50 protein-coding genes and 1 riboswitch (1 of these 51 running past the window's edge) are annotated in these 57,671 nt (G+C 45.7%); of the genes, 22 read left to right on the forward strand and 28 right to left on the reverse strand.

Translation table 11 applies throughout. The features are described from left to right. Positions 1-106: 106 nt before the first annotated feature. Positions 107-361, reverse strand: a complete 255-nt coding sequence (locus KO533_RS09720; protein ID WP_251073405.1) for an NAD-dependent epimerase/dehydratase family protein — start codon at positions 359-361, stop codon at positions 107-109. Positions 362-460: 99 nt separating this feature from the next. Here KO533_RS09720 and KO533_RS09725 point away from each other — a divergent pair, with 99 nt between their 5' ends. Further along, positions 461-1,345, forward strand: coding sequence for a LysR family transcriptional regulator (locus KO533_RS09725; RefSeq protein WP_219253900.1), 885 nt, complete (start codon positions 461-463; stop codon positions 1,343-1,345). Positions 1,346-1,509: 164 nt separating this feature from the next. Further along, positions 1,510-1,926 (forward strand): ribosome recycling factor family protein, encoded by a 417-nt coding sequence (locus KO533_RS09730; protein ID WP_219253901.1) that lies wholly within the window; start codon positions 1,510-1,512, stop codon positions 1,924-1,926. A 31-nt stretch (positions 1,927-1,957) separates the two neighbouring features. On the opposite strand, the gene KO533_RS09735 is transcribed toward KO533_RS09730, so the two are convergent. Next, on the reverse strand, positions 1,958-2,137 hold the full coding sequence (locus KO533_RS09735; protein ID WP_028759324.1) for a DUF6435 family protein: 180 nt from the start codon (positions 2,135-2,137) through the stop codon (positions 1,958-1,960). Between the two features lie 222 nt (positions 2,138-2,359). After that, on the reverse strand, positions 2,360-4,024 hold the full coding sequence (locus tag KO533_RS09740) for a methyl-accepting chemotaxis protein (RefSeq protein ID WP_219253903.1): 1,665 nt from the start codon (positions 4,022-4,024) through the stop codon (positions 2,360-2,362). Between the two features lie 285 nt (positions 4,025-4,309). On the opposite strand from KO533_RS09740, the gene KO533_RS09745 reads away from it, so the two are divergent. Further along, the gene (locus tag KO533_RS09745; protein WP_028759369.1) at positions 4,310-4,540 is read left to right on the forward strand and encodes a hypothetical protein; all 231 of its coding nucleotides are present in this window, start codon (positions 4,310-4,312) and stop codon (positions 4,538-4,540) included. Positions 4,541-4,798: 258 nt separating this feature from the next. Further along, positions 4,799-6,988 carry an OsmC domain/YcaO domain-containing protein gene (locus KO533_RS09750; RefSeq protein ID WP_219253905.1) on the forward strand — a complete coding sequence of 730 codons (2,190 nt, stop codon included), beginning with the start codon at positions 4,799-4,801 and terminating at the stop codon, positions 6,986-6,988. A gap of 160 nt (positions 6,989-7,148) precedes the next feature. On the opposite strand, the gene KO533_RS09755 is transcribed toward KO533_RS09750, so the two are convergent. Continuing rightward, positions 7,149-8,057: a GGDEF domain-containing protein gene (locus KO533_RS09755; protein WP_131523762.1), complete on the reverse strand. Its 909-nt coding sequence runs from the start codon at positions 8,055-8,057 to the stop codon at positions 7,149-7,151. A 398-nt stretch (positions 8,058-8,455) separates the two neighbouring features. Here KO533_RS09755 and KO533_RS09760 point away from each other — a divergent pair, with 398 nt between their 5' ends. Both KO533_RS09760 and lgt read left to right on the forward strand, forming a co-directional pair. Continuing rightward, on the forward strand, positions 8,456-8,926 hold the full coding sequence (locus KO533_RS09760; RefSeq protein WP_219253907.1) for a cupin domain-containing protein: 471 nt from the start codon (positions 8,456-8,458) through the stop codon (positions 8,924-8,926). A 216-nt stretch (positions 8,927-9,142) separates the two neighbouring features. After that, positions 9,143-9,922, forward strand: a complete 780-nt coding sequence (gene lgt / locus KO533_RS09765) for a prolipoprotein diacylglyceryl transferase (RefSeq protein WP_105250184.1) — start codon at positions 9,143-9,145, stop codon at positions 9,920-9,922. Positions 9,923-10,005: 83 nt separating this feature from the next. On the opposite strand, the gene KO533_RS09770 is transcribed toward lgt, so the two are convergent. Next, positions 10,006-10,923, reverse strand: a complete 918-nt coding sequence (locus tag KO533_RS09770; RefSeq protein ID WP_219253910.1) for an alpha/beta hydrolase — start codon at positions 10,921-10,923, stop codon at positions 10,006-10,008. A gap of 412 nt (positions 10,924-11,335) precedes the next feature. Between KO533_RS09770 and KO533_RS09775 the strand changes: the two genes are divergently transcribed. Continuing rightward, positions 11,336-12,697, forward strand: coding sequence for an MATE family efflux transporter (locus KO533_RS09775; RefSeq protein WP_219253912.1), 1,362 nt, complete (start codon positions 11,336-11,338; stop codon positions 12,695-12,697). 27 nt (positions 12,698-12,724) lie between these two features. On the opposite strand, the gene KO533_RS09780 is transcribed toward KO533_RS09775, so the two are convergent. Continuing rightward, complete coding sequence (locus tag KO533_RS09780) at positions 12,725-13,330, reverse strand: DUF4274 domain-containing protein (protein WP_219253914.1); 606 nt, start codon at positions 13,328-13,330, stop codon at positions 12,725-12,727. A 98-nt stretch (positions 13,331-13,428) separates the two neighbouring features. Next, complete coding sequence (locus KO533_RS09785; protein WP_219253916.1) at positions 13,429-13,854, reverse strand: CBS domain-containing protein; 426 nt, start codon at positions 13,852-13,854, stop codon at positions 13,429-13,431. Between the two features lie 256 nt (positions 13,855-14,110). Here KO533_RS09785 and KO533_RS09790 point away from each other — a divergent pair, with 256 nt between their 5' ends. Together KO533_RS09790 and KO533_RS09795 are read left to right on the forward strand one after the other, a co-directional pair. Further along, a complete protein-coding gene (locus KO533_RS09790) occupies positions 14,111-15,877 on the forward strand; it encodes an alkaline phosphatase D family protein (protein WP_219253918.1) in 1,767 nt (588 codons plus the stop codon). A gap of 284 nt (positions 15,878-16,161) precedes the next feature. Then, complete coding sequence (locus KO533_RS09795) at positions 16,162-16,728, forward strand: phosphoribosyltransferase family protein (protein ID WP_028759331.1); 567 nt, start codon at positions 16,162-16,164, stop codon at positions 16,726-16,728. 86 nt (positions 16,729-16,814) lie between these two features. Here KO533_RS09795 and KO533_RS09800 read toward each other — a convergent pair whose 3' ends face one another. Next, entirely contained in the window at positions 16,815-18,092 is a 1,278-nt protein-coding gene (locus KO533_RS09800; RefSeq protein ID WP_219253920.1) for a glycerophosphodiester phosphodiesterase family protein, read from the reverse strand. Positions 18,093-18,462: 370 nt separating this feature from the next. Here KO533_RS09800 and KO533_RS09805 point away from each other — a divergent pair, with 370 nt between their 5' ends. Continuing rightward, positions 18,463-18,765: a DUF3622 domain-containing protein gene (locus tag KO533_RS09805; protein WP_105250177.1), complete on the forward strand. Its 303-nt coding sequence runs from the start codon at positions 18,463-18,465 to the stop codon at positions 18,763-18,765. A 380-nt stretch (positions 18,766-19,145) separates the two neighbouring features. Then, the gene (locus KO533_RS09810) at positions 19,146-20,330 is read left to right on the forward strand and encodes a DUF3103 domain-containing protein (RefSeq protein WP_173496746.1); all 1,185 of its coding nucleotides are present in this window, start codon (positions 19,146-19,148) and stop codon (positions 20,328-20,330) included. 97 nt (positions 20,331-20,427) lie between these two features. On the opposite strand, the gene azu is transcribed toward KO533_RS09810, so the two are convergent. From azu to rihA, 3 genes are all read right to left on the reverse strand, one after another. After that, a complete protein-coding gene (azu, locus tag KO533_RS09815; RefSeq protein ID WP_028759449.1) occupies positions 20,428-20,904 on the reverse strand; it encodes an azurin in 477 nt (158 codons plus the stop codon). A gap of 290 nt (positions 20,905-21,194) precedes the next feature. Next, the gene (gene rbsK, locus KO533_RS09820) at positions 21,195-22,106 is read right to left on the reverse strand and encodes a ribokinase (RefSeq protein WP_219253922.1); all 912 of its coding nucleotides are present in this window, start codon (positions 22,104-22,106) and stop codon (positions 21,195-21,197) included. Between the two features lie 19 nt (positions 22,107-22,125). Further along, the gene (gene rihA, locus KO533_RS09825; RefSeq protein ID WP_173242860.1) at positions 22,126-23,082 is read right to left on the reverse strand and encodes a pyrimidine-specific ribonucleoside hydrolase RihA; all 957 of its coding nucleotides are present in this window, start codon (positions 23,080-23,082) and stop codon (positions 22,126-22,128) included. Between the two features lie 203 nt (positions 23,083-23,285). Here rihA and KO533_RS09830 point away from each other — a divergent pair, with 203 nt between their 5' ends. The 4 genes from KO533_RS09830 (at position 23,286) to KO533_RS09845 (ending at position 29,514) form a co-directional block, all read left to right on the forward strand. Further along, positions 23,286-24,620: a hypothetical protein gene (locus KO533_RS09830; RefSeq protein ID WP_219253924.1), complete on the forward strand. Its 1,335-nt coding sequence runs from the start codon at positions 23,286-23,288 to the stop codon at positions 24,618-24,620. 3 nt (positions 24,621-24,623) lie between these two features. After that, the gene (locus KO533_RS09835) at positions 24,624-26,066 is read left to right on the forward strand and encodes a hypothetical protein (RefSeq protein ID WP_219253926.1); all 1,443 of its coding nucleotides are present in this window, start codon (positions 24,624-24,626) and stop codon (positions 26,064-26,066) included. Positions 26,067-26,200: 134 nt separating this feature from the next. Further along, a riboswitch (cobalamin riboswitch) is annotated at positions 26,201-26,436 on the forward strand. Positions 26,437-26,544: 108 nt separating this feature from the next. Beyond that, entirely contained in the window at positions 26,545-28,506 is a 1,962-nt protein-coding gene (locus KO533_RS09840; RefSeq protein ID WP_219253927.1) for a TonB-dependent receptor, read from the forward strand. A gap of 279 nt (positions 28,507-28,785) precedes the next feature. Next, positions 28,786-29,514, forward strand: a complete 729-nt coding sequence (locus KO533_RS09845; RefSeq protein ID WP_105250172.1) for an HDOD domain-containing protein — start codon at positions 28,786-28,788, stop codon at positions 29,512-29,514. A gap of 79 nt (positions 29,515-29,593) precedes the next feature. Here the strand turns inward: KO533_RS09845 and KO533_RS09850 are convergent, their stop codons facing one another. Then, positions 29,594-30,499: a LysR family transcriptional regulator gene (locus tag KO533_RS09850; RefSeq protein WP_028761667.1), complete on the reverse strand. Its 906-nt coding sequence runs from the start codon at positions 30,497-30,499 to the stop codon at positions 29,594-29,596. 200 nt (positions 30,500-30,699) lie between these two features. Between KO533_RS09850 and metE the strand changes: the two genes are divergently transcribed. Next, positions 30,700-32,970: a 5-methyltetrahydropteroyltriglutamate--homocysteine S-methyltransferase gene (metE, locus tag KO533_RS09855; protein WP_219253929.1), complete on the forward strand. Its 2,271-nt coding sequence runs from the start codon at positions 30,700-30,702 to the stop codon at positions 32,968-32,970. Positions 32,971-33,063: 93 nt separating this feature from the next. Here the strand turns inward: metE and queG are convergent, their stop codons facing one another. Next, on the reverse strand, positions 33,064-34,266 hold the full coding sequence (gene queG / locus KO533_RS09860) for a tRNA epoxyqueuosine(34) reductase QueG (RefSeq protein WP_173242868.1): 1,203 nt from the start codon (positions 34,264-34,266) through the stop codon (positions 33,064-33,066). Between the two features lie 174 nt (positions 34,267-34,440). Here queG and KO533_RS09865 point away from each other — a divergent pair, with 174 nt between their 5' ends. Further along, on the forward strand, positions 34,441-35,238 hold the full coding sequence (locus tag KO533_RS09865; RefSeq protein WP_173242870.1) for a transporter substrate-binding domain-containing protein: 798 nt from the start codon (positions 34,441-34,443) through the stop codon (positions 35,236-35,238). Here the strand turns inward: KO533_RS09865 and KO533_RS09870 are convergent. Beyond that, the gene (locus KO533_RS09870) at positions 35,235-37,091 is read right to left on the reverse strand and encodes a GGDEF domain-containing protein (RefSeq protein WP_251073406.1); all 1,857 of its coding nucleotides are present in this window, start codon (positions 37,089-37,091) and stop codon (positions 35,235-35,237) included. The genes KO533_RS09865 and KO533_RS09870 overlap by 4 nt on opposite strands. A gap of 220 nt (positions 37,092-37,311) precedes the next feature. On the opposite strand from KO533_RS09870, the gene KO533_RS09875 reads away from it, so the two are divergent. Together KO533_RS09875 and KO533_RS09880 are read left to right on the forward strand one after the other, a co-directional pair. Beyond that, on the forward strand, positions 37,312-37,836 hold the full coding sequence (locus KO533_RS09875) for a phosphatase PAP2 family protein (RefSeq protein ID WP_113939058.1): 525 nt from the start codon (positions 37,312-37,314) through the stop codon (positions 37,834-37,836). A 31-nt stretch (positions 37,837-37,867) separates the two neighbouring features. After that, positions 37,868-38,302, forward strand: coding sequence for a DUF3069 domain-containing protein (locus tag KO533_RS09880; RefSeq protein WP_105250165.1), 435 nt, complete (start codon positions 37,868-37,870; stop codon positions 38,300-38,302). Between the two features lie 113 nt (positions 38,303-38,415). On the opposite strand, the gene KO533_RS09885 is transcribed toward KO533_RS09880, so the two are convergent. From KO533_RS09885 to KO533_RS09900, 4 genes are all read right to left on the reverse strand, one after another. Further along, the gene (locus KO533_RS09885) at positions 38,416-40,104 is read right to left on the reverse strand and encodes an NAD-dependent malic enzyme (RefSeq protein ID WP_105250164.1); all 1,689 of its coding nucleotides are present in this window, start codon (positions 40,102-40,104) and stop codon (positions 38,416-38,418) included. A 269-nt stretch (positions 40,105-40,373) separates the two neighbouring features. After that, on the reverse strand, positions 40,374-40,838 hold the full coding sequence (locus KO533_RS09890; protein ID WP_168824742.1) for a DUF1456 family protein: 465 nt from the start codon (positions 40,836-40,838) through the stop codon (positions 40,374-40,376). Between the two features lie 141 nt (positions 40,839-40,979). Beyond that, entirely contained in the window at positions 40,980-42,254 is a 1,275-nt protein-coding gene (locus KO533_RS09895; protein WP_113939057.1) for an Nramp family divalent metal transporter, read from the reverse strand. 151 nt (positions 42,255-42,405) lie between these two features. Beyond that, a complete protein-coding gene (locus KO533_RS09900) occupies positions 42,406-42,945 on the reverse strand; it encodes a PH domain-containing protein (RefSeq protein WP_113939056.1) in 540 nt (179 codons plus the stop codon). A gap of 242 nt (positions 42,946-43,187) precedes the next feature. Here KO533_RS09900 and KO533_RS09905 point away from each other — a divergent pair, with 242 nt between their 5' ends. Then, the gene (locus KO533_RS09905; RefSeq protein ID WP_113939055.1) at positions 43,188-45,773 is read left to right on the forward strand and encodes a TonB-dependent receptor; all 2,586 of its coding nucleotides are present in this window, start codon (positions 43,188-43,190) and stop codon (positions 45,771-45,773) included. A 127-nt stretch (positions 45,774-45,900) separates the two neighbouring features. On the opposite strand, the gene KO533_RS09910 is transcribed toward KO533_RS09905, so the two are convergent. From KO533_RS09910 to KO533_RS09930, 5 genes are all read right to left on the reverse strand, one after another. After that, the gene (locus KO533_RS09910) at positions 45,901-46,401 is read right to left on the reverse strand and encodes a DUF4447 family protein (protein ID WP_198571879.1); all 501 of its coding nucleotides are present in this window, start codon (positions 46,399-46,401) and stop codon (positions 45,901-45,903) included. A 30-nt stretch (positions 46,402-46,431) separates the two neighbouring features. Beyond that, positions 46,432-46,839: an SMI1/KNR4 family protein gene (locus KO533_RS09915; RefSeq protein WP_113939053.1), complete on the reverse strand. Its 408-nt coding sequence runs from the start codon at positions 46,837-46,839 to the stop codon at positions 46,432-46,434. A 173-nt stretch (positions 46,840-47,012) separates the two neighbouring features. After that, positions 47,013-47,798: a RelA/SpoT domain-containing protein gene (locus KO533_RS09920; protein WP_219253933.1), complete on the reverse strand. Its 786-nt coding sequence runs from the start codon at positions 47,796-47,798 to the stop codon at positions 47,013-47,015. Between the two features lie 205 nt (positions 47,799-48,003). Then, positions 48,004-50,088: a M13-type metalloendopeptidase gene (locus KO533_RS09925; RefSeq protein WP_168824750.1), complete on the reverse strand. Its 2,085-nt coding sequence runs from the start codon at positions 50,086-50,088 to the stop codon at positions 48,004-48,006. Between the two features lie 261 nt (positions 50,089-50,349). Continuing rightward, positions 50,350-50,904: a sugar O-acetyltransferase gene (locus KO533_RS09930; RefSeq protein WP_219253935.1), complete on the reverse strand. Its 555-nt coding sequence runs from the start codon at positions 50,902-50,904 to the stop codon at positions 50,350-50,352. 78 nt (positions 50,905-50,982) lie between these two features. Here KO533_RS09930 and rsuA point away from each other — a divergent pair, with 78 nt between their 5' ends. Further along, complete coding sequence (gene rsuA / locus KO533_RS09935) at positions 50,983-51,735, forward strand: 16S rRNA pseudouridine(516) synthase RsuA (RefSeq protein ID WP_168824754.1); 753 nt, start codon at positions 50,983-50,985, stop codon at positions 51,733-51,735. A 71-nt stretch (positions 51,736-51,806) separates the two neighbouring features. Here the strand turns inward: rsuA and KO533_RS09940 are convergent, their stop codons facing one another. From KO533_RS09940 to KO533_RS09950, 3 genes are read right to left on the reverse strand one after another with little or no spacing between them, the layout of a single operon-like run. Further along, positions 51,807-52,763, reverse strand: a complete 957-nt coding sequence (locus KO533_RS09940; RefSeq protein ID WP_219253937.1) for a DUF4097 family beta strand repeat-containing protein — start codon at positions 52,761-52,763, stop codon at positions 51,807-51,809. After that, positions 52,760-53,344 carry an anti-sigma factor gene (locus tag KO533_RS09945; RefSeq protein WP_105250153.1) on the reverse strand — a complete coding sequence of 195 codons (585 nt, stop codon included), beginning with the start codon at positions 53,342-53,344 and terminating at the stop codon, positions 52,760-52,762. The genes KO533_RS09940 and KO533_RS09945 overlap by 4 nt, the downstream gene beginning before the upstream one ends. Beyond that, entirely contained in the window at positions 53,344-53,877 is a 534-nt protein-coding gene (locus KO533_RS09950; protein ID WP_219253939.1) for an RNA polymerase sigma factor, read from the reverse strand. The genes KO533_RS09945 and KO533_RS09950 overlap by 1 nt, the downstream gene beginning before the upstream one ends. Before the next feature lie 450 nt (positions 53,878-54,327). Here KO533_RS09950 and KO533_RS09955 point away from each other — a divergent pair, with 450 nt between their 5' ends. After that, positions 54,328-56,190: a methyl-accepting chemotaxis protein gene (locus KO533_RS09955; protein WP_131523737.1), complete on the forward strand. Its 1,863-nt coding sequence runs from the start codon at positions 54,328-54,330 to the stop codon at positions 56,188-56,190. Between the two features lie 197 nt (positions 56,191-56,387). Here KO533_RS09955 and KO533_RS09960 read toward each other — a convergent pair whose 3' ends face one another. Both KO533_RS09960 and ispE read right to left on the reverse strand, forming a co-directional pair. After that, positions 56,388-57,335: a ribose-phosphate pyrophosphokinase gene (locus KO533_RS09960; RefSeq protein WP_006080255.1), complete on the reverse strand. Its 948-nt coding sequence runs from the start codon at positions 57,333-57,335 to the stop codon at positions 56,388-56,390. Between the two features lie 112 nt (positions 57,336-57,447). Further along, positions 57,448-57,671, reverse strand: the 3' portion of a protein-coding gene (gene ispE / locus KO533_RS09965) for a 4-(cytidine 5'-diphospho)-2-C-methyl-D-erythritol kinase (protein ID WP_219253941.1). It continues 631 nt past the right edge of the window; 224 of the gene's 855 nt are visible here — the last part of the coding sequence; the start codon falls outside the window, past its right edge; it ends in the stop codon at positions 57,448-57,450.

Raw genomic sequence — 57,671 nt, forward strand, 5'->3', positions numbered from 1 at the left:
CTTGAAGCCCTGTGATTGATGTTTGTTCGCACTTCCATCAGATCACACTTCAAGGTGTAAGTTCACTCCAATCTAATGATTTATATGTAAATCATCAGGGGATTCTTCAGAGCCCTGTATACCAGTCTGCTTGGGTCATAGCGTTGAAGGGTTTAAACACGACATCACCCATGGCCGAAATAATTGCATCGACTTTACCGATTTTTTCTAACCCTTGATGGAGTGAATGTTCATCCCGAATGTCTATCAGGACATCCCCCGTTGTTCGCCCTACCTGAATAACTTCATGCTGAGTTGAATGAAATAAGCGGACTATGGCTTGTCCGATTGTGCCTGATGCACCCACTACGACTATTTTCATGACATGCTCCTAAATTGAATACGAATTAAGGATAGTCTGGTTAATTAAATAGAAAAAGCGCATATAATCACCACATTGTTTCGTTAATGGATTTAATTGATGAATCTCACCCATCTGCAGTCATTTATGCTGGTTGCCAAAATGCACAGTTTTAGCGCTGCGTCTGAACAACTCGGCGCTTCTAAAGGCTTAGTGTCGCGGCATGTTAAATCCCTTGAAGATGAAATGGGTTGTCAATTACTCCACCGAACCACTCGGCGAGTATCAATGACCGAAGCAGGGCAAGCGTTATATGGTAAAGCCTGCGAAATCGAGAGGCTGGCCAATGAAGCCGGGCGTTTAGTGCAGGATTTAACGCAGGACTCCTGCGGCACTTTAAAATTCACGGCCCCAACGGAACTGGGCAAAAAATTGCTGAGTCCTATGCTGCTCCAGTTTATTGCTGAGTATCCTCAAGTGAAACTCGAACTGTGTTTTGAGCAGAATATTCAAGATGTTGAGTTCGGCAAGTTTGATCTCGCCTTAAGAACAAGCATTGCGCACAGCGATAATCTGATCGCCAGATATCTTGGCAGAATTCGCCATGTCTTAGTGGTTGCGCCCGCACATCCCGCCGCAGAGGTTCGTCACCCTGATGATTTACGCCATTATCGTCTATTGTCTTCGGGCGAAACACAGTGGGTGTTTGAACCGCTCGCAGGGGACAGTCTCACGCTCACTTTTGAGCCTGCACTGTGCAGTTCAAACTATGCCACTACGCATCTGCTTACTTTGAGTGGTACAGGTATCGCTAGCCTGCCTTATTATTTGGTAGAGGAGGATATCGCTCAGCACAAACTCACTTTGCTTGTTCCCCAATGGCAATGCTATCCGCATGAGTTGTATATGGTTTATGCCAAGCAGAGCCATTACCCAAAGAAGCTGCGCGATTTACAACATAAGCTACAAACTTGGTGCGAAACTCACTCAAAATATGTGGGTTAATGAGTAAAAGCATAATCGCATCAAATCTTATCCGGCGGAGGGCGGAGCTTTTAGAATAAAGTGAGGCAGAGTACACTGCCGCGCATTGAATTTTTGTATTTGAATGTAAAGTCGAGCAGGCTTTTCCCATGCAGGCATAAAAGAGCGGCGATGAACCAAGCGTTATGAACGACGACATTAGTATCTCGCTGCCCTCGCTGATTCATCGAATTGGGCGGGAGGCGGTTAAACAAGCTCAAGCGATTGCAGCTCAATATGATTGCGAGCTTAAGCGTGTGCGGCGTTCGAGAAATTGGTGCATTGTTGGCGCGGCGATCAAGATCCAATCCTGCTGTGCGCATTTACAAAGTGAGCCATTGCTGGCGCAGCAGTTAACAGCTAAAGATGGCCAGTTTGGTTATCTTATCAAAAAGTTGGAGTCAGCCTTGCTGCAACATGCGGACAAACTTGAACCATTAGACGCTAAGCTGATTCGGCTTATCACAGACAACCCTGCGATTACCTTAGGTGAGTTGATGCAATTGACTCAATGCACAGTCACAGAGGCCAGATTGGCACGTTTTCAAGCTGACTCTTGGTAGTTTGTCTGCTGAGTGTTTTTGCTTTGAAGGTTTATTTATGGCTTGTTGTTTCTAACACTTTTATTTGATTTTCGATTTGCTCGGCTTCAGCGGTCAGCATTGAGTAGGATCTAATATCGCCTTTTCTCTGGGCATGCATAGCTTGTTCAAGCTTGGCGTTATATTGCTGAGTTAATTTTTTTAAGGGATTTTTCTTAAATATTGAGAACATGGCCATTTCTATTGGATTGGGTATTTGGACTTATATACGTAGGCAATGGGATTTAAGTTTTACTTTTTGAAATTAAAAAAATCACAATCGCATTATTCCGTAATCTCACAATCCTTCAATTCCACTGCCATCGGCCTCAGCAAGGCTGAGACCTTATCTTACATTTGCAGCAAACTAATGGGTTGCTATGTCTTATTTAGCTTACAACCCATTGAAAATATTTTAAATCTTAAACTGACCGACGAGCTTACCTAAGTTAATTCCTTCCTGCGACACGGTCTGGCTGACTCTGGCAGCATCTTCGCTGGAATGGAGTAACTCATTCACTATCTCTTGGATGGCGAACACATTACGGTTGATTTCTTCGGTTACAGAGCTTTGTTCCGTGGCCGCCGTCGCAATTTGGGTGCTCATGTCGTTAATTGCCGTGACCGCCGATGTCACTGAACCAAGGCTTTCAGAAATTGCACGGGAAGAGTCTACCGAGCGCACGCAGCTTTGCTGACTTTCTTCCATCGTTTTTACTGCCAGTGCAACAAGCTTGTGCAGTTCAGATAGCATCTCGTTGATTTCTAAAGTGCTTGATTGCGTTCGGCTCGCTAAGTTACGCACTTCATCGGCCACCACGGCAAAGCCTCGGCCCTGTTCTCCGGCTCGGGCCGCTTCGATGGCGGCATTTAATGCCAATAGGTTAGTTTGCTCAGCAATACCGCCAATCACTGACAGCACGTTGTTGATTTTTTTAGACTGTTCGCTCAGGGATTGAATACTGCCCGCCGCATTGTTGATTTGCGCCATGAGTGCCGAAATTTCTTCTAAAGAAGCATCGACGCAGCGCTGGGCATTGGCTACATCGCCAGTGGCAGCGTGAGTCGCTTCAGCCACTTGCGTGGTATTTTGCGCTACTTCGCTGGCGGTGGCTGACATTTCAGTAATAGCGGTAACCACTTGATCGGTTTCATTGTTATGGCTGATGAGTTGGCTCGACATGACTTTGGTTTGATCGTGAATCGCGTTGGCGGCGGTTTTAACTTTAGCCGTCGCGTTTGTCACATCGCCTATGATGGTTTGGAGTTTATCGACAAACAGGTTAAAGGATTGACCTAGTTGTGCAATTTCATCTTCACCTTTCACAATAAGACGTTTGGTTAAATCGCCTTCGCCTTTAGCTATATCGTTTAAGTTATTCGCCATATTTTTAATTGGCGCGACCATACGTTGGGCGGTGATCAGAATAACAACGGTAGTAATCGCGGCGAGTAACAGCGCAATTAACAGAATGGCATAGGATTTTTCGATCATCTGCTCAGTGACCGTCGCACGATAATCCTCAACGACAGTGTCGATATCATCGATATAGACTCCCGTGCCTAGCATCCAGTCAGTGCCAGGGATCATCATGGAGTAACCGATTTTTTCAATTTGCTCATTGGTATTGGGTTTTTGAAAGTAGAACGAGAAGTTACCGTCCCCTTTTTTAGCGGCATCGAGTAAACCGACAATGATTTTAGTGCCGCGCGGATCTGTCATATCAATTTTATTTTGCCCTTCGAGGTTAGGCATGACGGCATGGAACAGGTTTTTACCTTGGGAGTCGTAAATAAAGAAGTAACCAGAACTGCCAAAACGGATATCACGTAGTGCTTGGTTTACATTGCCATTTTCTTTTAAAGACAACTGATACTGCACTATTCCTGCGGCAATTTCGGTGGCTTCTTTTATTTGTGTTTTACGTTCACCGATGAGCTTAGTTCTAAAGGTCGTCACTTCATCTGCAAGGGCGTCTTTTTCGACATAGTAAGAAACTGTCATGAGTACGAACAAAGTAAAAATTAAAGGGAATAACGACAACAGCAGTAATTTATTACGTAGGCTGAAATTAGACATGCTTGACGACTCCATGATGAACATCTCTTTTATTGCAGGGCAGTATAGCTAATTTCCCGCATTCTTAAGTGCTTAAGTTAACAAAAATTTAATGGAAATCGATAAAATGCGCGCTGTTGATTGATTCCAAAATCGTTAACTATGCTGTGAATCTAGGCCTTTCTTTTGATCTTTATCAACACTATATGGGCCCAATGAGTTCACTATATTAGCTAAAGTTGATGCAAAATTAGCTAGAGCTGGTGCAGGCTGGTGTAGATAGTGGCGAACAGTGAGGGCAGGGTTGTGACGAATGAAAAGCTGATCCTAACGTTGAAAATCTGCATTAGTGTGGGTATTTGTCTTATTGCGCTGGGCATCTACTTGCATAACTTTAATGAAACTGTTGAGGCGATGGGCGTGCAAGGGATTATTATCAGCGCTATGTGTGTCGCCTTTGGCATGGCCTTGTCATTACCGACTAAGATGTATTTAACCTTTCTGTTGGTTAAGCGTGAAACTGAAAAACATCCATAATGTGTTTTTGCACAGAGTGTTACTCTGCGACTCATTGGTTTCCTCGCCTTCTTGATACTCAATCTAAGCAGTCGCTTAACCTTGCTATTCAACCCACCAAGCTCAGCCGTAAATGCCCTGATTATGGTTTTTAACATAATTAACCCAAGACTAATGGGCCAAAAACACCGATAATTCCCCCTTAATGACTCATTACCAATGACGCGACTTGGTCGATGGGCTGCTACAGACTCGCATATTTAGTGGAAATCATATTCAATGGAAATCAAAGTTAATTTTCTCGACAATCTTAGACTTGAAGCCAAGTTTGATGATTTTACCGTGACCGCCGATCAGCCAATCCGCTACAAAGGTGATGGTTCAGCGCCTAGTCCGTTTGACTATTTCTTAGCGTCGTCAGCCCTGTGTGCGGCCTATTTCGTGAAGGTATATTGCAAAGCCCGTGATATTCCAACGGATAACATTAGACTGTCGCAGAACAATATTGTCGATCCAGAAGATCGCTACAACCAGATTTTCCAAATTCAAGTTGAGTTACCCGAAGATATTTCGGAGAAAGATCGCGAAGGTATTTTGCGCTCGATTGACCGTTGTACGGTTAAAAAAGTGGTGCAAACTGGCCCAGAATTTAAAATTGAAACCGTTGAGAACCTAGATTCAGACGCCAATGCCATGTTGATGGGCCAGCCTAATGGCGCATCGAGCACCTTTATTCTGGGTAAAGATCTGCCGCTGGAGCAAACCATTGCCAATATGACGGGCATGCTCGCCGATCTTGGAATGAAGATAGAGATCTCATCATGGCGCAATATCGTGCCGAACGTGTGGTCACTGCACATTCGTGACGCCGCTTCGCCAATGTGTTTCACCAATGGTAAAGGCGCGACCAAAGAAAGCGCGCTGTGCTCGGCACTCGGCGAGTTTATTGAGCGTCTGAATAACAACTTTTTCTATAATGATCAATTCTTTGGGACTGAAATCGCCAATAGCGAATTTGTGCATTATCCCAATGAAAAGTGGTTTGCGTTAGAAGAAGACGATGCGCTGCCAGCGGGTATTCTCGATGACTATTGCTTAGAGATTTATAACCCAGATGACGAGCTGTGCGGCTCGCACTTGATTGATACTAATTCGGGTAATGTTAAGCGCGGCATTTGTGCGATTCCTTACACCCGTAAATCTGACGGTGAAACGGTTTACTTCCCATCGAACCTGATTGAAAACCTATTCTTAAGTAATGGCATGAGCGCGGGTAATAACCTGCAAGAAGCCCATGTGCAGTGCTTATCAGAGATTTTTGAACGCGCCGTTAAACGTCAAATCATCGAGCAAGAAATTGTTCTGCCCGATGTGCCTATGTCTGTACTAGAAAAGTACCCAAGCATCCTCGCGGGCATTAACGGTTTAGAAGAGCAAGGTTTCCCAGTTGTGGTCAAAGATGCCTCACTCGGCGGCCAGTTCCCTGTGATGTGCGTCACCCTGATGAACCCGAAAACCGGCGGTGTATTTGCCTCCTTTGGCGCGCACCCAAGCTTTGAAGTGGCGTTAGAGCGCAGCTTAACTGAGTTACTGCAAGGCCGCAGCTTCGAAGGCTTGAATGATGTGCCAAAACCGACCTTTAACAGCATGGCGGTTAGCGAGCCAGAAAACTTTGTTGAGCACTTTATTGATTCAACAGGAGTGATTTCATGGCGCTTCTTTAGCAGTAAATTTGATTATGAATTCTGCAAATGGGATTTTTCTGGCACCAGCGAAGAAGAAGCCAGCGGCCTGTTTGGGATCTTAGAAGCGTTAGGTAAAGAGGTGTATATCGCCGAGTTTACCGATTTAGGCGCATCGGCGTGCCGTATTTTAGTTCCTGATTATTCTGAGATTTATCCAGTTGATGACTTGATTTGGGATAACACCAACAAGGCGCTGGCGTACCGTGAAGATATTTTAAATCTGCATTCGTTAAGCACTAAGCAATTGGTTAATTTGGTCAACCGTTTAGAAGAAAGCCAACTCGATAACTACACGGATATTCGCACCTTAATCGGCATTGTATTTGATGAAAATACTGTGTGGGGAAAACTGACGATTATTGAGCTTAAGATCCTGATTTATTTGGCACTCGGTGCACATGAAGACGCGATTGAGCTGGTCGGTGAGTTCCTACAGTTTAACGACAATACCGTTAAACGTGGCCTGTTCTACCAAGCCATGAATGCTGTGCTGGAAGTGACCTTAGATGAAGAGTTAGAACTTGATGATTTTATCCATAACTTCAACCGTATGTTCGGTAAAGAAGTGATGGATAATGTCGTTGGCTCAGTCACAGGTAAAGTGCGTTTTTATGGTTTAACTAAGACCAGCATGCAGCTCGAAGGTATTGAGCCGCATTTAAGATTGATTGAAAGCTATAAGAAGCTGCATCAAGCCCGTAAAGCTGCGAAAAACCTGAATTAATTCTGTTATTTAGCATTAGCTTAATGTGTTTAAAAGCGAACCTTTTGGTTCGCTTTTTTGTTTGTTGCTCTTTTGATTCGCGCTTCTTATGAGCACTTGTGGCTATCACTTATTAAGGACGCTTGTGATTGCTATGTGTGGTTTGAAATGTTCAGCCCGCTTAGGCTGTATTTGATATAACTCGATTTTTACCGTTACGTTTAGCTTGATACAAGGCTGCATCGGCCCGCTTAAGCGTTTCCTCATAGGACTTATCCAATGGTTCGATAGAGGCGACTCCAATGCTTACGGTGGCAAACAAGCCATTGACCGCATATTTTTGCAGTTCAGTGTAAAAGCAATCGCAGAGGTATTCTGCAAATTCAACCGCTTGCGAATGCTCTACCCCAGGTAGGGCAATCACAAATTCATCGCCACCAAAACGATACGCGCTATCGGTTTTTCTAAATTGAGTTCGGCAGGTTTCAGCAACTGCGATGATGATTTGATCGCCAGCATAGTGACCCAACTGATCATTGATGGACTTTAAGTGGTCTAAATCGAGGATCAAGATTGAGGTGGGAATACGGTGGCGCTGAAATATATCGAATTGAAAGGTTAAATCACGTTCTAAGCGGCGACGGTTATACAGCCCTGTCAGCTGATCGGTATCGCTTAGCTGACGTAGTTGCAGTTCAAGCTCATGCCGCTTGGAAATATTACTGGCGACCCAAAGCACCACAGGCTCATCATCAACCAGAAAGTCTAGTGCTTGAATGCGTCCCTCAAACCAAATGGGTTGTTCAGGGCCTATATCGGGTAAGCCTTTGACATCTTTATTGCTCAATTCATATTCTTCGATCAGTAATTTTCGGCTGGTTAATGCACTTTCGATAACCTGTAAAAAGTAATTGAGTTTGTCAGCCTTTAACACATCGCTAAGATACAAGCCGATTAGGCCACTACCATCGTGGTAATAACGGTCATCTTTACCACCGAAGACGGCAATGTATTTACCACTTTTTGACAGAACAAAAGTAGGATCAGGAAGTGCATCAAGGACTAAAGCCATTTCTTCTATTTTGATCATCGATTAAAATCCCTGTGGAAAATCACCCAACCTTAAGTCCGCGTGTCCAAGTTATCATAGATAAACTACTCTTTGGCGCTTTAGCCGCGAATGCATCCTGCGAACTCATTACAATTTAGCCGCTTTTGTGGGTAACAACAAACCATAACAATATGCCGTACAATTTATTTGTCGTCGCGATTTTACCAAGGCATCAGAGCGTTCGATGGCGCAGAGTTGTATCCCTGTTGAGGCTTAAAACCTAAGTCCTGCGATCGTATCGAGTCAGTCGTGATGTCTTGAACTTTAGCGTTTGTGCTTATGTTCAAAAAGCTTCATTGCGGTGTTTAGTGGACAGATGATTTTCGAGTAGAATCTAGGGCCTTAATTGTGGTTTTAATTTTACAAAGGGATTTATAATGCATACTGCAGATGATTTTATTGAACATTTAGCGCTAGAGCAGCATGTTGAAGGAGGTTATTACCGCTCATCCTATCGTTCAGAAACGGCATTTGATCAGACTCGGGCATTATGGAGCAGTATCTATTTTTTGCTGCGTACGGGAGAGGTTTCCCATTTCCATCGTCTGACAGCTGATGAAATGTGGTATTTCCATGCGGGGCAATCGCTGACGATTTATATGATTGATCCTGATGGTGAGTTGACTACGGCGCAACTAGGGCTCAATTTAGCGGCGGGCGAGCGGCCACAATTTTTAGTGCCCAAGGGCTGTATTTTTGGCTCGGCTATGAATCAAGCTGGTTTTTCACTCGTAGGCTGTATGGTGTCCCCCGGTTTTACCTTCGATGATTTTGAACTGTTTAGCCAAGAGACTTTGTTAGCCCAATATCCGCAGCACAGGGAAATCATCCAACGTCTGAGCCGTTAGGGGAGCGCTAAAGTCAGTTAAATTTAGCCAGTTGATTCGTTAAATGGTAACTTGGTTGACATTGCCTCATTCGGCTAAACCAAGGTCGCTCTGAGTCATTAAATTTGACTCAATAGTAAGATATCCCCGCGACAAGGCTTGTCTATTGGCGTTTAACCACGTAAAACATGCTTTTTGGCGTACCTCTATGTACCAAGTGTTATGGAGTAATTGAATTTGGAACACTTAGTGTGGGAGCTCGATCCTGTATTAATCTCGTTTATGGGACTAAAAATACATTGGTATGGAGTCCTGTTTGCTCTTGCTATTACTGCTGGTTTTCAGGTGATGAAGCGGATTTATATCAAGGAAAATCTCGATCTTGAGTCCCTTGATAATTTACTGATTTATTGTGTGGTTGGCATTATTGTGGGCGCGCGTTTGGCCCATTGTATGTTCTACGATCCGACTTATTACTTTGCTCATCCGCTTAAGATCTTGGCGATTTGGGAAGGCGGACTCGCCAGCCATGGTGGTGGTTTAGGCGCGATTCTGGCCTTGTATTATTACCAACGTAAAGTGAAGCTACCCTTCCTGTTTTTGTTGGACAGACTCGCTATCGCCACTGCCATTTTTGGCTTTTTTGTGCGTATGGCAAACTTCGCCAACTCAGAAATTTTAGGTGATCCTACGACTCAACCTTGGGGCATTATATTTGCCCGTGTCGACATGTTGCCAAGACATCCAGCACAGCTCTATGAGGCTTTCGCTTATTTAGCTATCTTTATTGGTCTGTATGCTTTGTATCAATACACGCAGATTAAACAAAGACATGGGGCTATTTTCGGTCTGTTTCTGGTGTCGGTGTTTAGTGCGCGAATTGCGATTGAGTCGATTAAAGTTAGCCAAGCGGCTTACTCTGAAACTTTCTTAAGTGCGGGACAACTTCTGAGCTTACCGTTTTTAGCCGTAGGTATAGTCTTGTTGTTCTTGGCGTATCGAAAGAAAACCGTTTAAATCTGAATATCAAACGGTTAAAAAAGGCTTTCTATCTAGATAGAAAGCCTTTTTTATGAATGAATTAATCATCAAGTATGACGTTAGGCAGTCTTCACTATATTACTCACTTGCACCATGGCATCCCGAGCGGAACGGCTCACGCCCGAGAGTTGGAAGAAGCCATGGATGACGCCAAGATAACGACGGCAGTGGGCATTTACGCCAGCCTCTAATAGATTCCTAAATAGCAGTTCACCTTCATCGACGAGTGGATCGAATTCGGCGGTGATAATATGGGTTTCGGGTAAGCCTGCTAAGTCATCACGACGTAGTGGACTGGCTTCGGCATCGGTTCTGGGGTGCCAATCTAAATACAGATCGAAACCGGTTAGCAAGGTGTCGCGGGTGATGATGTATTTCTCGCCATTGTCGCTATAGCTTTGGCTCTTAGCGGTGGCATCGAGCATAGGATAGATAAGTACTTGTTTCTGTGGCAACCATTGCCCTTTGGCTTTTAAACGTAGGCAAGTGACTAGGGCTAAATGGCCGCCGGCGCTGTCGCCCATTAGGGTGATCTTGGTGTTATCACCGCCCCATTGGTGGCAATGTTGATAGATGACTTCTGCTGCATGGCAGGCATCGTCGTGGGCAGCGGGATAAACATGTTCTGGGGCGAGGCGATAGCGAACGGCGATCACCAGTGCGCCAGAATCATTGGCGAGTTTTCGCAGTTGTTGATTATGGGTTTCAACGCCGCCACTGACAAAACAACCACCATGGTAGTAAATGACGATAGGTAAATTGTCTGCCGCCGAGGGTTTGAACAGAGTTAATTCTGCGCCATCGATGGAAATTGCGCGCACCTCGAACACCTCTTCAGGCTCACCTGCGAGTACAGTGCTGGCGATATAACCTTGCCTACGTTGCTCAATGGTTTGCTCTCGCACCGATGGGCAACCCGCCGCGATAAACTCGCTAACCAATTGTTTAATTCCCTCTTCTAAATAGAGTTGGCTCATTTAATACTCCCTCAATTTTTAGTGCGCTCGGCTGTTCTGCAATGGGCTGAGTTTATCGGCAGCTTAATTGAATTGGTAGCCTAGATTCACACTCAGCCATGAGCTCTATCATGATTGCGGAAATTAACTTTGGTATTAACTTAGTAATGAATACGGTTGCAGTCGGCATCTTTTTCACTATTACAGATTGAGTTGTAGTGTGTCTTGTAAGAAAATTACCAACTTAATTGACTGTCAGGCTTAATGCGCTTAAATGTCCGCCTGATTGTACGTTCGATAGCACTTTGATGTCTATTTGTGAAAGTGGGTTTCAGTCTCTTGGCTAAAATATAGGTTGCCAAGATGCTGTTTGAGCGACACATTGAGCCAGCGATCACACTCGTTATTCGTTCTCTATTTGCAGGAATCTTTCGTGGCAAAAGCACCCAAAACATTGCAACAGCGCATGGGCATAGTTGCCCTGACGTGGCCGATTTTTATCGAGACCTTGTTGCAATCTCTGCTTGGGATCAGCGATATCTTTATGCTGAGCCATTATTCCGATAATGCGGTTGCCGCGGTGGGACTCACGACTCAACTGATGTTCTTCATGATGGTCATGTCCATGATGGTGAGTACGGGCGCAAGTATTTTGATTAGCCAAAGCAATGGGGCAGGCCAACCGCAGCAGGCTGTCGATATCGGGGTGGCGAGTGTTGTATTGAGTTTGGTATTAGCCTTGGTCATGGGCGCATCTATGTTCTTTGGTGCTAAGGGCATTATCGGCTTATTTGCGCTTGAGCACGATGTGGCTGGTTTTGGATATGACTATTTAGTGATTTGCGGCAGCTTGAGCATAGGGCTAGTGATGAACATTGCCTTCGCCGCTATTTTGCGTAGTTACGGTTTTACCCGCTCGGCCATGTTAGTCACCTCGAGCACGGGCTTAATGAACGTGATCGGTAATTATATTGCCCTGTATTCACCCTTTGGTTTACCTGTTTATGGGGTAACAGGGGTGGCGATATCGACAGTAACCAGCCAGATCATCGGTGCGTGTATCATGCTGATGGTGATCCGGCATAAGCAAATTCCGCTGCCACTGCAACGACTTAAGCTTTTACCGCGCAGCACTTATTGGAGTGTGATGCGTATTGGCCTGCTCAATGCTGGCGAGATGCTGTCTTACAATGTTGCTCAGATGACCATCATCTACTTTATCAGCCAGATGGGTACTTTATCGCTCACGGCCTACACCTATGGCTTGAATATTAGCCGTTTTATCTATTGTTTTGCGGTAGCACTCGGGCAGGCGACGCAAATTCAGACCGGATACTATGTGGGTAAACAATGGTTCGATGAAATCACTACTCGGGTGCAGCGTTACTGTTTGGTGGGCTTTGTGGCTTCACTGACCATAGTATTAGTCTTCTATTGGCAGCGATTCGTTATTGTCGGCTGGTTGAGTGAAAACGAAGACGTTATCCAACTGACAGCGTTATTGCTCGCGGGTTCCATTGCCCTTGAAACCGGACGAGTGTTTAATCTGGTGATTATCTCGGCCTTAAAGGGCGCCGGTGATGTGGCATTCCCCGTGCGGATTGGTCTCTTTAGTATGTGGGGCATTGGGGTATTTTTTGCTTGGTTCTTTGGCTTGTATTTAGGTTATGGCGTGTTGGCTGCTTGGCTTGCCGTTGCGGCAGATGAATGGGTGCGTGGATTGATTATGGTGCAGCGTTGGCGCTCGGGTCGCTGGCAGCGTTTTACGCGTATTCCGCCAGTAACCCCAGCTTAAACTATTCTGATATCAAAAGGTCAACGCTTATTTTTTTCCCCATTTACCCGATTTCAGTAGTTCATTTTTAAATTGTAGATACCTTGGGTGCCCTTCATCGGTTTCGATTTCCATAGTGCTGTAGGGGGCAAAAATAGCCCCTGGAATTTGGCATCCTCTAGTAAGAACGTCTTCTAATGAGGGCATAAAACATTCTTTAATCGGGTCAAAATGGATTTTATAACTGGCATAGCCGCGCGCAACAAATCTATCGGTTATGGTTTTGAATAGCTGTCCAAAAGGTGTATCGAGCGTCTCTGGCGTGGAGTAATAAAAGCCTTGTCCGTACCAGTAAAGTAATAAGGCGGTACCTGCATCGCAGAGTGGATGTTCGATAATCGCTCTGACCATGTTTGGGTCATGATCGTCCCAATTCAAGTTCCCCGCGATAAAATGCAATTCCTCCATACTTTGTAAGTCACTGATACAGGTGATTTGCGTCGCCGCTTTGCCAAAGTAGGCGCTGTATTCATGTAAAGCGTCATAATCGGGATCGGCGAGTAATTTGGCGAGTAGTTGTTGATTGGCAATACAGCCTAATTCTGCGCATTCATAGGCGCGAATAAATTGTTCTTGTGAGAGTAATTTAGCCAAGGGAATCCTTTCTTTTTATAGAAAACACAGTTTATAAAAAAGACAGCGTCAGCCTTGCGTAGCAAAAGGCTGACATGGCAGAAAGGGAGCGTAAAACGTTACGCTTGCTGTTGCAGTAGGGTACGGCACAACTTAATAAAGTCCGATGAAGTGACGATACCGAGTACCTTTTTATCGACATCGACGACGGGCAGGCAACCAAGTTTGTTCTCGATAAAATATTCCACCACCACAGTTAAAGGCTCGTCGGCGGTGAGATGCTGATAGTCTTTATCCATCACAGTTGTGATCGGCGTGTATCGTTCCTTGCGCTCGAGCGCGCCTTGGCCGTACTTGTTCAACATAGTCATCACGCTGGCGATCATCTTTTTATGGGTGAGTACGCCAACGAGGGTGCCATCAATTTCAGAAATCACAGGTAAGTGGCGTACGCCACGGGTTTGCATCAGATGGTGGGCATCTTTCAAACTGGCGCCATCGCTGATGCAGATGACTTGATCACTCATAATATCGCTGACTTTCATTATATAAATTCCTTTTCTTGCCATTCTCTGGCGTGCATTTCACACGCTGCGTTAGCCTGCACCGATGTTAGCAGCTTCTCTGTAAGCTACGCCAGTCCTGCACAAATAAAGTACGCTATCCAGTATAAGTGTTTGAATTGATAGATATCATAAAAGGCTGACAAAGATGTCACAAATATGTAACAGTGATATCTCACAATCGTGGTCTTATTAGACCTCATACCAGTGAAGCCTTATCTAACAAGGAATAATAATAATGAATCGTACCGTAACTCGTCGTGATTTTTTGGCTATGTCGGCCAAAGGTGTTGGTGTTGCTGTGATCTCTTACGGCTTGATGGGCTGTAGTGATAGTAATGATGATAATTCTGTACCCGCTCAATTTTTACATGGAATTGCCAGTGGCGATCCGGCCGTCGATGCCGTGATCCTCTGGACCCGTGTCACGCCTGAATCTGAGGGCGATGTAAAAGTGAGTTGGCAAGTGGCAAGTGATGCGGCCTTTAGTCAATTAGTGACCACAGGTGAGACTGTCACTAATGCGAGCCGTGACTACACGGTTAAGATTGATGCCCGTGGTTTACGTGCCGGGCAAACCTACTTTTATCGCTTTATGACGGGTGATAAAACCTCTGTTGTGGGTAAAACCCGCACTCTGCCTGAGGGTGACGTAAGCTCAGTCAAATTAGCCGTGATGTCCTGTGCTAACTTTCCTGCCGGTTATTTTAACGTCTATGAGTTAGCGGCGGCGCAGGATGATTTAGATGCTGTGGTGCATTTAGGCGATTACATCTATGAATATGCCCGCGGTGGTTATGCCAGTGAGCATGCTGCCGAATTGGGCCGTGAAGTGTTACCGGCCAATGAGTTGCTGACGTTGAGCGATTACCGCACTCGCCATGGTCAGTACCATACCGATGCGAGTCTGCAAAAGTTACACGCGAAAGTGCCTTTTATTACAGTGTGGGATGATCATGAAGTGGCCAATGATACTTGGCGTGATAGTGCCGAGAATCACAACGAAGGCGAAGGGGATTTTGCCGTTCGTAAAGAAGCGGCACTACAAGCTTATTTCGAGTGGTTGCCGATTCGCCCATGGCGTGAAGGGAATCATGAAGAGATTTACCGCAGCTTCAGTTACGGCAATCTCGTCGATCTGCATATGCTGGATACTCGCGTATTAGCCCGTGATAAACAGCTCGATTATGCCGATTATATGGATCCTACCACGGGCTCGTTTGCGGGAGAGCGTTTCCTTGCTGATGTCACTTCTACCACTCGCACTATGCTGGGGCTGACGCAATTATTATGGCTGCAGGGCACATTGCTACAATCGACAGGCAAGTGGCAAGTACTGGGACAGCAGGTATTAATGGGTAAGATGTCATTGCCTGCTGCGATTGCCACTCAGCAGATGAGCATTCCCCAATTTGCCATGTTAGGGGCTTTAGCTAAGTTAGCGGCCCGTGCGGCGGCAAATGATCCCACGCTGACCGCCCAAGAGCTGCAATATCTTCAAGCCAATCAAGCCTTACTCACGCCAGAAGTTATCGGACTGCTGCAATTACCTGCAATCCCGTACAACTTAGATGCTTGGGATGGTTATGCCTATGAGCGTGAAGTGATTTTAGGTACGGCTAAATCGAAAAATCTTAACCTAGTTGTGATCGCGGGTGACACCCATAATGCATGGGCAAACGAGCTTAAAGACGTGCAAGGCGATACTGTGGGTGTTGAGTTTGCGACTAGCTCAGTATCATCGCCAGGCCTTGAATATTACTTGAATCTGCCAGCGGAACAGATCCCCGCGACCGAGGCGGCAATCGTCGAGTTAGTGCCAGATCTTAAGTACGCTAACTTAAAAGACCGAGGCTTTATGACGCTCACCTTTACCGCTGATGAGGTGCGCAGCGACTGGCATTATGTGGATACCATTTTGTCGAAGGATTTCCAAGTCGCAACGGCCCGTGGTTATAGCGCTAAGACAAAAGTAGGTGAGCATGTGATTACGCCTATCGTTTAATGCGGTATTGTTCGCTTGTTTATCGGCCACCTTAGGGTGGCCTTTTTGTTGCTTTTGGCTTTAAAAGGCAAAATAAATGTCTGTTGTCACGCAAGTTCTTACTATTACTGCAGCACATCGCATTTTTTTGGTATAAAATTCGCTCCCAAAATTCGGCGGCTGCCTACACTTGCTAAGGCAAAGCTGTTCTAGTGTTTTGGGAACCTTTACCCGCCGAACAGACCTTACGGGGGTCATAAGCTTTAACGACCTAAGAATAAAATCAATGTGATGGGGACTGTGTCATGTCAGAAAAGTATTTTGTTACCGCGCAGCAATTGCTGGAAGATTCATTTTTATTAGCTTCGCAAGTGTATGAGAGTGGCTTTCGTCCGCAATTTATCGTGGGTATTTGGCGTGGCGGTGCTCCAATCGGGATCGCGGTACAGGAGTTTTTCGATTTTAAACAAGTTGAAACCGATCACATTGCCGTGCGTACCTCTTCTTATTATGGGATTGGCACCGACAAACAAAGCAAAGAAATCAAAGTTCATGGCCTGCATTACATCGTTGAAAATGCGAACGCGAGTGACGGTTTGTTGATTGTGGATGACGTGTTTGACTCTGGCCGTAGTATTCATGCATTAAAAGAAAAACTCAGCCAACTGATGCGCCTAAATATGCCAACCGATATCCGTATCGCTTGCCCTTATTACAAGCCAAAAAATACCGCAGTGCCTTTAAAACCCGACTATTACATTCATGCCTCTGAAGACTGGTTAGTTTTCCCGCACGAAGTTACAGGTTTAACGCCTGAAGAAATTGCCGAAGGTAAGGGCGATTTAAAGAATATCCAGCACCTGTTTAAATAGCTCGCGGCGAGATATAGATTATTTTCGCAATAAAAAAATGCGTTAACGATTAATCGTTAACGCATTTTTTTTTCTATATCGATGACTTATAAATCCATACAGTTAGCATAGTAAGTCACTGTGGCGGGCCAGTCGGAGAACACTCCAATCACGCCGACATCTTTCGCCAGTACATCAAGTAATTCAAAGGTATCGCCTTCGTTATCTATCGCTTCGGTAATGCTTTGATAGTAAAAGCCGCCGCCATTTTTTAATAAACCAGAACGTTCTAGCGACCAAGTGATGATCTTAAGCCCAGCGCCTTTAGCGGCCTTAGCGTATTCCGAAGGAATGATTTTCTTATCCGCATCTAAGGCGACTAATACCCAGAGTGGCGGCGCAATAATTTCGACGCCTTGGGTCTTTAAATCCGCCATTGATGGTGACCAAGTGGCAGAGTTCTGCGGATCAAAGGCGCTGTTATAATCGTATCTGTCATCGAGAAACACGGCTTGCTTCGCAAATTCAGGTGCGTTGGCGACCCAATATTTGATGTCATCCAAAATAAATGACTGGGGGAATACTTGCGAAACATCGACGCCCGCCGCTGTGTATTCATCTAACATTTTTTGCGCGTAATTCTGCTGAGTAAAACCATCGAAGGGCATAGATACGCTGGCGGCTTTTAGCTCAGGCGTCATCTTCACACCGGCTTTTTTAAACATTTCAATACTTTCAGCGTGGGTCATCAAGGTGCCATTGCCAGCATAAAGATCGGTGCGCCAGCTTGGGGTACCATTGATGAATTCGGCCGCAGTGGTCGCTTTCGGATTGTTGCCTTCCATCTTACCCTTGAGAGTTTTAAATTCGGCGAGGGTGATATCGCTAGTGCAACAGGTCGCCGATGCGCTGACGCCATTGGCGGGATCGGCAGGAATGAATGGGCTCGAACATTTATTAGCCAGTTCAGGCACTGCTAAAATGTTGGTCGTGCTGGCAAGATCGCACTGTGAGTGGCGGCAAACTAAAGCTTTATCGGCGGTGAAGGTGACATCACACTCGACTATGCCTGCGCCTGAATCGATAGCCGCTTGGTAGGATTCCTTTGTATGCTCAGGGAATTTCATTGGCGCGCCACGGTGACCTATGGAAAATTCGCTGCGATAAAAACTGTCAGTGGTGCATTGTTCTAAGCGGGTTTTAAGTGTGCTGTCTTGCATCTGACGTACGAGGAATAAGGGTCTTTCTCCCACTTGAGCTGGAACGGGTTTGCTGGTGGGTGGCGTGACTGCGGCGTTATCATCGTCATTATTGCAACCGGCTAATAAAGCGCTCGTGGCAATTAACAGGCCGAGTGAGAGCGACGAAATAGGGCGTAGTTTCATCAGATTTACCTATGAGTAATGATGTAAATTATTAATATTAATCAGAAACTCTAAAGTGTTAATGTGACTGAAAAAGCCTATTTGTATGACATAAACAAGAATATATACCGTTTGCACGACTATTATCTAAGGCACGCTAGCTTGCGATAAACTGCCTTAGACAGAGGACGGTCGGGATATATGCACAGTGTTGCTTTAGATGTGAGCATTGACTCCACTGAGCGAGTCGATGAAACTGGCATGAATATTTTCATCTGGGCGATCTTTCTGGGCCGAAATCAAGTACACTGCGCTCCTTTTGTTTTATGATGAGCGTTTGGTTCGCTTGATAAGACAAACGTGACAAGCATCATTTAGGAAATAGAGCAGAATGAGCAAGGGCAAAAAATACGATTTTCGCGTGACACAGGGCGACAACGGTTGGAAAACTGAAATCACTCGTCGCATGACATCAACTAAAACAGTTGTGTCTAAGAGCCACGATGGCTTTGCGACTGAAGCCGAAGCGCAAGCTTGGGGCTTAACTGAATTACAAGTGTTTTTAGGCACGTTAACTGAGCGCAATAAACGTCGCTCAGAGAAACAAGCTAAAGCAAAATTAGCCGCTGCATTAGCGGCTGAAGCGGCAACTGATGCCGAAGATCTTGATGAAGATGATTTCGACGAAGAGTAACACTCATTCGTTTAACCTTGTCTTATCAAGCCAGTGTGACTGTTAGGGCGCGCATAACGGGTTCTGAAACGTCACTTTGGCGATGAACAGCAAAAGGCAGATCTTAAGATCTGCCTTTTGTGTTTTTGTCGCTCGCGAAACTGTGCATATCAATTCATTTCATCCTATTTCCTCGTTTATCTTCATACACTCTGTTCGGCTGGACTGATCTGTTGATGCTGTCATTAGCTTGTTTTTATCGCATTTAGCCGGGATTACGTACCCTATACCATTAATAATTAACGATAACTATTATCATTTGATTTACTTAGATGCTGCTCTGTGCTCATATGTAAGGAATTCGAACGCACGTTTAACTTTATCAAGGTAAGGGAACTCCTATGAAACTACTTCAATCCAGTTTATTGCTGTGTTTGTCGGCTTCGGCAACCCTGAGTTATGGCCAAGCCTTAGATGGAGAGGCGTTACGCTTACTACAAGCGTCGCTAAAGGATTCGACTTTGGATGCACAAGCTCAGTTAACCAATACAAAGCGGGCATTGGCGTTAGATTTAAGCCATCAATATGCGCAGCTTGCGCCTATCTTACAGACTGAAATAAACCAGTATCAGTTAGCAGTAAATGCCGATGAGATTCTGTCCCAACATAGGCTCAATGATAATGTGATCACCAAAGCCGATGCATCAATTCGCCGAGTGAAGGGCTTAAGTGCCAAAGCGGATTCTCTGGTGCAAGTGCGTCTGGCGGATGAAACCATGTTAACCCCATGGCAGCAAGGTGAGTCTCCTCTATTTGCCTATGAGCCCGATGGTGACGAGCGTCAGTGGGATTATATTGAAGCCTTTGATATTCATGGGCAAGTGCATCAATTAGACGTGTATAACCTGCCGCAGCAGCCAGTGTTTGTGGTCGGTATCGATAGCAAAAAAGCCTTTGTGGCTGGCTTAGAGGTGATGCGGGCGACATTTGCCGAGGCGCAGTCAGCGAAAAAAGAGGGCGCGCTACTGAGCCGTGCGCAAACACAGGCGGTGGCAGACAAGCCGATTTCAACCACAGTGATCAAGCAAATATCCTTGAAGGATGACCATGAGCCGTGGATTTCTGGTCGTGCCGAAATTTACGGCATAGTGACTGGGGTTGATCCAAGCCGTGAAGAGCCTGTGCTCGATATCGTCGAAATGCCCTATTTAGATTATGCGGATACGACCTATTATCCGAATCAAATCATCATACATTGGGAGCGTTATCGTTGGGCGGCTGCGGACATGATCTTAATGGAGCATGACGATGGTACTAACTATAAAGTGTTGGCCACTAAGCTGTTGGAAGCGGCGGAGCAGATCTTAAAGTCGATCCCCGATCCTGAAGCTCAGGGTTATGCGCTGATCCCGCAAATCACCAATGGTATTTTAAGTGTGATGCCGGATGCTTGGTTCACCAATGACGATGACTTTGTCGACGTGTATTACACTTTACAGGAAGGGGTTGAATATCCTAACTTGAACGGCGCTAACGGTAATGCGATGACGAGTTTTGCTCCATTAGTCATCCAACCAAGACCATGATGGATTAGTGCGGCTAAATGCAATGGCTGAAATGTAAAAGCGGATCCTAAGATCCGCTTTTTTATTGACTAACTTAAGGTGAGGCTAGGCCATTCCTTTAAGCTTTTAACTTGAAACTGCCTTGCATAATCGCCCAGTGACCTGGGAAACTGCAGAAGAATTGGTAGGCTTCGGTAGCGCTCATACCGGCAGTGCTAAAGGTGATAGACGTTGATTCGCCACCGCCCACTAAATCTGTGTGTGCGATAACGCGCGTATCACCCGCTTTGACATAGGCTGCATCAGGACCTGCACTCATGCCTTCAGTTGCTACTGCTGACATATCGGCTGCCTTAGTTAATACCCAGTTATGGCCCATGGCTGCTTTTGGCAAAGTGCCTGAGTGGGTTAAGGTTAAGGTCACTTCTTTACAGCTTGCAGGTACTGACAGCTCTTTAGTGTCAAATTGCATTGCATCAGTGGCGGCAATTTTCAGTTCACATTCGTTGGCACTCGCTTGGCTAGCGAATAATAATCCTAGGCCGATTAGGCTAGTGCTGGTCACGTTACGTAAAGCTGTGCTTTTTGCTTTCATCTGGTACTTCCTTATTTGAACAAGGGTAGCCGAGCCGTTTTGACTCGGACATGCACCTGCCAGCATAAGCAATCTTCATTAAATGGGAATGAAATCAGCGTGTAAATTATGTATATGCAACTTTAGGTTGAAAGCTTACATTGTTATTGGCGGCAAAATTGTTAGCGGTAAACATAGGTGAGTACTTAGCTTTAGTGAACTAAGTACTCAGGAACTATTATTTATGTGTTTGATTTATAAGTTGTAATTTTTTATAACGCAGGGCGTCTATTTCAGAACTTCTTACGTTTTTAGTACGAAAGCTCCTGTCGATAGGGAATCGCACGTTGTGCACCTGGGCGAGTGACAGTAATGGCACTGGCTGCATTGGCAAATCCCACGGCTGCAGCAATCGACATGCCCTCGCTTAAGCCCACAACTAAGGCGCCATTGAAGGTATCCCCTGCGGCGACTGTGTCTATGGCCTGCACTTCAAACGCAGGTATTAGCCCATTAAAACCTGGGCTGCTGATATATGCGCCACGGCTACCTAAGGTTATGACCACAATCTTTACTCCCTGCTGGTGGAGAAGTTGCGCTGCCATGTGTGCATCATCAAGATGGTTGATCTCAACTCCCGTTAAGGCTTCTGCTTCGGTTTCATTGGGGGTAATAATATCTACCCACTTGAGTACATCTTGGCCAAGTGCCGTCGCTGGAGCAGGATTTAGTACAGTCGTCACGCCAAGATTCTTGGCTATTTGCAGCGCCTTTGCCACTGTGGCAGCGGGCGTTTCTAATTGTGTTAATAAGTACTCAGCATTAGCAAATAGGGCGTAATGAGCTTCTAAGTCATCGGGTGAAAGGCTGGCGTTAGCACCTGCGGCAACGCCAATCGTATTCTCACCGTTATCACCGATAAAAATCATGGCAGTGCCTGTGCTCAGTCCGGCTATTTGGCGGATCCCTTCCGCACTGATGCCATCTTTCATCCAGCTTTGACGCATATCATCGCCAATACTGTCTTGGCCGAGATGGCAGATAAAATCAGTGCGTGAACCTGATTTGGCTAAGCGCGCGCAGGCGACGGCTTGATTGGCCCCTTTGCCGCCCTGTTCGAGGCGGTAATCTCGGCTCATTAAGGTTTGCCCTGCAGCGGGCAGGTACTCAAATTTCATCACATGGTCGGCATTTGCACTGCCGATAACGAGTATCTGGCTCATAGAAGACTCACTGTCATTTTTATCTGCGATTGAGATAAGTTGCATCATAGACGCGTAAACTGTCTACCAGTAAATTGACAAAGCCTTGCCTATCGAGCCCAAACAGCACAGTCGCATTGGCGGCTTTACCTGTTAGCTGATAGCGATCGACCACTGTCATGCCTAAGGTCAACTCACTTTGGGTTTCAATGCTTACCCAGCAATCTTGCGCCTCAAATAGCTCAGGTTTAAGCAACCAAGCGATCGTGCAGGGGTCGTGCAATGGCGCACCAATAAAGCCCCATTTAGGATCTCTGTGGTAAATCATAAAGAAATCCAATAATTCGGCGACGCACTGAGCAATTGGATTTTGAATCGCGCGAATGCGTTCGATATCTTCGTCCATAATCTGCGCTTGATGAGTTACATCGAGGCCGCACATGGTAATGGGAATTCCGGATTTAAAGACAATATCGGCGGCTTCGGGGTCGACAAAAATATTAAATTCGGCGGCTGGGGTCCAATTACCGACACCGGCTGCGCCGCCCATTAGCACTATGCGCTCAATTTTATCGTGTAACTCGCTATGACTCGCCAGTAAAAGGGCGATGTTAGTCAGCGGCCCTGTGGGAATTAAGGTTACTGGCTGATGACTTTGGCGAATTTGCTGCGCCATTAATTCAACTGCGGTAATGGCTTGAGGACTAAAACTTGGATTAGGCAATGCAGGGCCGTCGAGTCCGGTTTCACCATGGACATTGTCGGCAATGATTAATTCACGAGCTAATGGCTTGACGGCGCCGCCAGCGACAGGAATATCACTGCGATTTAATAAGGTTAAGATCCGCAGGGCATTATTGAGCGTTTTATCCGGCGTTTGGTTACCGGCGCTGGTGGTGACGGCCAGTGGAACCAGCTCTGGATGGGCGAGAGCTAAAATGAGCGCAATAGCGTCGTCATGGCCGGGATCGCAATCCAGAATAATAGGGCGAGTCATACTGTTACTCCTTTAAACAGCGGTGATGAGTGCTTAGAATAGCATGTTCAAGCGGGTGGGCGATGAGTGTGATGGTGTCTTTACAGTAAACTGTGAGCTTTTTCTGATTTTTATCAATAAGCTGCTAAAATTGCGCCCCGCTGTAGGCACAAACAAAATTCATTTAATGCTTAAGCATCATGGAATGATAAGGACGTTTTGGCGTGTTGATTAATCACAGTAAGTTAACCTCTAGCGCCCCCGAGCGAGGTTGGGGGTGGCTCGAAGTACTCTTGTTTACCTTACCCCCCATTTTAATCTTGAGTCTTGCCGCCTTTTTTATCACTGAAGGATGGCAAAAGTGGCATTTGGTCAATCAGCTTGAAGTGCTTGGCGATGTTGCCATTGGCCGGGTGATTGAAACTGAGTATCGGAGTGAACGAGGTTCGAACGGCATTTCTCGCCAAAGATTGGTTTGCTTAGTGGAATATCACACCGCCGAGGGCGAGGTAATTCGTCAGTGGGGGCTTGATGGTGTTGATTGCCGTGCGACTTATCAATTAGCTCCGCCGCAGGGTGATGCGGCGGGGGCATTAGGGCCCCACTATGCGCAAAGTGCTGTGAGCTACCTTCCTGATGCACCAACCCGTGCAAGTGCAGACCTTAAATTAACCCGCGATCTCGCCAAGTGGGACTTTGCCTTTGGTACTGCAAGCTTATTATTGGGTCTGCTGGTGGGCTATTTCGGTTCGACTCCTTTAAGAATTTGCTGGGCTGAGTCTCGTTATATCCCAATACTCAAGCGTTTAGGGCATCAGCAAGATTATGCTGGGATTATCAATCTGCTTGAAACCTACAGGCGCCACCCAGCCGCTAACATTCTGGTATGGGAAGCGGCCGACCATATTGGCCATTGCCCTGAGTTATACCCAAGTTTTGTTGCCTCATTTGCACAAATGCAATCTGCACCAAGCAAAAAACAGTTGCAATCCATAGATGAAACCATTGTGATGATTAGCTTTTATCGCTTGAGTTCATTAGGGTTTCACGACTTAGTGCTCGCGATGTTAGCCCGTTGCAATCAAGCCTTAACGGCAAGAACCTTGGCAATCTTTGTGTTGATGACTCGCACTGCGCAGCTCCCTTTTGCACTGACATTATCGGCAGAAAAGCTCAAGGCATTGGAGGCACTTTGTTATGCCAAGGAGCTCAGTTTTGGCTTGGAGGATGAAAAACAATGCAGTGTCGACGTTGCAGCCCGTATCGAATATTTACTCTTGTTAGTTAAATGGGGGCTCGATGATGCCCCTGGCGCGCCGGAGCCAAGTGTTAGTCCTGTACAAGCTGTGATTTTAGCGGTATTTGGCCAGACAATGGCGCTGCAAACCCTCAGCCTTGATAGCGCGCAGGCCATTGATAAACATGCACAAGCACTATTGTCTCGGTTAGATATGAATCATGGTTTTCAGCGCGCATTGAGGCCGATAATCGAGTCATTATCGGATAAAATCGCGCCACATATTCAGCAACTCACGTTTTCAGTAACGACAAGGAAATAAGTTATGCAGTCTTATTCAATTCCTCGCCCTTTGGCCTTCGTGGCAGTTTTAATCGCCCTGCAATTAACGGCTTGTAGTCAGCCGAAACCCTTAACCGTGTTCGAAAATGATAAGGAATCCTTATTGCAGTTTGATAACGGCAAACTGCTTCAACTTAAGGAAAATCCGAGTCCACAGTATCGCCATATTCCCTGTGATTTACCCGCAGTCGAGACTGTGGTCACCAACAGTTCGGCCTTTGCGGCGTTAACACAATCTGGTGAGGTGATCACTTGGGGTGACAGTTATGCTGGCGGTGATAGCCGCGAGGTGACGGAGCAGCTTAAGCAAGTTAAGCAAATCGTCCCAGTTAAGGACGGGTTTGCCGCGCTACGTCAAGATGGCACTGTGGTGTACTGGGGCAATGCGGGGAAATATAGCCTCGACAAAGCCCTACAAAACCGCATGACCAATATTACCAAGTTGTTCGCCAATCAAGAGGCCATTGCCGCCCTTGATGCTAATGGCAAGGTGCATACTTGGGGTTATGGCCCCTACGGCGGCAATAGCTTACATGTGCAGGATCAATTAGTTGATGTTGTCGATATCTTCGCCAGAGGACGCAGTTTTGTCGCCCTCAAAAAAGAAGGTAGCGCGGTGATTTGGGGGCAGGTTGAAGAGTCGACCAATATGAAAAAGTTACTCCCGCAGCTTACGGATGTAGCGAAGATCGAATATTTTCAACACACCTATGCCGCCTTGAAAAAGGACGGCACTGTGGTGAGTTGGGGTTGGCGCAGTGATGCTTACTCGATCCGCAGCGCCTTAAAGGATGTGGCGAGTATGACGGCAAACAATTGTGCCTTTGCGATTTTAAGCCCTACGGGGGATGCACATTTTTGGGGCGATGGGATTAACTGTGGTATCGATTGGATTAAAAAAACCGATATCACAGGGGTAAAAGAGATTATCAGCATTGGCTCAGGCTTTTTATTACTGCGGGATAAGGCCGTGCCGCAAATAGTGGCCGACGATACTGATTACGCTCATATGTTTGGGTTTCACTATGCCCAAGAGATTCTTGATAAATATTGGCAGGAAGGCAGCATCATTACCCAAGGGCCTGCCTCCTTTGTGTTTACGCGTCCCGATGGCAAAGTGGTGCCTGTTGGTTATCGCGCCAACCGTGAAAATGTGGAGAAGTTGATTGCACGTATTCCGCGCCTCACTTGGTTAGATGGCGCAGATGACGGTTATATTGGCATCAGCGAAAAGGGGGAGCTGGTCTCTTGGTCGATGAATTTGCCAATGTTCGACAAGTCGCCAGTGCAACCTGCTGACTCGTTAGTGATTAAACCGCTGGATTTTACCCCCGTTGCCCAATGCGAAACTCCTGAGCAGCGTCAGGCGATTTTGAGCAAAGACAGACCAAAACCTGCGGCAAAAAACTGGGATGGCGTTTTCTAGCTCATGTGAGTTTTCTCGCTCACTTGAGATTAATGGACTTTCATCCGTATAGACGTCTATAATGCGCGCGCTCAGGTCTGATATGCCCTGAGTCTTGTTGGGCGTTAACAGATTGTACGCCCTTTGAACCTAATTTTGAGTCAACCTTCTGTGGTGCTTACGATGATAGTGTCGTGAGATAATCGGGAAGCCAGTGAAATTCTGGCACTGCCCCCGCAACGGTAAAAGGTGAGAGACGGCCGCGTTTGATTGGTGTGTTCAAGACTGAACCCGAAAGTCAGAATGTAAAAGGTCAGTCTCGCGTTAATCTAACTTTTAATGGATTAACATAGCCTAAGTCCGGAGACCGGCCCTGAAGGTGTTTTTGAGATTTCGGTGGGCAGATCTCAAAATGCGATAATCACCGTCAGTATTTACGACTGAATTAACGGTATCGTGGCGTCAATGCCCCGTTTTCCTTGCAGGAGTTAAAGGTAAAATGGGAAAAAATCCAACAAAAATCGCGCTGCTGATCGGCAGCCTTTGCAGTTTTTCAATTATCGCGCCCGTTATGGCGGCTGACGATACCAGCACAGCTAAAGTCGACGAGCATCTTGTCGTGATCGGCCGCTCTGATAAGACCCCGTTAAATATTGCCGCCAATGTGAATGTGATTGATGCCGCTGCGATTGAAATGAGTGGCGCGACTAATTTGACCGACGTCTTACGCGGTCAAAGCGGTATTCAAATTTCGGATAACAATATTGGAACTAGCTTTGCGATGCGTGGTTTTAGCGCCAGCACTGCCGTTAATAACACGCTGATTTTACTTGATGGTCGTCGTCTCAATAATATCGATATCGCCGCACCTAGCCTTAATGCCATTCCGCTTAATCAAGTGGATCGTATTGAAATTTTATCGGGTAGTGCAGGTGTACTTTATGGCGATCAAGCCGTGGGCGGGGTGATTAATATTGTCACTAAGTCCCCTGAAAATACTGGCGGCAGCGTGCAGTTATCTGGCGGTAGCTTTGATACCTATGAAGGTCGTGGTGATGTGTCTGGCGCGATCAACAAAGATTGGCGTTACTTTTTCACCGGTAGTTACAACCAAGGTGACAACTATCGCCAGCATAATGCCAACGAAACCGGCTCTATTCTTGGCCGCATTCAATATAAAACAGCCACAGACTCGTTCTTTGTTGAAACCAGCTACTACGATAACGATCGTGAAAATCCGGGCTCGCTTACTGAAAAGCAATTTAAAGACGATTCCCGTGCTTCATCAAATAAGGTAGAGTATGCCCACGAGATGACCACTGCGGCGCGAACGGGTTACCAGCATCAGCTTAATCAAAACTGGGCGCTGGCGGCGGATTTAGATTACAGCGATACCTTGGTGTCTTCTCTTAATTGGGGGGCGAACAGCCATAACACACGCTCACTGTTAATGTTTAGCCCTAAAGCGTTAGCGAATTACAGCACGCGTCAAGGCGAGCTAAACCTAGTCACAGGTTTAGACATCAGCCGTGGCAAGGCTGATTTTGACACTATGGCGCGCAGTAATGTGCAGCAAATGCAAAGCGCCTATCTACAAGCTACAGTGCCTTTAAGTCATACTTTAAGTTACGTTGTGGGTGGACGATATGCGCGGGTGACCGATGAGTTAGTCGATGGCAATGTTTATCCTAATGGCATGGATTTAGACGAAAATGCCCACGCATTCGAACTGGGTTTAAATTACCGCCCAACTGCGGAGCACAGACTTTATGTGCGCGCCGATGATAACTTCCGTTTTGCCAAAGTGGATGAGCAAGCTTATACATCGCCGGGCGTATTTGGCTTAAAGCCGCAAACAGGCCGTTCCTATGAGGCGGGTTGGGATTGGGCTGTCGCTAGTCAAACCCTGCGAGTCAGCCTATATCGTCTCGATTTAGAGGATGAAATTGTTTATGACTCGAGTGCAGTTAAACCCATAGGTGGTAATTTCAACGGTGCAAACGTTAATGCCGATGCTTCTCGTCGTTATGGCGCGGGTGCCGATTGGGATTGGCAGATCACTAAAGCGCTGCAGCTAGGGCTGGAATATAACTATACCGACGCCGAATTTACCGATGGTGCTAACGATGGCAAAGAGCTGTCTTGGGTGGCAAAACACACGGGACGCGGTTATGTCAGCATGGATTTTGCTGAGCATTTCCAAGTGTTTGCCGAAGCTATCTACACGGGTGATCGTTTTATCGAAGGCGATAACGCTAATCAAGGTGATAAGCTAGCAAGTTACGTGCTTGGTAATTTAGCCTTGAATTATAATCGTGATGCTTGGCTTGCCAGTCTGCGTATCGATAATGTATTTGATAAAGATTATGTCAGTGCAGGTTATTACGGTGGCGATTGGGGGGATAGTTACTATTCTGGTCGAGGCCGTGATATTCGTTTCACTGTGGGCTACCGCTTCTAATTATTAATGAGCTATCTAATAACAAAGCCAGACTGAGTCTGGCTTTTTATTTTTTACGCTGAGTTCAAAGAATAAATCTTAAAATAGGTATAGTCTTGAATATCATTTTAGTAGAGTGGTTTAATTGTCGTTATCTATAGTGTTAGCGGGCAGTCATTACTAAATAGGAGTAATTTATATTTTACTCTGCTGTTTATGGCTGAAATTCTTAGTATTTTAGGTATGATGTGAGCTGTAACCGAATCATCTTATTGTTAATAAACAGGTGTAAAGTGTCTTATGACTGATCTTGAGCAACAGGTTTTTACTCAAGTTAGAGCTATCATAGCGAACGAAGAGCAAGTGATTGGCCGCCGAGGAATTCTAATTCCACTCAAAAAAGCGATCCTTGCTGAAGGCGACATTCGTAATGTGATTGACATTATCTCGAGCGATCCCGCATTGGCAGCGCACATGCTTATGCGCAGTAATTCCGCACAGGCTGCTGTAGTGGAAAATCACAAAACTCGCTCGTTGAAAGAAGCTTTGATCCGCTTAGGTCAAGTTAATATCTATCGCTACGCCTTTACGTTCTATTTAAAAGAACGCCTCGATGAACTGCCACAGCCCTATAAAAAGTTGGTCCAAGGTTATTGGAAGCTGACTGAAGATATTGCAACGGATGCGGTAGATAGCTTAGCGGATATGGAAGGTGTGGAGGTTGATGCTGACGAAGTACAAACCTTAGCTCTGTTCAGTGTGTTCGGCCAAATTATCGCACTGACCGCATTTGCCTATTTAAATGCTAATGCCGAACAGTCATTTCCTTTAAGTGTGATTAAGTCATTGATTGATAATCAACAACAGACCTTAACCATCGAAGCGTTCGAGGCGTTAGATCTCGATCAGGATCTGCGTCAAGAATTTATGATCGCCCATAATTTGCGTCAGACCCGTAATCCTAATTCATCAGGGTTGATACTGCGCCGTGTCTTGTCTATGCGTGGATTGTTGATGAATCCGCTGTAATTTGTCGATGCTATGAAGTAGTCATTTGACTTAATAAACAAGCCTGCATTCGCAGGCTTTTTACTCTATGTCACCCGCATTAATTCGTCTTCTGCTGGCGGGATAAACCTTCCCTCGCCACCAGTTGTAACCAATTTTGGATCAATGCAGAGTTAGCACTGTGGCGGCGATAGGCACCAAATAGCGGTCGTTTCAGACCTTCTTGGCCGAGTTTTACCGTAGCGAGACTCAGTCCATGTCCTTCATTAATCGACCAGCTTGGCAGTGCGGCTATGCCGTCTTTACAGGCGATGCGTTGCAATAACATCATGGTTAAATCACAGGTTTTTTGCTCGCCTGCCTCTATGCCCGCAGGTTCTAAAAAGTGGCGATAAATATCTAAACGTGTCAACGGCACTGGATAACTGATAATAGGCAAGTGTGCTAATTGCTTAGGGGTGACATAGGCTTCTTTCGCTAAAGGATGATCTTTTGCAACCACTAACTTCACTTCAAAATCAAACAAATGCTGATAGGCGAGTGAATGCCCAGGCACAGGATCTGAGGTTAATACAATATCCAGTTCACCCATTTCTAAGGCATTGAGCGAGTCGAATAGGTGACGGCTCGACAAGTCTAACTCGGCTGTCGGATGATCTTGTCTAAATTGCTCCATCACAGGCATTAACCAGCGAAAACAGCTATGGCACTCAATGCCGACTCGCAACTGATTGGTTTCGGTTTCCAGCCCATTCTTCAAATCTGTCTCGGTTTCTAACACCTTAGGCAAAATCTCTTCGGCCAGATGCAGCAGGCGTGCACCTTCTTGGGTGAATGACAGTGGCTTACTCTTACGCACAAAAATGGGCGAGTTAATCCTTTGCTCCAACTCCTTAATCTGGTGGGAGAGGGCGGATTGAGTGACAAAACGTTTTTTGGCTGCGCCCGCCAAACTGCCGCTTTCTTTCAGGGCCATTAAGGTTCGCAGGTGTCTTAGTTCGATCATGTTCACTCCAAGTGAATTTCGCTCATGTTGTGCTTGAAATCAATTCGGTTGCTGGAATAGAGACTAACACAATAAACTTCTAGACGTCCAGACGCCCATTGTTATTTATCAAGGCTGAAGTGCTGAAAAGTGCCAAGAGAAAACAATCTGGTGGGTGCAAGTGCCGAATATGGCTTATCTCAAATAAAGGAAGATAGAGTATGCAATTAAATAGTCTTGGTTTTCCCCGTATCGGGCGTCGTCGTGAATTGAAATTTGCCTTAGAAAAATACTGGCGTGGTGAGAGCACTCAGGCACAATTACGTGAAGTGGCGAGTGAACTTCGCCACACCCATTGGCAGTGGCAAGCTGCTGCTGGCATTGAGCAAGTTCCCGTAGGTGATTTTGCCTTTTATGATCAAGTGCTGACCTTAAGCGCGACTTTAAATGCCATTCCTGAGCGTCATCGTGGTGAAGGGGCAATCGATCTCGATACTTTATTCCGTGTTGCCCGCGGCAGAGCACCAACGGGCCAAGATGCGCCAGCCTCTGAAATGACCAAGTATTTCAATACTAACTATCACTATCTGGTACCTGAGCTCAGCCAAAACCAAGTGTTTTCGATTGCCTATGAGCAATTTTTCGATGAAGTCAGTGAAGCGCATTCCTTAGGCTATAAAGTAAAACCTGTGCTACTCGGCCCTGTTAGCTACTTGTTCCTTGCTAAAACCGTGGGCCAAGAGTTTGATAAGTTAAGCTTATTACCCAATTTATTAGCTGCTTATGCTGACATTTTGGCGCGTTTTGCTGCTCAGGGAGTGCATTGGGTACAGCTCGATGAGCCCATTCTCGCATTGGAATTGGATGGCGAATGGCAAACGGCGATCACTGAGGCGTATCAAGCACTCAGCACTGCGAAGGTGAAGATCCTTCTTACCAGTTATTACGGCGGTATCGCACACCATCAAGTGCTGGTATCGGCCTTGCCGGTCGCGGGGTTGCATGTCGATTTAGTCACAGCGCCGGATCAATTGGCAGTCTTTGCCAATGCGCTTGGTCAAGATCAAATTTTGTCGGCGGGTGTGGTCAATGGCCGCAACGTGTGGGCGGCAGAGGCGGATTTAATTGCCGAACGCATAGGCGCGGTTGCCCGTGATCTCGGAGATCGCTTGTGGATCGGTACTTCTTGCTCACTCCTGCACAGCCCTGTGGATTTAGAGGTGGAAGCCACGCTTGAGCCTGCGCTGCGTCAACAACTCGCGTTTGCGAAGCAAAAATTACTCGAACTGGCCAATGTGCGCCAATTGCTACTGGCACCTGAATCGGCCGCGGCAAAAGAGATTGTGCAAACCTGTTTGGCGCGCCGTGAGGCGAAAGCGCAGGCCGCCGACAGTCAAGTGATTGCCCGCGTTGCCGCGTTGACATCTGCCGATTATGAGCGCGTCAGTGATTTCAGCGTACGCCAAGCAGTACAGCAGCAGAAATACCGTTTACCTCTGTTGCCGACCACCACCATTGGCTCCTTCCCACAAACACCAGCAATCCGTGGACTACGCAGTCGTTGGCGCAAGGGCGATCTGAGTGATGCACAATATACAGAGCAATTGCAGCAAGTCACCCGCGATACAATCGACCGCCAGCTTAAACTCGGTATCGATGTACTGGTTCATGGTGAGGCCGAGCGCAACGATATGGTGGAATACTTTGGTGAGCAGCTTGCGGGTGTTGGCTTTACCAAAAATGGTTGGGTGCAAAGTTATGGTTCACGCTGTGTTAAGCCGCCGTTGATCTATGGTGATGTTAGCCGTCCAAAGGCGATGACGGTTGATTGGGCCGAGTTTGCCCAAAGTCTCACCGACAAGCCTGTAAAAGGCATGCTGACTGGCCCGGTGACGATTCTGCATTGGTCATTCGCCCGTGAAGATATCGGCCGCGATGTGATTGCGATTCAGCTGGCGCTGGCGATCCGTGATGAAGTGGTGGATTTACAAAATGCCGGTATTGGCATTATACAAATCGATGAGCCCGCCTTCCGTGAAGGTCTGCCATTGAAACAAAGTGAATGGCAAGCCTACTTAGATTGGGCGGTGAATGCCTTTAAACTCAGCGCTGCTGGCGTGACTGATGAGACTCAAATCCACACCCACATGTGTTACAGCGAGTTTAATGACACCATTGCCGCGATTGCCGCCATGGATGCCGATGTGATTACTATCGAGACTTCGCGTTCACGGATGGAGTTACTCAACGCCTTTGAAGATTTTGAATATCCCAATGAAATTGGCCCCGGTGTGTATGACATTCATTCGCCAAACACTCCAAGTGTGGAGGCCATGGTGCACTTAATCGAGAAAGCGGCGCAAAAAGTGCCCGTACGTCAGCTATGGGTTAATCCAGATTGCGGCCTAAAAACCCGTACTTGGGATGAAGTTGAACCCGCACTGAAAAACATGGTCGATGCCACGCGAGAACTACGTCGCCGCCTTGGTTAATATTATGCTTGAGTGAAATATTTTTTTACTGAGCTTATTGAATTAGTAACAGCGGATGCTTATGCATCCGTTGTTTATTGCTTGCCGATTGACTTAAGCATCTCGCGGTAAGCCTTTTTCGATAATGCGCACCATGCGCTCGGTTTTGCGGCGGGCTTTTTGTTGTTCAGTTGCTGCGCTTTCAGCAAGGCGCGATTGCTGGGCATTAAGCGCCCATTCAATATGCTCACGCACTATCTCATCGATATCTTCGCTGTGATTGCGGGCGTTAAGTGCGGCAATAATGCTTGGGCTCGCGGGAGCGTTACCCAGTGCTACTGCAATATTACGTAGCCAACGTTTATGTCCAATGCGACGAATGGCGCTGCCTTCAGTTTGTTTAAGAAACTCGGCCTCGCTCCAAGCAAAAAGGCTGAGAAGGTCAGGTTGCTTTAACTGCGGACGAATATGAAAGTCAGTTTCTTCAGTCAGCGGCGCTTGGCGATTGATGGGACACGCGAGTTGGCAATCATCGCAGCCATAGATGCGATTGCCCATGAGTGGCCTAAATTCTTCGGGAATAGCGCCCTGCAGTTCAATGGTGAGATAGGAAATACAGCGTCTGCCATCGACCACATAAGGTTCTACGATTGCACCCGTTGGGCAGGAGGTAATGCAGGCGACACAAGTGTTACAGCCTTCTTGAATGGGAATATCCACAGGTAGAGGCAAATTGATCAGTAGCTCACCTAAAAAGAACCAACTGCCAGCCTCATGGTTGAGTATGAGTGAGTGTTTACCTGTCCAGCCTATACCGGCTTTTTCTGCTAAGGGGCGCTCAAGTACAGGGGCTGAGTCAACAAAGGGGCGAAAGTCAGCGGCATCGAAACCGAGAGCAACTAACTCTGCACTGATTTGATCTCCGAGCTTTTTAAGTCGAGCGCGGATCAACTTGTGATAGTCGCGACCTCCGGCATAACGGGAAATATAACCTAAGTTGGGATCGGTGAGATTCGTTGCAAAGCCAGCTTCGGGTGGCAAATAGTCCATCCGTACGGAGATCACCCGCACTGTGCCCGGATGCAGTTCTTGCGGGCGAGCGCGCATCATGCCATGGGTAGCCATATAGGCCATTTCGCCATGAAAACCTTTGTCTAGCCATGCTTGGAGTTTGGCTTCTTCAGCGGTTAAATCCGTATCGCAAATGCCAACCTGCGCAAATCCGAGTGCTTTTCCCCACGTTTTAATTTGCAGAGCGAGCCGCGACAGCATGCTGGCATAGGATTGGCTTGGGGTTTGATTGACTAAAGTTGACATGAATTGATTGCAGCGAGGCTCTTGGCTAGGTGGCAATATGATAGCAGTTTTCACTTATTGAGGACGAGTTTACTCAGAAGGGGGCGTGAGGCGATATTTTCTTTGGGGTATTTGTTTATTTGCTGTTGGGATTGAGTCTATGATTAGGTCTACTGTTTATCGTTTGGTATTCGTATGCTGAGTGCGATTCCCCTTAGGGCGTGTTTTCTTGCGATGAGCTTATTAGGCCTGATGCCTAATCTTGTTTTTGCGGCGCCTGACAAGTTGAAATTGGTGACCGAAGCTTGGCCTCCCATGAGTTACGAGCAAAATGGTGTGCCGCAAGGTTTTGCGGTGGACTTAGTCAATACCTTGCAATCAAGACTGGGTCAGAGTGAAAAAATCGATGTGTTACCTTGGGCTCGGGCGTATTCGATTGCTAATACCTCTGCGAACGTTTTACTTTTTGCTACGTCAATTAATGATGAACGAGCTGAGCAGTTTGATTTTATCGGTCCTATTGCGACCAGCAAAATTGCATTGTACGCAAGGGCGGCAGATCCTATCGCTCTCGATCAACTTGCTGAACTTCAATCGACAGATATTGTGGGGGTTTATCGGGAATCGGCGGGTGCGCAGTTGCTACAACAAGCGGGCGTGGATAATTTGCTGGTGGCGAGTTTTCCACAGCAATCGGCGAAACAGTTGCTGTTTTCTCGAATTCGTTTTTGGTGCCAAGCGGATCTTGCGGTAAAGCAGATACTCGAAGAGGTTGGCGCGAGTGAGACAGATATCCGCCAAGTGTTTGTGGTATCGGAGATTAATCTCTATTTAGCTTTTTCTAAAGGGACGTCGGCGGAAACCGTTATCAGTTGGCAAACAGAGCTTGAGAAAATGAAAGACTCAGGTGAATTTAGTCGTCTGTATCAGACATGGTTTGGCACTTTGCCACCGCCATTACAACATCAAGTGTTTTGGCATAAGGCCGTTTAATTCTCTCTTAAAGCCTCATTCTTGGCTGATTTCACACAATTTCTGCCCGCATTTTTAGCCTCATAAAGAGCATTGTCGGCCCGCTTTAGCAGGGTGGCAAAATCTTTATCTTGATATGCATCTTCCGTATTATTTTGTGGTTCTAAAGTGGCGACACCAGCACTAACGGTTAATTTGAGTTCTGCTGGTAAATTCTGTGCGCTAAGGCGGCTAATATGGTTCTGCAATTGATGCGCCAGCGCTAACGCACCTGTGGCATCAGTGTTAGGCAATAGGATTAAAAACTCTTCACCACCGATGCGGCCAACGAGATCTTTATTACCCGATAAGGCTCGGCCTGCATTTGCAATGGTCATAAGGGCGCGATCGCCTAATTCATGGCCGAAGTTATCGTTGATTTTTTTGAAGTGATCCGCATCAAAAATAATCACTGAAAAAGGGCTTTGATGTTTTAAGGCTTGCTGAAAATATTTCGCGGCTTGGGCATAAATATGCCGACGATTAGGGAGTTTGGTAAGGTAATCTGTGAGGGCAATAACTTGCAGTTGGCGATTTCTATGTACTTGTTTATAAGCGAATATAGACACTATCGTCAGGATAAAGCCCGCTAGTAATAGGATAATGTGTTGCAGTGATTTGTTCTTTTCGAGTAGCGCGAGCTCTTGTTCTTTAAGGTTTTGGTTTTCAATCAAGCGTTGATTTTCAGATTCAATCCGACTGGTATCAAACTTGACCTTTAATTCTGTCGTATGATGGGAGAGAGAATTGCCATCGACTTTTTTTGTTAGGGTAACAAATTCTTGCAGCGCTCCGTAGGCGGCAGATAAATCATTCATAGCCACATATATGTTACTTTTAAGCTGCAACAGTTGAGTGAGTCCCCGATTATTCTGCAGAGTGCGAAAGGCTTTTTCCCCTTGCTCAAGTTCGGTAAGCGCCTCTTTATAGCGAGCTTGTTGAAACTTTATATCGGCCATAAAAAGCTTCATGAAGCTGTAATCGGTCAGATCTTTTTCATTAATAACAGTATCGGCTTCGATTAAATACTTTTCGGCTTCGGTGAGACGATTGAGTTTGATTAAGCTGTAGGCAATATTCGTTGCCATAGTTGCTGCCACTTTTTCCTGCTGATGTTCCTTGAAGTATTGATAACTTACTAAGAAATTATCTACGGCCTGTTGATGTTCACCGAGTTCATCTAAGGCAAGGCCAATGTCCGAGTTGACATACATTGCCTGTTCTTGGTTATTGTTTTTTAGATAGAGAGCTTTGAGTTTGGTGTAATAGCGGATTGCACTTTGGGGATCGCCATAACGTCTAAAACTGGTAGCAACATCGGCAAGGTTAATGTTAGCCCAACCGCTTAAATTGAGTGATTCATAGAGATCTTGCGCAGTGACGAGATCGTCTAATGCCGCAGAAAAATCGCCAATATAAGAGTAAAGTGCGCCGCGAATGCTGCGCGAGTCGGCGATTAGCTTAAGGTCTTCATGCTCATAGGCACGTTTAACACTGAGATTATAGCCTTCCATCGCGCCATCCATATCACCACTTAATTGCAGAAACCAAGAGCGGCAGAGCGTGAGGTCGGTAATGAAATGGGGGGAGGCGGTTGGCGGAATATTGCTCAGTGCTTGGTTAGTATTTTTAAGTGCCAGTGCAATAGCTGTGTCGTTTTCTGTATTCTGATCCCAGCATTTAAGCAGTTGCAGCTTTTCATGACGGGTGACATCGTCAGTTGAAATTAGTTTGCTTAATAACACTAGATTGCTTTCGATTTCTTCACGGGTCATAGGGACGCCGCTTTCAAATCTTGCAAATATTTTATCAACCTGAGTTTTTTCTTCTGCCATAGCGCTGCTGAGCGGCAGTAGAAGCAGCAATAAGGAGAATGATAAATACCTAAGTTGATGTAGCAAAAAAGATTCCTGTTCGCATTAAAATCAATAGCTAATTATTAGCTTAGCATAACTTGTTTGTTCATTTTTAATATAGATGTATAGCAATTTTGCATTCGGTTAATGATCAAGGTATAAACTCCGCCTTGGTTATTATCCCACAAAGGAATCACCCTTGAAGAAATTACTCTGTGCTGCATTATTCATGATGAGTGGCACTAGTTGGGCAGGCTCAGATTTAGAAACCTCTGGCGATGTATTGCATTTATTATTACCCGCTACTGCGATGGGTGCGACCTTGTTTTATGAAGAGGGTTATGATGGTAGTTGGCAGTTAATTCAGGCAGCGGTGTCGAGTCGGTTAATTGTTGAAGGTCTTAAGTATGGTGTGAGTAAAGACAGGCCAGACGATAGTGGCGATGATTCGTTTCCATCGGGTCATACCTCAGACAGCTTTATGGCGGCGACGTTTATTCAGCAGCGCTATGGTTGGCAATATGGTTTACCTGCCTATGTTGCCGCATCTTATGTTGGCTACACTCGAGTGGCGAGCGACCAGCATTACCTCGAGGATGTGTTAGCTGGCGCGGCGATTGGCGCGCTGGCGGGTTGGTATTTTACTCAACCCTATGAGGGGATTACAGTTACGCCGATTGCGGGTAACGGCGTTTATGGTTTATATGTGAGTGGCCAGTTTTAAGTCTATTTTTGGGATGCGAATCGAGATTTTTATGAGCGAATTATCAGCTGTTTACCGTGAAACTGCCGAGCAGATTTCTTACAATGTTGCGAATAAAGTGTTACCAATGGCGAAATTACCGGGTGACTTATTAGCAGCGTACCAAGGTTTGTGTGCCGAACTGTTGGAAGACAGGGAAGGTAAATTTAGCCAAGCTTGGGCATCTTTACCTGCCAGTGCGCGTAATCTAATGGAACAAGCCGCATTCCACGGTTTCTATATTGCTAATGCTTGGTTGCAATTGAGTCGTGTCGCCCAAGAAATTTCTGAGCAAGCCGATACCGATAGTGCAATCCAAGAGCAAGAATATAATGGCATTTTTACGCGCTTAGCCGATGAATCGCTCAAAGAAAGCCTACGTAAGTTGAAGAAAGCGCGTACCGATCGCGCTTTGCTCAATAGCTTTAAACAGGTGATGGCACCTTAGTGTTCTATTGAAATGAAAAAGCCCGTTACTGCAAAGTAACGGGCTTTTTGCTGGCTAGCACAAACGCTCAACTAAGCTGCTCTACTGCAACTTGATTCGCGGCAACGCTATGCTTAGAACGAAGTGCGTTTGTAGCGGCGATATTCTGGACTCCAGAAATTGCCTTCAATCGACTGCTGTAAGATCTCATCGCTCATTGGCAGCGTTAACCCTTGTTCAACTGCGACTTTACCTACGGCGAAAGCAATATGCTTACTCACCGCATGGATATCTTCGAGTTTAGGCAGTAGTGGACCTGTACCATCGATTGCCAGTGGCGAACATTCGGCAAGTGCGCGACTAGAAGCCATCAGCATGGCATCGGATACATGACGTGCGCCCGAAGCTAATACGCCTAAGCCAATACCTGGGAAGATAAAGCTGTTGTTGCACTGGGCAATTTCATAGGTTTCACCATCGACAACCACAGGCTCGAATGGACTGCCCGTAGCGACGAGTGCTTGACCTGAGGTCCAATGCAAAATGTCCTTCGGTGTTGCTTCTACGCGGCTGGTGGGGTTCGACATAGGGAAAATAATCGGCCGAGCACAATGGCTGTGCATAGCACGGATGATTTCTTCGGTGAAGAGACCCGGAACGCCAGATACCCCAATCAGCACTGTCGGCTTGGCGTTGTTAACCACATCGAGCAGTGAAATATTGTCGCTGAAATTGCTCCAATTTTGGATGTTGGTGCATTTCTGCGCCAATTTTTGCTGGAATGGCAACAGGTTAGGCATGTTGTCGAGCAATAAGCCCCAACGGTCAACCATACACACTTGAGTGCGAGCTTGCTCGTCGCTGATCCCTTCAGACACCATTTGTGCCACGATAGCTTCGGCAATTCCGCAACCGGCACTACCAGCACCGAGGAAGGCGATACGTTGTTGATTCAATTCAGTGCCCGCAGCCTTACACGCGGCGAGCAAGCAACCAACGGCAACCGCAGCAGTACCTTGAATATCATCGTTAAAGCAGCAATAGCGATCCTTATACCGCTCTAGGATTGGCATGGCATTCTTTTGGGCAAAGTCTTCGAACTGGATCAAAGTATCCGGCCAACGCACGTGGACGGCTTGCATAAAGGCTTCGATAAACTCGGCATATTCTTCGCCACCGATGCGTGGATGGCGCCAACCCATATACATAGGATCTTCTAACAACTGCGGATTATCTGTGCCTACGTCTAAGGTAATAGGCAGGGTATAAGCTGGACTGATACCGCCACAGCTAGTGTAGAGTGACAGCTTACCGATAGGGATCCCCATGCCGCCAATACCTTGATCGCCAAGGCCTAAAATACGTTCACCATCAGTGACTACGATAATTTTAACTTTTTGACGAGTCGAGTTATTGAGGATGTCATCGATCCTATCTTTGTTCGGATAGGAGATAAACAAACCACGGTTGCGGCGATAGTTTTTCGAGAAACGTTCACAAGCTAAACCTACCGTCGGCGTATAGATGATGGGCATCATCTCGCTGATGTTATTTTGCACTAAACGATAAAATAAGGTCTCGTTTGTGTCTTGGATATTACGTAGGTAAATGTGCTTGTCTAAGTCGTTATTGAAACTTCTAAATTGATCGTAGGCGCGAGAAGCCTGCTCCTCAATCGTTTCAATGGCATAGGGGACTAAGCCTTCGAGGTTAAAGAAAATACGCTCTTCTTCAGAAAATGCACTGCCCTTGTTAATCAGTGGGGCTTCAAGAATGGCAGGTCCTGCAAACGGAAGATAGAGGGGGCGTTTATTATCGTCCATGGGTAACCTTTTGAGTTATTGTTTAAGTGGTCAATACGTGCTGTAAGTCACGTAAGGTTATCATGAAATGTGATCTTTGTTGTCCGTGGAACGAGGTATTTGTGGTTTTTTTTGCAGCAGTAAAAAAGTCAGCTGTTTTAAACAGGATTTCTGAGGTTGTTGAGATGGAATTGTTAAGGTCTTGTTTATATCCAAACAAGCTCAGGTGTAGATAAAAACGGATATAAAAAAACGCAGCCTAAGCTGCGTTTTATGTCATAAGTTTAGCGTTATACGCCGCGATACTTAAGTGATAAGCCGCGGATAAAGTTACGCAGTATTTGATCGCCACACTCTTTAAAATTCTTGTGGTCTGGATTGCGGAACAGGGCGCTTAGCTCTGATTTTGACATTTGCACTTCGGCTAAAGCCAAAGCTGCTACTATGTCTTCTTCACGCATTTCGAGGGCAACTCTCAGTTTTTTAAAGATGAGGTTGTTGTTTAAACGTGAAACGGGCGCTGGAATTTCTGCACCTTCACGTAGACCGCGCTTCTCTATGATAAGACCATCTAAAAACTGACATAAGGTCGTGTCGTTACAAGCTTTATAACCTTCTTCCTCTTCTTTACGTAGAAGATCAATCATCTCTTCGACAGGCACTTCTCTTCCAGCTTTAGCAAAAATTTTAATCATTTTTGCATTGCTAAAATCAAACACGAAGCGCAAACGGCGCAAAATATCATTATTAATCATGGTCATCTCTTGGCGCGGCTGCGCTATCTGGTTTAAGAGCCCGCATTATATACCCAAACCACCTTAATTGCAGAATTCAGCGGGAATTTAATGGCAGTTAGTTAAGGCCATTTATTGCTCCGGCATAAACATTCTGGGCAATTAACCTTTAATGATGTTGTACCAATAGATAAACAGTGCCGCGAAAATCAGTAGATAAATCAGGCCAAACCAAGAGAGGAGTTTCATCTTAGTGCCGTATCTATCGGCCTCGGGGAGCTGTTTGCTGGTCATTAAGCGGTAATTTAACCAAGCAAAAATGACTGTGGTCATAAAGGCCAAGATCATCACAAACTCGAGTAACGGTAAGAGTGCACCTTTAAAGAAGAGGATCAGCAATAAGCCAAAGGCACTGATGGCGAGCATGATCCCTGTGAGGCGTTTGTCTGAACTGGTCTTTGAGGTGAGTAACTGCCAGCCCATATCTAAGGTACGGCTATAGCCATCAATCACTGTAACTGTTGTGCTGAAAATACACAGAAATGCCACAATACCAATAAGATAACGACTCTCGCCGCCCATCACTTGGCTGTAAAGATTAATCAATTGATTAGCAAACTGCGCGCCGGAATCTGAAAAGTGTTCGCCACTGCCATGCATCACTAAAGCGCCCAAGGACAAAAACACGATCGCGAGGATCGCAGTGATGATATAGCCTAAGTTAAAGTCGAGCAGCGCCTGCGCTTTCGTCACTGTCTGGCTTTTTTGTTTTTCGAGCAACCAGAGAGAATTCCAAGCGCTGACTTCAATCGGGGCTGGCATCCAACCCATCATGGCGACCAGAAATCCCACATGGGCCCATTGCCAAGGTGAAGGAGAGGCAAAATTGCTCGCTAATGGTTGAGCGTGATCCCAAGCTAAGGCCACGGCAATTAAGGTGGTTAAGGTTAGGGCGAACATGATGATCTTAGTGAGTCTATCAAGGAGTTGATAATGGCCTAAAATCAGTAAAGCCAATGAACTTAGCAATACCAGCAGGGCTAACCAATCGATGGGCAGCGGAATAAATTGGGTCAACATAGCGGCGGTTAACATGCATACCCCTGCAGTACTGGCAATGGCGGCGATCACATTGAGCCCAGTAAACAGCAGTAAGTAACCTCGGCCCTGTTTTTGGTAGCCGTGCAGTAGACTCTCCCCTGTGGCAGCTGTGTAGCGTGCGCCAGCTGCAAAGAAGGGATACTTAAGTAAATTCACCCCAAGAATAACCCAAGCCAGTTGCCAACCAAATTCGGCACCCGCCCGAGTCGAGGCGACTAAATGGGATGCGCCAATCGCCGCGGCGGCCATAAGAACACCTGGGCCCATGGCTTTAATGCCGAGAGTTAGGTGTGTCATCCAAGAGGATGAAGGAGAAGTTACTGAAGATTCTGTCATGTCGTTATTAAAAATGCCTGTTGAAAATTAATCTGGGGAATCGAACACTCCCTCATGTTAAGGCTGCGCTCATGTTAAAGCCGCGCTAACGCTAAGTGAGTGGCTCAACATTAAAGGTAAAGTGATTGAACTAAAAGTCGTTTTATTCAATTTATCTGTTTAATTTTTGACTGAGTAAAGTTTCAATGCGTTTTAAGCTTGCAGCCATTTCGACTACGATTTGTAACAGCGTATTATCTGGCTGTGCCGATGGGCTTATTGGGTGCAAGGGCTGGGTAAGCCGTTCTTTTTGTTCTAATACGCGGGCTCTAAATCGAGGCGCATCGACTATGCCGACTAAGCTTATCAATGCGCCTGCGCCCGATTGCCCTGCGGTTTCTACCGTGAGTTTATGCAGACCAAATAGGCGCATAATTGGGCCTTGGATCAATGCCATATCGGTAATTTTGTCCAAAGGTACAGTGTTTTCAGTACGAGTTAATATGCCCCTCCTGACAATAAGTTTATTGCTGGTGAGCTCGGCACTCATGTTGTTAATATAGCGGCGAGTCCCCCAGAGCCCTATTGGAAACCAAAGTAATAACAAGGGAATACCTATTATGCTTAGGCTGAAATAGGCGGCCCCTGAAAGCAACCAATACCAACCTAAATGGGTTTCAAACTCTGCTTGATAAATAATCTTGTCTTCCATATTTCTTCCTTTAATTCTGATATTCAAATACTGCGACTTGTCTTGTAGGTTGAATTTTTAGTGCTTAGACCTTCTTTGATTCTCGTATGAGGAAAATACACTGCCTCAAATGTAACAAAAGCTTAACTTTTATTTCTCCGCCATTGACTTTGGTTTGTAACTCATTACCTTGTGTATTGTTAATTTAGGGTTTTCTTATTGTTAAAATAATTTTAATGAGATAAATAAAACAAGGGAAATGTATGAACAGACCTCAGATTCTACCCAGTGCTTGTGCAATCGCAATTGCTATGGCATATGCGCCAACAGTGGCCCATGCTGCCGATAAAGGTGCAGAAAAAGTTGAACGTATTGAAGTAACGGGTTCCCGTATTAAACGTACCGATATTGAAGGCCCTTCCCCTATTCAATCGATCAGTAAAGACGATATTGCCAATATGGGATTTGATAACCTGCAGCAATTACTTGAACGCATGCCTGCCAATGGTGCTGGCGCGTTTTCTACCCGAGGAAACAGCCAAGATTCAACCGCCAACGGCGGCGCATCTATCAGTCTACGTGGTTTAGGCCCAGACGCGACCTTAGTGTTAATTAACGGTCGTCGTGTTGCGGCGAGTGCTTTTGCCGAAGGTATCACTAATTCCTTTGTTGATATCAATAATATTCCGGTATCAGCTATTGAACGTATCGACATACTGAAGGACGGTGCATCGGCTATTTATGGTTCTGATGCGATCGCGGGTGTGGTTAACATTGTTCTGAAAAAAGATATTGAAGGCATTGAGGTCAATCTTGGCTACGGTGATGCTTCAGGCACTGGCTACGATGAAACGACAGCGAATATGGTGTGGGGGATGAAGTCCGATAAGGGCAGTGCTTCCGTTATCCTCGACTATTTCAAAAATGATACTTTAGCTGCGACTGATTTAGGACGTTTTGGTGTTTCAAATCAATCACCTTATGGTGGTGAAGATTTTCGTTCTTCCCGTGGTTTTCCTGGGTATTTCTATGTTGATGGTGTTAAAACTATCGATCCTGCTTGTCCTGCTGATAGTGCAACCGCGAGTGGAAGTTGTTTATTTGAGTACGGCTCATACAATTTTGTTGCGCCGGCTGCGGAGCGCGTAGGGGCTATTGGCCAATTTGACTATCATTTTAATGATGATTTAACAGCATTTTTAGAGTTAGCGGCGCAGCACAATACCTCAATCGCAGGTGGAGCACCGACACCACTTGACGAGGATGCTGGTTTAACTGTACCTGGATCTCACCCGAATAATCCTTGGGGGAAAGATATTGAAATTGGTCGCTTCCGTACGGTTGATGCGGGGGCGCGACGTTGGGATATTGAATCCGATAGTTTACGTTTAGTTGCTGGTTTACGTGGTGTAGTAAAAGAGTGGGATTGGGAAGCTTCTGTTCAAAAAGGTCGCAGTGAGTCGACTCAAACGGGTGATCGCAGCCAAGGCTGGGTAAGAACAGATTATTTGCAACGTGAAATTGATGCGGGTCGTTACAATCCTTTCGGCGGCACGATGAACTCACAAGAGGTCATTGACGCTATTACCACCAGTTTAGTACGCCAAGGTTTGTCAAACATGACATCTTATGCGGCTAACATATCTGGTCAAGCATTTACCTTGGCTGGTCGCGACATTATGATGGCGGCGGGAGCTGAATATCGCGAAGAAGATGTCAGTGATGTGCCCGATGAGCAATTCCAACGTGGATTGATTTTTGGTACTGAAGCTGTCTCTGCGGCAGCATCCCGTGAGCAATATGCCGCTTATATGGAATTATCTATTCCAGTCACGGATAACTTCGAGTTGCAACTCGCTGGTCGATATGATCATTACAGCGATTTTGGTTCAACGACTAACCCTAAAGTCGCCTTTCAATGGGGAGTGACCGACGAGTTAACGGCGCGTGCGTCTTGGTCAACAGGCTTCCGTGCACCCTCGTTAGCGCAGATAGGTCTTGGTCCATCTCGCGAAAGTAGTTTCTTTGTCGATACTTACCGTTGCGCTGCCGATAATGTTGATTGTGAAGCCTTAGATTACAACACTGAATTTGAAGGTAACTCTGAGCTGGATGCTGAAGAATCCGAAACTTGGAACGTCGGTATGATCTGGGCGCCGAGTCAGACGTTTGATGTGGGTTTTGATATCTTTAGCATCACGCAAGACAACAAAATTGATAAACAGCCATTAGGCGATATCTATACTGCAAATTGTAACGATCAAAATAGCACAGTGTGCGAGCGCTTAGCGCCACAGCTAGGTCAAACTTTAGGTCCGATCAGTATTATCCATTCAAGCTTTATCAACTTAAGCTCTCAAGATGTACAAGGGATGGATGTCTCTAGTCATTATGGTTTTGAGTTAGATAGCTATGGGGATTTGAAGTTTGGCTTAGAGTACAGCTACTTACATAATTTTGAGAAAGATGGTCTGGATTACACGGGTGAGTATAAGTTTCCTCAACATCGCTGGTTACTCACCACTAACTGGACTATGGATAATTTTGCCGCCAATATTAATTTGAGTTACATCGGTGAATTTGAAGATACCCCAGATATCAATTTCGATGGTGTACTTGATTTTGAAAGTAATAAGTCTCGTATGATCGACTCTCAATTATTGGTCGACATGTCTGGTACTTATCGCTTCAATGAAATGTTCAAGCTGACACTAGGCGTGAACAACGTATTTGATGAAGAGCCACCATTTGCTATCGGTGACGGTGATACGGATCTCTACGGCTATGTTATTTCAGTACATAATCCTATGGGCCGCTACATTTACACTAAATTCACGATGAACTTCTAACTACCGCTTAGCGTCATTTCATTCGGAATGGTGCGTCATTTATGATGGGTGGTGTGATCTCTAATAAAAAAGGCCAATAATGATATTGGCCTTTATTTTTATAGGGTTAAACTTGTGACGGTTGAGTTTATAACTGAGTCGCTGCCCACTTTGCGCGACTTTCGCGGCTTTCACTCATTTTGGTCGGTTCACGGAAGGCTTTGTAGGCCTCCACGTCGAGGGCCACTAGGCTGACGTCGACTTCTAGGACCAGTTTGCACTCTTTCTTGATGCGCCAAGCGGCCGTGTTGTACAGCTCAGTAAAAGGCAGTGAACTTAGGAATTCGGGGTTGTATTGTGTGTAAACCGCTTGAGTGGGGTAGACCACGAAGGCTAAGTGACGCTTAGGTTCTTTCTTAAATAGTTCTTCGATACCATCGCAGGTGTTGAGCACTTGCATCTCAATGATGTCATCAATATCAAGCAGTTTCTTTTGCGCCAGCTCAGGTGCCAGTTGTTCACCGCTTTCCCAGGCGAGTACATCGGCTTCGCTATGGTTAGTCAGAGCACCAACTTGAGCCGCGCTTAAGCTGAGTGACTGGCGTAAGTAGCTCATTTCGATGGCATTCAAGCCAATGTTCTTAGACATAATCGTGTTCTCAATGCAATAAAAGTAAAATTAGTATTTGATCTTTAACCAGATTTCTTCAACCCATTCCCAAAACGACTCCCAATAGATATCGGTAAAGTCGCCGTTTTTCCAGAAATGTACTTGACCATCTTGGTCGATACAGTAAAAAGCATCACCTTGCTGACAAATGGCAATCATGTCCCTTGGCATACCGATGGACCACGCATAGCAAGTCACTTCGGGCAGGTAGGTGTGCGAGTAGGGATCCGATGCTGTTACTGGCTCTATCGTGCCGTAAATCACATCACTGGCGTACAGCAGGTATTCTTTTAGCTCCCTTGGCAATGAAATCAGGATTTGCTCTTCGACTTCGACGAGCTGCTCAAATGTGGGTAATTCGAGTGGTACAGGAACAGTTTCGCTGCGTTCTTGGAGTTGCTCAATAATGTCGTGCATGGCATTTCCTGCTGATAGGGCTATGGCGCGGGATTATATACTTAAAAAGACGTTCGATGCGAGAGAGTGCATTTTTCAGCTTATTTTTAATATGTTTTTTCAGGCACTGTAAAATATAAAAAAAGGCGCTGGCACCTTTACAGATAACCAGCGCAAGAGTGGAAGCTTTTTAGTTAAGCGACTGAGGCTCTTAATAAACTGGCTTCATCAACCCGTTTATAGTTAAGCCATGCCTTGTGGTACAACTTATGTGATTCTTGACGTAATTGGGCAATCTGCGCGAGTTCAAACTCACTTAGTGAACGTTGTTGTTTACGAGCATTGGCCTCAATCCTCTGTACTTTTTCATATACCTTGTGTTCAGGACCATTTTTGATATCGGCGATATCCTGTAGGTGTAATTGCACTTCAGCAATCATGCCTGATTGGGGTAAGCGTACCAGTAGATTGAGATCGCGATAGCCGGAGGCTTTAGGTTCGGCAAAGCGGTTTTTTTGTTTCACAACTTGGGTGTGCTCATTCAAAGTTTGGTAGGCCTGCATCAGATCTTGAATGCTGTCGGTCACAATACTTGCCCTTGCAAGGTCGGTAATTTGGCTGGCATCACCGTTAAATTTTGTCGCTACTTTATCGGCTGCTCTTTGGTAACTCTTTACTGGCGGAACAATCACTTGTGCCTGTGAATAATGGGCAATCTTGGTGAGTAATTGAGCGAGCTCAGCTTGTGCATCATAGGCTTGGTGATGGAGCACGGATAAGTCATTCGAGGGTTGATGAGGCGCATCGAAGGTCTGACTGCTGAGTGCATATAGACCTTGTAGGTCATGGCTTGATGCCTGTCTTGCACTGTAATTACCACGTTCTGCTTTACTGTCACTGATGTCGAGAGGATTTGCTACACCAGCGCGGCTCGATAATAAGAGTAGAAAAATAAAAAAGGTACGAAATAACTTAGTCATGCGGCCTACTTCCTTATGGGTGAGTTATTCAGGTCACGCAACCACCATAGGCTTCTATTGCTTAATTAAAGCTGAACCAACCATGAAGACTTGTTCATCTTGCGCATGGGGCTCAGTGGTTTAAGGAAATAAAAATGGCGCCACCTGTAACAGTGAGCGCCATTGTTGGCCAGCTTATGCCGCTGAACAGTGATTTAAATTTGGCTTACCAAATTTTTACGCGTTTCTCTGGTGCGATATACATGGCATCGCCAGGTTTTACATCATACGTAGTGTAGAACTCAGGCATGTTAGATAGTGCACCCAGTGCGCGGAATTCCGCAGGTGAGTGTGGATCGGTCGCTACGCGGTTACGCATTGCTTCTTCTTTAGCTTTTGCGCGCCAAATTTGCGTGAAGCCGATGAAGAAACGTTGATCGCCCGTTAAGCCATCGATAACAGGTGCATCTTTACCGTTAAGCGATTTTTTATAAGCACGATAAGCTATAGTCACACCTGACAAGTCACCAATGTTCTCGCCTAAGGTTAAGCTGCCGTTGACATGCAGATCATCAAACACTGCGTAACCATCGTATTGTGCGATTAGCGCTTTGCCGCGAGCAGAGAACTCTTTCAAGTCTTGCTCTGTCCACCAATCACGCATGTTGCCTTCGCCATCGAATTTAGCGCCTTGATCGTCAAAACCATGGCCCATTTCGTGGCCGATTACCGCACCAATACCACCGTAGTTGACTGCATCGTCAGCTGCCAAATTGAAGAATGGTGGTTGCAGAATGGCTGCAGGGAACACGATTTCATTCATGGTTGGGTTGTAGTAAGCGTTAACCGTTTGTGGCGTCATGTGCCATTCGTCTTTATCGATTGGCGCGCCCAGTTTGGCTAATGATTTAGCATGTTCAACTTCGCTGGCACGCATAGCGTTACCGACTAAGTCGTCTGCCTTGATGGTCAGCTTACTGTAATCTTCCCATTTGTTCGGGTAACCGATTTTCGGGTTGAATTTTGCTAATTTATCCGCCGCAGCCACTTTAGTGCTGTCGCTCATCCAAGTTAATTCTTTGATGCTGTCGCCGTAAGCACCACGCAGGTTTTCAACCAGTGCTTGCATACGGTCTTTGGCTTCTGGAGTGAAGTGACGTTTGACATACACTTTACCCACAACTTCACCAAGAACGCCATTGACGGCTGCAACGCCACGCTTCCAACGAGGTTCTTGTTCTTCTTGACCATTTAAGGTTTTAGAGAAGAAAGCGAAGTTTTCATTGTCTAACGCTTCACTCAGATTGCTCGCCGCGTGCGTCAGCACTTGCCATTGCATATAGGTTTTCCAAGTGGCTAACTCAGTCGTTTTTAAAACTTCGTTTAACCCTTGGATATAGCTAGGTTGGTTAACTATGATATCGGTTTGCTTGTCAGCGCCAAGAGCGGCTAAGTAGCCAGCCCAATCGATATCTGGCGCCAGTGTTGGCAGATCTTTGACTTGATATAGATTGTAGGTTTTAGTGCTGTCGCGGTTTTCAACCACATCCCAATGCTTAGCAGCAATCGCCGTTTCTAAGGCTAAAATAGCTTCAGCACTGGCTTTAGGGTTAGCGAGACCCGCAAGGGTAAACATTTTTTCGATATGAGCGACATATGCCTTACGGATATTAACGAAGCGTTCGGATTCGTTAAAGTAGTAGTCTTTCTCTGGCAGGCTTAGGCCATATTGATAGAGATGCGTTGCGTAACGGCTAGAGTTTTTTGCATCGATATCGATATAAAATGCTATTGGGGTACCCGCGCCAGCGATTTGGCTGTGGGCGAAGTACTTCACTAATTCATTCTTATCTTTTAAGGCATTAATAGCATCAAATTCGCCTTGGATTGGTGTGACTCCCAGCTTATTGAGTGTCTCTGTATCCATAAATGAACGATATAAATCGGCCACTTTTTGCTCGTCTGTACCAGCGGCGAGATTGGGCGTTGCAGCCACTTCTTCGATAATAGCTTTTACGTCGTCACGTGATTTTTCACGTAAATCGTAGAAAGCGCCAATGCTAGTGCGATCGGATGGGATCTCAGTGTTTTTTAGCCAAGTGCCGTTAACGTATTTATAGAAATCGTCTTGTGGACGAATCGCTTTATCAAAATTAGCAAATTCAATTCCAGAACCTAGTGCTTGAGTCACTGCCGCTGCGGTGGCTGTTTTAGCAGTTTCAGGTGCTTTAACTTCGGCAGCCTTGTCATTACAGGCAGTCAGGCCTGCGATAAGTGAGGCACACAGTCCCCCAATGAGTACTTTTCTCATGTTGTTTCCTTCGAGTTTATTATTGTGCCCATTATTGGGGCTGTTATTTTGGCAAAATGGGATTGCTTCAGGCGCAATGAACTATGTTAATGCCTTACTAGGAATCGAAACAAGGTCATTACAGTGTTTATCGTGGATTTATCTTGAGTGATATGTAACTAAAGGTTACCAGTTAGCATATTTAAGTCAGTAGCTGTAAAGTTACCGTATGCAGGCCTTTTCAGGTAAGCGAGCACTTCGATTTCTCATTTTAAAATAGGGTTAATTCAGTTGCCTAATTTGTTTTGCAGGGTTGCCTGCAACCACTGTTTTGGCAGCGACATTTTTAGTTACTACGGCGCCAGCACCGATGACGGCATCATCACCAATATTGATTCCTGGCATTATGATTGCGCCGCCGCCAATCCATACCCGTTTACCGATGTGAATCGCTTTAGCGGTTTCCAAACCTGAGCAACGTAGCTCGGCATCAAGTGGGTGACTTGAGGTATAAAACTGTACATTGGGACCAATCATAGTCTGTTCATCAATAAAAATGGGGGCATTATCCTGCAAGGTGACATTGACATTGATGAACACTCTGTCAGCAAGAGTGAGATTGATGCCATAACTGATAAAAATCGGCGTGGAGATAGTTGCAGCAGGCGATTTAAGGGGCAGAAGTTGTTGGCAGAGTTGGGCGTACTCAGTGCTATTTTGAGCAATCGTTTGATTTAATTGTCGATTCAGTCGCTGCTGTTGTGTTCTTAAACTTAAGAGTTCGCTGTCAAGACAATCATATTCTTGGCCTGTGATCATCTTTTGGAATTCAGTCATAGCATCTTTCCCTATGGTGATTACTGTCAATGCGTAAGGGCTCATATAGAAACACAGCTCGCGTTGAGCAGCAATTCTTTGCCCTTTGAACTGGTCGGCTTCATAATACGGCAGTTTTCTTTATTGAAGTTGAGTATTAACGTGCGTTTAGACAAATTTATCTGTGAGAGTACCTCACTGACTCGCTCATTAGCGAAAAAAGCCTTGCATCGCGGTGATATTACTTGTGATGGCTTAGTCGTTAAAGACTCGGGTTTTAAAGTGACTGAAGGTATGTGTGTTTGCCTTGAAGGCGAGCCGATTGTCTTAGTGGGCGAGCGTTATTTAATGCTTAACAAACCGGTAGACACTATTTGCTCGACGATAGATGAAACCTACCCTTCGGTATTGAGCTTAGTGGATGTGCCTAAGCCAGAAACTTTGCACATTGCTGGTCGTTTAGATGCTGACACTACAGGACTTGTGTTGATTACCAGTGATGGCCAATGGTCGCATAAGATCACCTCACCGAAGAAAGAATGTGGCAAACGTTATTTAGTGCAACTCGCTGAGCCTGTGGATGCTCGTTTGATTGCGGTATTTGCCGCTGGCGTTGAATTGCGCGGTGAAGATGGTCTAACTAAGCCGGCGTTACTGGAGATTATTGATCCACAATTAGTGCGATTAACTATCACCGAAGGTAAGTATCATCAAGTGAAGCGTATGTTTGCCGCTGTGGGCAATCATGTGCAAGGGTTGCATCGTGAAAGTGTAGGGCAAATTGAATTAGACCCCTCCTTAGCACTGGGTGAATGGCGATATTTGACGGCTGAAGAGATAGCTTCAGTCTGATGAGTTTGATATAAAAAATGCCGCTCGAGTTTTACTTTGGCGGCATTTTTATTTGTGCTAAATAGCTTTTATTACTGTTTCTTTAAAATCAGATGACCGCTGATGGTATTCATCTTCACGTTGGCTGCACCAGAGCCTGTTTGGAATGATAACTCTGTGCTTGGTACATATTTCTGTTTTTGTGGTACATCTTGGGTTAAACCGTTGTTGATTTTTCCACCAGGACCACCATCTAAGTTGAAGCTTGCATCGGGAACATCATTAAAGATCACGGTAATATCGCCACTCACACTTTCTAAATTCGCTTTGTTGAAGTTTTTAGCGAGTGACACTTGTGAATCTCCGCTGACGGTTCTGAGCTCGATTTCTTTGGTGACGCTAAAGTTAGCATTTACTTCACCTGAGACTTGTTCGATCGTGACTTTTTCTGCCTGAGTGTGGCTTTTTAAGTCACCGCTAACGAGGCGATAGTTCATTTCTCCTTTACTGTCAGTGTCCTGAATCGTGCCGGATACGGTTTCTAATTTGATTTTTCCATCAAGTGCTTTGGTCGTGATATCACCAGAGACTGTATGTAACTCAGGTTTACCACTTAAGTTGTTGGCGTTGATATTGCCGCTTACCGTATTCAAATCTAGTTCACCTTGAGTTTCGGCAACTTGCAGATTGGCAGATATGGTATCTGCACTGAGTTTAACCGTTTTTGGGACTTTAATGGTGAGCTGTGATCCTTTGTCATTATTGCCATTATAGTGGCGAGGCATCTTGTCTTCGATATTGAGACTATTTCCCTGTTGCTCAAACACAAAGCCTTCGCTCAATTCATCTAATGTGCCAGTGACACTCACTTCACTCTTATCCCATGTTTGAATGGTCACATCACCGCGTTGGACTTTGATCTGCAGTTGAGTGTCGCTGCTGACACTTAACTGTTTATCAACGCTTTGTGCTGCTAACACATTGCTCATTAAGCCTAAACAGAGTGTCGAAACCAATAGGCTAGCTTTAGTGAGATTGAGGTTACTCATAGGGTGTTTCCTTGTGTCGAGTTTCTAATGGGTAATTTTTGGCCCTGTTGTAATAGGTCGAGCTCACGCTGCTGCACCCAAAGCCAGAGTTGCCAAAGTTGTTTATCGGTTGGATTTGCTTGTAAAGCTTGGTAAATCTGTGTTGCCGCGAGCCTTAGCTCAGTTAAACCTTGCTCAACGGGTGCGCTGAAGCTGCTCGTTTGCCACATTAGCGCATTTGGCGCCTGTTCTAGGTTGTCCACTTGCGCTTGGTGTGATGTTGCAATTTGGGTGAGTAATAAATGTAAGGCCGCATCCCCTGGTTGCTCTGGCATAGCTTGGTTTTGGGCAAGCTCTGTCTGCTGCATTATGAATGAGTTGAAATAGGGCAATTGGGTATATCCCAATGCCGCTAGAATAATAAACGAAGCCGCTATCGCCCAAGCGTGACTCTTCTGGGATTTGTACGTTTGGGCTATCAGCGTTTTATCCATGCGTTTTTCAATGCCTTGCCACAGATCATGTGTAGGCGACATCTCTTTGGGCGCGCTATTGATCAATTGCTCAAGCTGTTGTTCACGGGAAAGCGGCGTTAACGTCATTACAGCATCTCCTGTAGTAGTTGCTTAGCTCTATGGTATTGGGTCTTGCTGGTGCCGACGGCAATGCCAAGTAAGTCAGCGATTTCATCATGTTGATAACCTTCGATTGCACAGAGTACGAAAACCATGCGAGCGCGTTCTGGCAGTTTGAAAATTAACTTATCTAATCCGCTATAGCTGCTATCAGAGCTTAAGGGCTCAGTTTCATGTTCCAGCGGAATAAATCGTGACCAAAAGGACTTTTGTTTACGAATGCTGCTCAATGCCTGATTGACACAAATACTGTGTAACCAAGTGGAAAACTGACTCTCACCTCGAAATTGTGGCAACTTCTGCCACACTAAAATAAAACACTCTTGGGTAATTTCTTCAGCCATAGCGCTATGGCCGCAAAGGCGCAGTGATAGGGCGTAAATACGTTTGTAATGGCTTTGATACAGCAACTTGAAGGCAGTTCTGTCTCCTTGGCTCGCTAAGGTGACCAGTTCAAAGTCAGACATTGAGCCATTGAGTGGGAGGATCCCTGCTGTCACTGTAATTTCCTGCCATAATGATTGAGTGTTGTAGTTTTGACGCAGTGGGCGCTACAAAAGGTTTGGAACCTTAAAAAATATATTTTATTTAGATCAATTATCCAGCGTAACATTTTTGTAATTTGTAGTAGAATCCGCCCGGAAAAGTACTGCTAAGCTAATGAAGTAATTCATTTTATATCAATTGATATTATGACACTTACATCTGCTTTGAGACGGTATATTTAACGTAATTAAAACGAAATACTTTGTAGTAACGGTAGGGTATCACCCTGAAGCACCAAGCTAAAAATAAGTTAAAAATAATGCGCTACTCACAGTATGGGAGCTTAAATCGACAAGCTATCAAAGTATTTGATGTGAACTTTTAATGTATTGCTATGTTTGCGCTGTTAAAGGCTTAATTTCCAGCTATCTTTTTAAGATAGATTATATATTCGGGGACTTTCTATGCTAATCCGCTCAAAGTTGTTACTCAGTGCTGCAGTGTCTATTTCGGCACTAATTGCCATGTTTGGATTACAACTCTATTCAAATTCGGTGAAATCGGAACTTTCTAACGCGGCTCAAAGTGTGCTTGATTTAGAGCGAGACGTCTTAATTTTGCGTAAAAATGAAAAGGACTTTTTCGCTCGCAAGGATTTGAAATATGTCGAGCTGCATAAGCAAAGCCACATGGCAATCGACAGTATTGTCCCTGAGTTAGAGAAAGTCTTTAAAGAATATGAGGTGTCGACTGCCTCACTTGAAAGTTTTGACCGTAATTTAAATCAGTATCAAGCCGCTTTTTCTGAAGTGGTGCAGCTACAACAAGAGATTGGCTTAACACCTAAAACAGGTTTGTACGGTACATTACGAGCTGCGGTGCATAACGTTGAAACGCTACTCAAGGAATTTGATCAGCCCGCACTCGAAGCCGCAATGCTGCAACTTAGGCGTAACGAAAAGGATTTTATGCTGCGTCGTGAGCTAAGTTATGTCGAAACCTTCGATACTAATATTGGTAAGTTTAATGACAAGCTTCGTGCCTCGAGTATCGATATTGATACTCAACGAAAAATTGAAGAGCTTATTACTCAATATCAAAAGGATTTCAAAAGCTTAATTAATAAAGAACAGCAGCTTGGTTTGACCGAAAATGACGGTACTATGGCGCGAGTTTTAGCTGCAAACCAGCAAACTGAGAGCAGTACGAGTGACTTGAAAAACTTGGCTCTTAAGGCTATTGATGATGCTGAGAGTAGTAGTGTTAATGTCGGTATTACTGTGTTTATCTTTATTGCGTTACTACTATCAATCATTACCTACTTGATTATCCGCAGTATTATCGCGCCTGTTGAGCGCATCACGCAGATCATTTCTCGCATCGAGGTGAGTAAAGATCTGACATTGAGGTGTGATGCTTCCACCCAAGATGAACTCGGTGAAATTGCACAGCATTTCAATAGCATGGTGAGTAGCTTCCAACAGCTGATTGAGCAAGTGATTGAGTCGGTCGCAACGATTAACACTTCCTGTAAACGTGTTTCAGAAAATGCCATGCTCGCCTCCGAAGGTGTGGGTCAACAACTTAATGAGACCGACATGGTCGCAACAGCAATCACTGAGATGGGTGCAACGATTGAGGAAATCGCTAAAACAACCGAATTAGCGGCATCAAAAGCGGGTCAGACCCACGATAATGCCCAAAGTGGTCAATTAGAGGTTGAGCAAACGATACATAAAATCCAGTCACTTGCTGAGCAGTTGAATAGCTCAGCAGCGGTCGTTAACGAATTGGAACGTGACAGCGAGACTATCGGTAGCGTGTTAGATGTGATCCGCGGTATTGCTGAGCAGACCAATCTTTTAGCCTTGAATGCCGCGATTGAAGCGGCGCGTGCGGGTGAGCAGGGCCGTGGTTTTGCTGTGGTTGCCGATGAAGTGCGTAACTTAGCGATGCGGACGCAATCGTCAACCCAAGAGATTGCTAACATCATTCAAACGCTGCAGACGCGTACCCGATCGATTGTGCAATTGATGGAATCTAGCCAAAAACAAGGCGTTGAAAGCGCTGAACAAGCGGCAAGTGCAGGCGCTTTATTGAAGCTTATCAATAACGACGTGCGTAATATTATGGACATGAGTACTCAAATTGCGGCGGCTATTGAAGAGCAAAGTATGGTGGCGGCCGAAGTGAACAAGAACGTGGTGGTGATCCGCGATATCGCTGAGGAGTCATCCCATGCGGCAGATGCGAATGCGTCGGCATCTGATGAGCTGAAAGCGCAGGCTGAATTCTTATTCCGTGCGGTGAGTAATTTTAAAATCTAATATTTAAAAGCCAACTCTAATCTGATGAGCAAAAGCTAGCTTAGAAAATACACTAACAAAAACGCACTCCGAGGAGTGCGTTTTTATGTCTGAGTGATGAGCTCTGCAAGCTTAGTGATTCGTTAAAACAGCAAACTGTGCATTGTACAACTCAGATTAGTCAGAACGTTCAGTGACTACTATGAGTGACGGAACAGTTAGTGACGGAACATGGCAGAAATAGACTCTTCGTTGCTTACGCGACGAATTGCCTCAGCCAGTACCGCAGACATAGTTAACTGAGTTACTTTAGCCACTTTCAACATTTCTGGGCTTAAAGGAACAGTGTCAGTCACAATCACTTCATCAATCACTGAGTTAGCGATATTTTCAGCCGCTTTGCCAGAGAACACTGGGTGAGTTGCGTAAGCAAATACGCGGTTCGCACCATGTTCTTTTAAGGCTTCAGCCGCTTTACACAGAGTGCCGCCTGTGTCGATCATATCGTCAACGATAATGCAGTCACGACCTTGAACATCACCAATGATGTGCATAACTTGCGCAACGTTCGCTTGTGGGCGACGTTTATCAATGATCGCTAAATCAGAATCATCCAACAGTTTTGCTACTGCGCGAGCGCGAACAACACCACCGATGTCTGGAGAAACAACGACTGGATTATCTAAGTTCTTCGCTAACATATCCTCTAGTAGCACTGGGCTACCAAATACGTTATCAACAGGAACGTCGAAGAAACCTTGGATTTGCTCAGCGTGCAGGTCACAGGTCAGAACGCGGTCAACACCCACGCTAGACAGGAAATCGGCAACCACTTTTGCAGTAATAGGTACACGGGCGCTACGAACGCGACGGTCTTGACGTGCATAACCAAAGTAAGGAATAACAGCTGTGATACGGCCAGCAGATGCACGGCGTAGCGCGTCAACCATAACGATGAGTTCCATCAGGTTGTCGTTTGTCGGCGCACAAGTGGATTGGATGATGAACACATCGGCCCCACGTACATTTTCGTTAATTTGGACACTGATTTCACCATCGCTGAAACGACCAACCACTGCGTCTCCGAGTTTGCAAAATAGACGATCGGCTATCTTTTTAGCGAGACTGGGGGTGGCGTTCCCAGCAAAGAGCTTGATGTCGGGCACTGTATGAACCTCAGGCGTTTGCTTTATATTTTAGTGGCTAGAGTAACGACGATGTAGGGACGGGAGGAACCCGAGGCGTTATCGTTAAGTGGTTACTCTAGAAGAAAGTAGTTTAAGGGTGACTGAGTCGCGTGATGAGCGGCGAAAGATTCATCCCTTGTGCAACAAATCCTTGCATTTCAGACGGTAATTTCGCCAAGGCTGCGAGAGCTTGTTGCTTTTGTGTGAATTCCCCGAACACGCATGCGCCTGTTCCTGTCATTCTCGACGGCGCATATTCTAGCAGCCAGCCTAATGCCTTGGCAACTTGAGGGTATTTAGAAACGACTAGTTTTT

The organism is Shewanella sp. NKUCC05_KAH, from assembly GCF_019345585.1.
GTDB classification, from domain to species: domain Bacteria; phylum Pseudomonadota; class Gammaproteobacteria; order Enterobacterales; family Shewanellaceae; genus Shewanella; species Shewanella oncorhynchi.

Bases quoted from the DNA above. Each gene is read 5' to 3' on its own strand.
- KO533_RS09770 (WP_219253910.1), bottom strand. From the start codon at position 10,923: ATGAGCCAACTCTATTTAGAAGAGGGAATTAAACAATTGGTTAGCGAG.
- KO533_RS09735 (WP_028759324.1), bottom strand. From the start codon at position 2,137: ATGTTCTCAATATTTAAGAAAAATCCCTTAAAAAAATTAACTCAGCAA.
- KO533_RS09905 (WP_113939055.1), top strand. From the start codon at position 43,188: ATGAACAGACCTCAGATTCTACCCAGTGCTTGTGCAATCGCAATTGCT.
- KO533_RS09785 (WP_219253916.1), bottom strand. From the start codon at position 13,854: ATGAAAGTCAGCGATATTATGAGTGATCAAGTCATCTGCATCAGCGAT.
- KO533_RS09845 (WP_105250172.1), top strand. From the start codon at position 28,786: ATGACTGATCTTGAGCAACAGGTTTTTACTCAAGTTAGAGCTATCATA.
- KO533_RS09810 (WP_173496746.1), top strand. From the start codon at position 19,146: ATGAAACTACTTCAATCCAGTTTATTGCTGTGTTTGTCGGCTTCGGCA.
- KO533_RS09915 (WP_113939053.1), bottom strand. From the start codon at position 46,839: ATGCACGACATTATTGAGCAACTCCAAGAACGCAGCGAAACTGTTCCT.
- KO533_RS09805 (WP_105250177.1), top strand. From the start codon at position 18,463: ATGAGCAAGGGCAAAAAATACGATTTTCGCGTGACACAGGGCGACAAC.
- KO533_RS09720 (WP_251073405.1), bottom strand. From the start codon at position 361: ATGAAAATAGTCGTAGTGGGTGCATCAGGCACAATCGGACAAGCCATA.
- KO533_RS09895 (WP_113939057.1), bottom strand. From the start codon at position 42,254: ATGACAGAATCTTCAGTAACTTCTCCTTCATCCTCTTGGATGACACAC.
- rbsK (WP_219253922.1), bottom strand. From the start codon at position 22,106: ATGAGCCAGATACTCGTTATCGGCAGTGCAAATGCCGACCATGTGATG.
- KO533_RS09795 (WP_028759331.1), top strand. From the start codon at position 16,162: ATGTCAGAAAAGTATTTTGTTACCGCGCAGCAATTGCTGGAAGATTCA.
- KO533_RS09850 (WP_028761667.1), bottom strand. From the start codon at position 30,499: ATGATCGAACTAAGACACCTGCGAACCTTAATGGCCCTGAAAGAAAGC.
- queG (WP_173242868.1), bottom strand. From the start codon at position 34,266: ATGTCAACTTTAGTCAATCAAACCCCAAGCCAATCCTATGCCAGCATG.
- rihA (WP_173242860.1), bottom strand. From the start codon at position 23,082: ATGACTCGCCCTATTATTCTGGATTGCGATCCCGGCCATGACGACGCT.
- KO533_RS09730 (WP_219253901.1), top strand. From the start codon at position 1,510: ATGAACGACGACATTAGTATCTCGCTGCCCTCGCTGATTCATCGAATT.
- KO533_RS09910 (WP_198571879.1), bottom strand. From the start codon at position 46,401: ATGTCTAAGAACATTGGCTTGAATGCCATCGAAATGAGCTACTTACGC.
- KO533_RS09800 (WP_219253920.1), bottom strand. From the start codon at position 18,092: ATGAAACTACGCCCTATTTCGTCGCTCTCACTCGGCCTGTTAATTGCC.
- KO533_RS09945 (WP_105250153.1), bottom strand. From the start codon at position 53,344: ATGACGTTAACGCCGCTTTCCCGTGAACAACAGCTTGAGCAATTGATC.
- KO533_RS09900 (WP_113939056.1), bottom strand. From the start codon at position 42,945: ATGGAAGACAAGATTATTTATCAAGCAGAGTTTGAAACCCATTTAGGT.
- KO533_RS09865 (WP_173242870.1), top strand. From the start codon at position 34,441: ATGCTGAGTGCGATTCCCCTTAGGGCGTGTTTTCTTGCGATGAGCTTA.
- azu (WP_028759449.1), bottom strand. From the start codon at position 20,904: ATGAAAGCAAAAAGCACAGCTTTACGTAACGTGACCAGCACTAGCCTA.
- KO533_RS09740 (WP_219253903.1), bottom strand. From the start codon at position 4,024: ATGTCTAATTTCAGCCTACGTAATAAATTACTGCTGTTGTCGTTATTC.
- KO533_RS09925 (WP_168824750.1), bottom strand. From the start codon at position 50,088: ATGAGAAAAGTACTCATTGGGGGACTGTGTGCCTCACTTATCGCAGGC.
- KO533_RS09870 (WP_251073406.1), bottom strand. From the start codon at position 37,091: ATGGCAGAAGAAAAAACTCAGGTTGATAAAATATTTGCAAGATTTGAA.
- KO533_RS09725 (WP_219253900.1), top strand. From the start codon at position 461: ATGAATCTCACCCATCTGCAGTCATTTATGCTGGTTGCCAAAATGCAC.
- KO533_RS09955 (WP_131523737.1), top strand. From the start codon at position 54,328: ATGCTAATCCGCTCAAAGTTGTTACTCAGTGCTGCAGTGTCTATTTCG.
- metE (WP_219253929.1), top strand. From the start codon at position 30,700: ATGCAATTAAATAGTCTTGGTTTTCCCCGTATCGGGCGTCGTCGTGAA.
- KO533_RS09835 (WP_219253926.1), top strand. From the start codon at position 24,624: ATGCAGTCTTATTCAATTCCTCGCCCTTTGGCCTTCGTGGCAGTTTTA.
- KO533_RS09760 (WP_219253907.1), top strand. From the start codon at position 8,456: ATGCATACTGCAGATGATTTTATTGAACATTTAGCGCTAGAGCAGCAT.
- KO533_RS09920 (WP_219253933.1), bottom strand. From the start codon at position 47,798: ATGACTAAGTTATTTCGTACCTTTTTTATTTTTCTACTCTTATTATCG.
- KO533_RS09755 (WP_131523762.1), bottom strand. From the start codon at position 8,057: ATGATCAAAATAGAAGAAATGGCTTTAGTCCTTGATGCACTTCCTGAT.
- KO533_RS09880 (WP_105250165.1), top strand. From the start codon at position 37,868: ATGAGCGAATTATCAGCTGTTTACCGTGAAACTGCCGAGCAGATTTCT.
- KO533_RS09890 (WP_168824742.1), bottom strand. From the start codon at position 40,838: ATGATTAATAATGATATTTTGCGCCGTTTGCGCTTCGTGTTTGATTTT.
- KO533_RS09790 (WP_219253918.1), top strand. From the start codon at position 14,111: ATGAATCGTACCGTAACTCGTCGTGATTTTTTGGCTATGTCGGCCAAA.
- KO533_RS09840 (WP_219253927.1), top strand. From the start codon at position 26,545: ATGGGAAAAAATCCAACAAAAATCGCGCTGCTGATCGGCAGCCTTTGC.
- KO533_RS09885 (WP_105250164.1), bottom strand. From the start codon at position 40,104: ATGGACGATAATAAACGCCCCCTCTATCTTCCGTTTGCAGGACCTGCC.
- KO533_RS09940 (WP_219253937.1), bottom strand. From the start codon at position 52,763: ATGAGTAACCTCAATCTCACTAAAGCTAGCCTATTGGTTTCGACACTC.
- KO533_RS09750 (WP_219253905.1), top strand. From the start codon at position 4,799: ATGGAAATCAAAGTTAATTTTCTCGACAATCTTAGACTTGAAGCCAAG.
- KO533_RS09930 (WP_219253935.1), bottom strand. From the start codon at position 50,904: ATGACTGAATTCCAAAAGATGATCACAGGCCAAGAATATGATTGTCTT.